The sequence below is a fragment of the Blastomonas sp. AAP53 genome (assembly GCF_000331245.1).
Classification (GTDB): domain Bacteria; phylum Pseudomonadota; class Alphaproteobacteria; order Sphingomonadales; family Sphingomonadaceae; genus Blastomonas.
The window spans coordinates 338,619-396,289 of sequence record NZ_ANFZ01000006.1; the positions used below are offsets into that span (position 1 = coordinate 338,619).

The window sequence follows — 57,671 nt, forward strand, 5'->3', positions numbered from 1 at the left end:
ACCGTTGGTCAGCACGAAGGGAATTTCAACGACGCCCTTGACCTTGACCGGGCCGCCATCGCGCACGGTCGGGGCCCAGCGCCAGCGCCGGACGGCGCTCAAGGCGGCATCGTCAAGCCGCGCAAACCCGCTGCTTCGGGCGACCGATATGCTTTCAACGCGACCATCGGTGCCCAATATGAGCAGCAGTTCCACGATGCCCTGTTCTTTCTTGCGCCGGCTTTCGACCGGATAGCGTGGCGGGCTGCCAGAGATCATCCGTGTGCCCAGCGCGTCGGCGGTCACGGTGGGCGGTGCAGCAGGCGGGGCAGGGGCTGGGGCAGCGACGGCCGCCGGGGGAGCGGCGATCGACATCGCCGGAACCTGCGGCAGCGACGTCGGCACCATCGCGATGACCGGTTTGGGGATCTGTGATGTGATGGTGACCTGCGCGGGCTCTACCGTGGTTTGCAAGGTCTGCGCCTTCGGCTCTGCGGGTGGGGAAGGCGGCGGGGGCGGCGGCGGGCTGAGGTTGATGGCTGTGAGGCTGGCGTCGTGCCGCTTGACTGCCTGGTATCCCAGGCTGAGCAAGGCAGGCGCCAGCGCCAGATGGATGCCGATCGCCAGCACGATGGCAGGGAGGCGTGACTTTCCGCCTTCGCCATAGCGGCCTGCTGTTGCGTGGGTCGAGGCGGTTCGTGAAGGGGAAGGCGCAGGCTCAGGCTCTGCTGTATACGCGGACGCGCTGCAGCTGCCATGCGCCATCGCCGAAGAGAGACTGTCGAATTCCAGCACCATATCGCCCCATTTGCGAGTCGTTGTCAGAGTATTTATCGCAACTGACTCGCAATATACTCAATAGCGTTGTGTCGCTAGTGCCAATCCGGTCTGATGTTCAGCAAGGCTGCCCGGCCTTTAACCGGGCAGCCTTGCGGTGGATCAGAAGGTGTAACTCAGGCTGAACACCGCCTGGCGGTCGAGGCCAGGCTGCGCCCAGCTTCCGCCCAGCGCGTTGCGCACGGTGGTGACATATTTCTCGTTGGTGAAGTTCTGCACGTTGACCTGCGCCAGCAGGCGTTCGGTGACGGGATAGGATACCATCAGGCGGTGGATGGTGTAGCTGGGCACATTGTAGGCCGTGTAGGTGCCCGCAGCCCGTTCGGCGGCGGTCGGCAAGTTCAGCAGGAACTTGCCCTGATGATTGATACCATAGCCGAGCTCCAGCCCGAAATCGAACCGGTAGGTGGTGAACAGGCTGCCCGAATGGCGCGGCGTGTTCTGCAGCAGCGAACCGACGGTCGGATCGGGGAAGGCGGCTGAGTTGTTGCAGCCGGTCGCGCCGGGATTGGCCAGGCAGAAGTCGGATACGCCCTGGCGAACCTTGGAATCGAGATACATGTAGTTGGCCGAGATCGTCCAGTTGTCGGTGATGTTGCCCGACGCGCCGAAGGAAATGCCCTGCACCCGCTGCTGCCCGTCAAGCCGCTGTTCGGGGAAGATCGGGTCGTTGGAATTGACCCGGATACTGTCGCGGTCGTTGCGGAACGCCGCCAGGTTGACCAGCAGCCGCTTGCCGAACAGGTCCGCCTTGGCGCCGATCTCGTAGTTGGTCGTCGTTTCGGGAGCGAGGTTGCAGTTGTTGGCCGTGCACGCGCCATCGACAGCGGCTTGCGACGGGTTCTTGGAGGTTCCCGTGGCGATATACAGGCTGGTGTTCTCGCTGGGCTTGAACACGGCGCCGACGCGGTAGGAGAACAGATTGTCCTCGTTGTCGAACGGGCCGGAGACGGTGTTGACCTGCCCCAACGTGGCGCCGGTCGTCACATAGGAAATCGTGCTGTTCGATCCGCGCGCGTTCTCATAGCGAAGGCCGCCGTTGATCTCGAACATGTCGCTGAACTTGATCGTGTCGAACAGATATCCTGCGATAACACGGCGATCGCCACGATTCCTGCTGCCCAGGATAAAGTTTACAGGGCCGGTATAGATATTGCTGCCATAGACGAAGCCTGCCGGCCCCTGGACCACCTCACCGGGATTGGCGATGTTGACGAGCGCGAAGGCAGGCGTGGTACCATCGGCGTTGCGCGGCAGCGCTCCGCTGGTCTGGCGATAGTCTTCCTGCAGATAGGATGCACCAACCACCAGCGAGTGCTCGATGCCCCCGGTCGTGAATTCGGCGGTGAGGTCCAGCTGGTTGTAGAAGGTGTCGTTGGTGATCAGGCGCTGCACGCCGCGACCGCCGGTGGGCAGGTAATAGCCCGCAGGGATGGTGGCAGGGCACGCGGCCTCGACAGACGGTACGGCGAAATTGCCAGGCTGGCGTCCGGTCGAGGCCAGGCAGAAGGTGCCCGTCGGCTGGCTGGTGACGGTATCCTGGGTGATGCGCTCATAGCGGGTGAGGTTGCGTACCGATAAACTGTCGCTCAGCTGGTGGCTGAAAATCGCCTGCAGCGCATTGGTCTTGGAATTCTGCCGATCCAGGTTGGCAAAGCCGTAATAGCCTTCGCGATCGAAATCATCGAGGAAACCGCCGAGATTGGCGTAATAGCGCAGGCCATATTGCGGCATCGCCTTGTCATCGAGATGTTCGTATTGCAGCGTCAGATTGGTCGGGCTGTCGATGCCGATGGTGATCGCAGGTGCAACGCCCCAGCGCTTGTAGAACTCGACATCACGGCCCGGAACGTCGTTTTCATGATAGACCGCGTTGAGGCGCACCGCGATCAGGTCCGATACGCGCTGATTGATGTCGACGGTGCCGCGATAGTAGTTGTCGGTGCCGATGCCGCCGTTGATGACGCTCTGGTTGGTGCCAAGCGGCTTCTTGGTCACAAGGTTGATGTTGCCTGCAACGGATCCGCCACCGCTATAGACCGAATTGGCACCGTTTGTGACCTCGACCTGCTCGATATTGTACGTCTCGTTGCGGTTCTGGAAGGCGCTGCTGCGCACACCGTCGATGGTGACGTCGTTCTTGGCATCCTGGCCGCGCAGGATGATGCGGTCACCATAGCCAAAGCCGCCTTCGCCCGCGCCAAAGGTAACGCCGGGCACGTTCTGCAACACTTCGCGCAGGGTCAGCAGGTTCTGCTGCTGGATGCTCTTGGACGAGATCACCGTGATCGTCTGCGGGGTGTCGAGCAGCGGTGCGGTGTATTTGGGGGAGGCGGCCTGCTCAACCTTCACTTCGCTCTCCTCGATCGCGCTGTCGGACACGGTCATGCCACCGAGTCGCGCCGCTCCTTCGGCGTCTTGGGCCATCGCCGGGCTGGCAAAGGCGATGGCGCTGACGCAGCTGAGCGCGAGCAAGGGCTGGGTAGTCTTGGCAGTTGTCACGGAAAATTCCCCCGAGGTGAGTGGACACGATGGACGCTCCGCTATTGCGAACTATTCTCAGAGTCAACACGAGAGGCAATCGATTGGTCTTTTTATTAAAAATGATTCGCAATTGCGTTTATGGCGTTGACAGCAGCGGTGCCGTTGCGCAGTGGGGCAGGGAAGCCCGGCTCGAATTCAGCCGCAGGGCAGGAGGTGCCAGTGTCGCTGCAACAGCCAATGTCGTCGCATCGTGAGCCCCAGCGGGCCGATGGGGCTGCCTCGGTCGCAGCCGTTCGCGATCGGACTGCAGCGCCTGCCGCAACGTCCTCGCAGAACGCAGCACGTGCTCGCAAGCCGCGTCGTGCCAAGCAGTTCTGGATGAAGCAGTTGCACAGCTGGCACTGGATCAGTGCGGCGATTTCGCTGGCGGCGATGTTTGTGTTCTCGGTGACCGGCATCACGCTCAATCACGCAGCGACAATCTCTGCCAAGCCGCAGATCGTGACCACGACCGCCGTGCTGCCGGCATCGGTTGCCGGGCTGCTTGCGCGTATCGAGCCTGCAGACAATACGCCGCTGCCCGATGCCGTGCGCGCCGAAGTGGAAGCTCTGGTGGGCGTCGATACCGGCGCTGTCGCAGCCGAATGGAGCGAGGACGAGGTCTATGTCGCAGTGCCCGGCCCCGGCAGCGACGCCTGGGTCAGCATTGACCGCGCCACCGGGGCGATCGAGGCGGAAAAGACCGACCGGGGCTGGGTCTCGTTTTTCAACGATCTGCACAAGGGGCGCAACACCGGCGCGGCGTGGTTCTGGCTGATCGATGTGCTGGCGGTGGCCTGCATCATCTTCACCTTCACCGGCCTGCTGCTGCTGCAGCTGCATGCCCGCAACCGCCCGTCAACCTGGCCCCTGGTCGGGCTGGGGGTTGTGGTGCCTGCGGCCATCATCCTGCTTTTCATGCATTTCTGACAGATCAGTCGAGGAGCTACCGAACGTGAAAAAGAGCCTTGCCATCGCGGTCAGCGTGATTGCGGCGCCCGCATCTGCCGGGACCGTGACCGTCACCATCCCGCGCATCGCCGTTGCGGAATATCATGTGCCCTATGTCGCGGTGTGGATCGAACCCAAGGCAGGCGGTCCGGCGCGCACGCTGGCAGTGTGGTATGATGTCGCCAAGCGCGGCAACGAGCCGGGTACCAAATGGCTGGCCGATCTGCGCACCTGGTGGCGCAAGGGCGGCCGCAGCCTGAAGCTGCCCGCCGATGGCGTCAGCGGCGCGACCCGCGCTCCCGGCGCGCACCGCATCGCCATCCCCGCCAATGTCAAACCCGGCAGCTACACGCTGTTCGTCGAGGCGGCGCGTGAAGATGGCGGGCGCGAACTCGTGTCGATGCCGCTCACCGTTCCTGCGGGGTCCGCCAAGGCCGCCGGCAAGACCGAGCTGGGCGCCATCGTCGTCAAATCCCGTTGATTTCCTGTCAGAAAGGCTGTGCCATGATCGCCAAGTCCCTGTTCTTCACCACTGCTGCCCTTGGTCTGACCGTGCCTGCTTTTGCGCACAACCAGTGGCTGCTGCCCTCGACCACGGTGCTCTCCGATACGCAGCAAAGCGTCACCGTGGATGCAGGCGCATCGACGGCCCCGTTCGAGCCTAACCACAATGCGCTTAGCGTAGAGGGCGTGAAGGTCTGGGCGCCTGATGGATCGATGGGGGCCATCGAGAATGCGGCGCGGAGCAAGTATCGCTCTACCTTCGACGTCAAGATCGACAAGCCCGGCACCTGGCGCATCGGCATGGAAAATGGCGGTATATCCGGCAGCTTCAAGGTGGACGGCGAGCCGTGGATGGTTGGCCGCAGGCGGGGTCCGCCAGCCGGTGGTCCGGGGGCAGCAGGTGGTGCCCGGGCAGGTGGTGCTGGTGCGGGCCGGCCTGGTCCCGCTGCAGCGATGGGCCCGGGTGCGCCCGGCGGCAGGCCGCAGATCGACCCCAGCCATATCGTCGCCAGCGTGGACGACATCCCGGCGAATGCCACCGATCTCGATCTTACCGAAACCGTGGGTCGCAACGAGTTCTTCGTCAGCGCAGGCGAGCCGAGCGACGCGCTGTTCAAGCCGACCGGCAGGGGACTGGAGTTCGTTCCCGTGACGCTGCCCACCGATCTGGTTTCCAATGAACCCGGCCAGTTCCGCTTTCTGGTCGATGGCCAGCCCGCTGCCGGGCTGGAGGTCGAGGTGATCCCCGGTGGCCGCCGCTACCGCGAGAGTGACGGAACCCAGAAGCTCAAGACCGACGACCAGGGCATGGTGACCGTGCAATGGCCGATGGCGGGCATGTACTGGCTGAACGCCAGCCTGACCGATGCCAAGCCCGGCAACCCCAAGGCGAGCAAGCGCCGGATGAGCTACACCGCAACGCTGGAAGTGCTCGCGCCATGACACAGGCCTGTCCGGCGCTGCGGATCGCAGTGCCGGAGGCCGTCGATCTGGCGGCCTTTCGCAGCTTTGATCCCAGCGCGCCGGTCGTGCATCTGGCAGGCGAGACGATGGGAACGCGCTGGCATGTGCGCGCCGCCGTGCCGCAGTCGGCAGGGCTCGATGTGCAGCAGTTGCAGGCATTGGTGCAGGCGCGGCTCGATGCCATCGTCGCCGACATGAGCCACTGGGAGCCGGGCTCGCTTCTATCGCGGTTCAACCATGCCGATGGGGGGGCTCAGGTGGCTCTTTCTGAAGATTTTGCCGCCGTGATGGCGGTAGCGCTCGACATTGCATCAGCATCGGGCGGTGCGTTCGATCCAGCGCTGGGGCGGATCACCGATCTATGGGGCCTGGGCCCGCGGCAGATGACCATCGATCCGGGTCAGCGCCAGATCGACGAGACTTTAAGCCATGTCGGGTGGCAGCGGCTCGCGTTTGACGAACGCAGTCGCACGCTGCGCCAGCCCGGCGGCGTGTGGCTGGATCTCTCCGGCATTGCCAAGGGCTTTGCTGCCGACGCCGTCGCAGACACGCTGGCGGGGCAGGGCGTCTATCATGCGCTGGTCGAAATTGGCGGGGAGTGCACCGGGCGTGGCCTTCGCCCCGATGGCGATCCGTGGTGGGTCGATATCGAAAATCCGACCGGTGTGCAGCTGCCGCCGCTGCGCGTTGCGTTGCACCAGCTTTCGGTGGCAACCTCGGGCGATTATCTGCGCGGCGGCCACACCATCGATCCGCGCACCGGCTGGCCCGCCATGCACCAGTCCACGGCGGTCACGGTGCTGCACAGCCGCTGCATGATCGCCGATGCCTGGGCGACAGCGCTCAGTGTGCTGGATGACGCCTCCGCGCAGCAGATGGCGCGCAAGCAGCGCCTGATCGCGCGGATCGTGGCGCGCGATGGCAGCGAGTGGCTCAGCCCTGGTCTTGCAGAGATGGTGGGTGCCGATGCTGCCGCCGCTTGACCATATTCCGCCCGATCTCGCGTCGCTGAGCGATTACGAAGCGTTTGGCCGGGCGCGGGTCGCGCCTGCCGCCTGGGCGTATCTCAACGCCGGAGCGGGCGATGAATGGACGATGCGCGAAAACATCGCCGCGTTCGCGCGGCTGCCGTTGCGCAGCCGGGTGCTGCGCAGCATGCGGGAAGGATCGACGGCGACGCATCTGCTGGGGCTGGAGCTTGAGGCTCCCATCATGCTGGCCCCCACCGCCTATCACAGCCTGGCCCACAGCGATGGCGAGAGCGCAACCGCGCTGGCCGCGGGTGCGACCGGTACCTGCATGGTGGTCAGCACGCAGGCAAGCCAGCCGATCGAGGATATTGCAGCATCAGCCACCGCACCCTTGTGGTTCCAGCTCTATATCCAGCCCGACCGCGCTTTCACGCGCGCGCTGATCCAGCGGGCAGAGGCAGCAGGCTATCGCGCTTTGGTGGTGACGGTCGACGCCCCGGTCAACGGCCTGCGCAATGCAGAGGCGCGCGCCGGGTTCGTGCTGCCGCCGCAAGTGCGCCCGGTGAACCTTGCCGGGATGCAGCTGCCGCCCGCCGAGGCCCCGTCCAGCGCCTCGCTGTTCGGCACCGCGATCATCGACCATGCGCCGGTGTGGGATGACATCGCCTGGCTGCGAACGCAAACCCGGCTGCCGGTGATCGTCAAGGGCATTACCGACCCGGACGATGCCAGGCTTGCGCTGGAGTGCGGTGTCGATGGCATCATCGTGTCCAACCATGGCGGCAGGGTGCTCGACGGGGTGCCTGCGAGCATCGACCTGCTGCCCGCCGTCGTCGAGGCTGTCGAAGGATGGGTGCCGGTGCTGATGGATGGCGGAGTGCGCCGCGGCAATGATGTGCTGCGCGCGCTGGCGCTGGGGGCTCAAGCGGTGCTCATCGGCAGGCCGGTCCTGCATGCGCTGGCAACCGCAGGCGCGCTGGGCGTCGCGCACGCTATCCGCGTGCTCCGCGCCGAGCTGGAACTGGCGATGGCGCTGACCGGATGCCGGACGATCGCTGACATCGGCCGGCAATGCCTTCATCTTCCCGACGCTGGCCCAGTCTTCACGGGCAGATCAGCGTTGCGATAACGTCCTGGCAGGCTGGCGGGGCAGCACCCGCCACGCCCGCAAGCCATCCGGTCCACCTAGCGCGATTGGTTCCAGCCAGTCGGGAGGATTGCCGGAAACCAGCCGCGCGGCCAGCGACTGCGGGTCGCCCTCTTTCTCGTACAGCAACACCTCGTGCATATCGACACACGCCACCACATAGTCCGCCTTGTGGGCCAGGATATGGCGTCGTGCGGTCTCGGGATCGCTGGTAAACGCCTCGATCACATCGTGCATTGCCGCCTCTGAGCGGTGATGGCCCGACGCGATGATGCTGTGATGGGTATCCAGCAGCAGATTGGGACCGATGTCCAGAGGTGCAAACAGCGTGCCGGTCGGCAGGCGGTTGAGCAGCCCGGCGGTGCGGTGAATGGCACAGGTCATGTCGGTGTCGTCCAGCAACGCGTCTTCTTCCGGCGTCGCCAGCACGCTGTAGAGAACCGACATCAAAGGATATGGCATCAGCACAAGATAGAGCGCTGCTGCTGCCAGAAGCTTGGGGCGCAGCGCTTGGGCACTTTGCCAACGTGCGATCATCTGCGCTGCAAACCATCCGAAGGGGATCGTGGCCATCAGCCCGGCAAAGGCGATGGATCGGTACGTCAGCAAGCCGCTGACGACCGCCACGGCCAGCAATACCGCATATTCGCCCCACCAGCGGCGTAAGCCCTGGTCGCCGCGAACCGCACAATGGATGGCAATGCCCAGGGCGCACAGGCATTGGAAGGCTTCTGCCGATGCATGGACCCAGGCCTGCTGCCACAAGGGCCGCCCTTCGCCGACATTCTCGTACCAGAATTCGCGCACCAGCGGATCGAGTCCGGCAAACGGAGGGGCCAGAATCTGGGGGGCCCACCATCCGATCACCGCCAGTCCGGCGACGCCGCAGCCAGCCAGCCCGCCCAGCATCAGCGCGCGCGACGGCTGCCTCACCATCGCCAGTGCGGTTGCGCCTGCCGCCATGATCACGAAAAACGCCAGATGCGGCGGGGAAATCGCGTCCCGATGCGCGGCAAGGTCGGGCAAGCCGCGAGTCAGCGCGAACAACACCAGCAGTCCGCCAGCCAGCGATTGCAGGTAACGCACCAGATTGTGACGCTGCTCATGATCCGCCAGCCATCGTCCAGCCAGCACCAGTGCGAAGCCTGCGGACATGAAGATCGTTTCCAGCGAAATGATCAGCCCTGCTGCCATGGCCAGGCCTGCCACGATGGCACCGCGCGCCGCGTCGCGCCGGGCGATGCCCCACATGGCGATGGCGATGGTCATCACCTGCCAGCCATGGTGGTCGATCCGCAGCGGTTGAAATTGCGCGGGAACCATTGGCGCCAGCGCAAAAATGGCGCAGGCTAGAGTAGCTACCTTCAGGCCCAGTTTCTCATGGGCGAGCTTGCCGACCGTCAGCATCGTGCCAAGCAGCAGCAAAAGCGGCACGGTAACCGCTGTCGCATATTCGGCCGTCGCCAACGGCATGAACAGCGCCAGCAGCCGGATCATGCCGGCAAGAGGCAGGTCCACCAGTCGCGACCAGTGCATCAGCGTGCCGTCGGGCGGGGTCATCCGGTACTGGTGCAGATCGAACCACCCCTGCCCGGTCATCAAGTCGCGCACCTGCACCAGCCGCAACGCATCATCGACGTCCGGAAAGCGGTGCTTGAAGATGTGCGGCGACAGCAAGACCATCATCGCAACGACGCCCAGCCAGACTAGGATGAACACCGGCACGGGCCGGCGGGCCATGCCCAGGCGCTGGCGTTGTTCGCCGATCATCTGCCGGCGTCTTTGAACACGATCTGAGAGCGCACGATATAGGTCAGGAGAAAGCTGGCTGCGATGGCCACCATCTTGGCCGGGCGCGGATCGAACCCGGCCCGGTCAGCCGCCGTGACGATCAGGGTGGTCAGCGCAAGGCCCGCCAGCGTTGAAACCACAAACAGCAGTTTCTGCAGCATGCGCGCGCGGCCGGTCACCGCGAGGCTGCCCTGGAATACCGCGCGCGAAGAGAACAGCCAGTGTGCAATGATCCCCAGCGAATAGCCGATGGCCGAGGCAAGGCCCGCTGCCATGCCCAGTGCAAGGCAGGCGAGAAACGTGCCAACGTCGATACCCAGCGCGCCGACACTGGCCGCCAGATAGCGCAGGAAACGAATGTCCCTGACCCTGGCGGATACCTTGGCGAGCGGACGGATCAAGGCGTGCTCCACAACGGGAGGTCTCAGGCCGATTTGCGCAGCGGCTCGGGCGTCTCGGTGTCTGCCAATATCCGTTCGGGCACCCCGCGCAGGCTGGTCAGGGCTGCGATCTGATCCTCGCTCAATGGCTGCGTCTGGGCCATCTCGCGTGCCGGCAGGGCAGCTTCCGCCCCCTCGTCGCCGGCTTCGTGATACTCGGCATCCTCATTGACGCACCAGGTGTCGTACACGCGCCGTCCTGCCAGGATGTTCTCGACCGTGAGCATCGCGGTCATCATGGCGTGGTCCTGGTTGTTATAGCGGTGCATGCCGTTGCGGCCCACAAGGTGCAGCGTCGGATGGCGCTCTTCCAGTTCGTGGCGCATCGCAGCGACATTGGCCGCATAATCCTCGTCATAGACGGGATAGGCCTTTTCCTGCCGAACCACGGCGCCGCCGATCACCTTGGCCGGATCGACGAGCCCCAGGATCTCCATCTCGCGCTTGGCCAGCTCGATCAGCTCGGCATCGGGCGCCGACCACAGACCATCGCCTTCGAAGCAGAAATATTCCAGGCCGACACAGGCGACCTTGGGGTCGGGGACCATTTCGGGCGACCACGAGCGGAAGTTCTGCACCCGGCCGACCTTCACCTTGCTGTCGTGGATGTAGATCCAGTTGTCGGGGAACAAGTCTTCGCTGTCGATCATCAGCGCCACGGTGAGGAAGTCGCGGTAGCGCAGCTTGCTCGCCTCCAGCGTGGTGGCGGGAAGGGGGTGGAGCCGCTTGGCCAGCTCTCGCATCGGGGCGGAGCTGATCGCATGTGCGGCGCGAATCTGGACCACGCCATCGGGGCCCTGGGCGGTCATCGACCAGCCGTCCGGGCCGGCGCTGCCAAGCCGTTCCAGCGCATGGCCCATCAGCACGGTGCCCTTGCCGGTTGCCAGAATCTTGTCGCGCGCGGCATCCCACATCATGCCCGGACCCAGCCGCGGATACCGGAATGTCTCGAGCAGGGTCTTGACCGCCTGGCCATCGTTGGGCCGCTTGTTCAGACCCAGGCTGCGCTTCAGCCCGTCGATCACCGCGCTCATCAGCGACAGACCCTTGATCCGCTGGGCGGCCCAATCGGCGCTCATCTCGTTGCAGGGCATGCCCCACACCTTCTCGGTATAGGTCTTGAAGAAGATGGAATAGAGTTTTTCGCCGAACTGGTTGGTGGTCCAGTCCTCGAAACTGCGCACGTCCTTGATCGGGAAGGCGCGCCGCCACAGATAGCTTGTCATGCAGGCGGTCGAACGCAGGATGCCCAGGTTGCCCAGCGCCTCGAAGGCGCGCAGCGGATAGGAGTAGAACTTGCCCTCGTAATAGATGCGGCTCATGCGCGGGCGCTGGATGAAATCGTCGGGCAGAATCTCGTTCCACAGATCGACGACCGCCTGCGATTTGGAAAAGAACCGGTGCCCGCCGATGTCGAACCTGTAGCCTTCATGTTCGACCGTACGGCTGATGCCGCCGACATAGGTGGCATCCTGTTCGATGATCGCAACGGTCTTGCCCGCCTTGGTGAGCAGATAGCCTGCAGTCAGGCCTGCTGGACCCGCACCGATGATAGCGACATCCACATCCAGCACGCCCGGCGCTGCATTGATGTCGTGCGATGTTTCGAAGTCGTTTGGCATGCCATGTCCCCTGTTCGCACAGACGTTCGGGCACCACCGGGTGAACGCCTTGCTCAGCTTGGTAACGAATGAACAAAAATGGTTACCATAATGTAAACAAGGCACCTTTTTCGGCCAATACACAGAACATCCGGTGTCCTTGTTGGCGCATGTTCTTGTCATTGCTGTTCAACGGCGGGCATCATCGCCAGCCGGACCAATATCTGCGTCACCCACTCCCTCTGCGATCCCCGTTGGCGGCTGCATTCCGGGCGACGCTCATGCCGGCGGCATGCACAACGACAGCTCGACCGCGCTGCCTTCGGGCCTGGCGATGGCAGCGAGCTGGAGCCTGCAGCCCGTCGAGGACGATGGTCGCATGATCGGCTTCGGGGCACGCGCCTGCCGCAACTGCAGCGTACGGCAAAATTGTCCCTGCTCCTGAGCCTCCGGTTGAATGCCATGGCGGAAACGGCCATAGATGCCGCCCGCTGCCATGCGCGAGCGGCAAGCCCGCGTCGTCAAGCTAGAGGATCATCATGCGACCGCTTCATCTGCATCCCGACCGTCTGTTCCCCGTCGATCCCGAGATTCGTGCCATTACGCGCACGCTCTACGATTCGGTCGCTGCTTTGCCGATCATCAGCCCGCACGGCCATACCGATCCGATCTGGTTTGCCGAAGATGCGCCGTTTGCCAATGCCAGCGAGCTGTTGCTGCAGCCCGACCATTATGTGTTCCGCATGCTGTACAGCCAGGGAATTTCGCTCGAATCTCTTGGGCTGACACCGGTGTCTCAGCCGGGCGCACCCTCGGTCGATCCGCGCGAAGCCTGGCGCATTCTGGCGGCACATTACCACCTGTTCAGGGGAACGCCGTCGCGCATGTGGCTCGACTGGGTGTTTGCGCAGGCCTTTGCGATCGATGTGCAGCTGACACCGGAAACGTCGGACCTGTATTACGACCGCATCACCGAAGCGCTGGCGACACCAGCGTTTCGCCCGCGTGCCTTGTTCGAGCGGTTCAATATCGAGGTGATCACCACCACGGAATCGCCGCTCGATACACTGGAGCATCATCGCACGATTGCCCAAAGCGGATGGAAGGGCCGGGTGCTCACTGCTTACCGTCCCGATCCGGTGATCGATCCCGAATTTGAGGGTTTCCGCGACAATCTGGGCCGGTTTGCCGAACTGACCGGGGAAGACGTTTTCAGCTGGACCGGCTATCTCGCCGCGCACCGCAAGCGCCGGGCGTTCTTCGCCGAACATGGCGCGACCTCGACCGATCATGGTCACCCCAGCGCGTTGACCGCTGATCTGTCTCCGGCCGAAGCCGAGGCGCTGTTCGCGCGCGTTATCCGTCCCGATGTCACGCCGCAGGATGCCGAATTGTTCCGTGCGCAGATGCTGACCGAAATGGCCGGGATGAGCGTCGAGGACGGGCTGGTGATGCAGATCCATCCCGGCGCGCTGCGCAACCACAATCCGCACGTATTCGCGCATTTCGGGCGCGACAAGGGTGCCGACATGCCGATGCGCACCGACTATGTCCACGCATTGCGGCCCTTGCTCGGTCGCTATGGCAACAACCCGGACCTGACGATCATATTGTTCACGCTGGACGAGACCGTCTACGCGCGCGAACTCGCGCCGCTGGCCGGGCATTATCCCGCCTTGAAGCTTGGCCCGGCCTGGTGGTTCCATGACAGTCCCGAAGGCATGCGTCGTTTCCGCAATGCGATGACCGAGACGGCAGGCTTCTACAACACGGTCGGCTTCAACGACGACACCCGCGCCTTCCTGTCCATTCCCGCGCGTCACGATGTCGCGCGGCGGATCGATTGCGGCTTTCTGGCGACCCTGGTGGCAGAGCACCGGATGGAGGAATGGGAGGCCGCTGAACTGGCACACGACCTTTCCTATACGCTGGCGAAGAAGGCGTACCGGCTGTGAGGGTTTCGCGCGCCACAATGAACTCGCTCGCAGCTGACGTCGCCCGGCCGGGCTATGATGTCGCAAGCCAGGCTGTCGGCATCGTGCACTTTGGCATCGGTGCCTTCCACCGCGCGCACCAGGCGGTGTACACCGACGATGCGATGGCGGCGGGGGATCGCGACTGGCGGATCCTCGGCGTGTCGTTGCGCTCCGCCGATGTTGCCGACCAGCTCAATCCGCAGGACGGGCTGTTCACGCTGGTTGAACGGTCGAGCGACCGGGTGGCCGCACGGTTGATCGGATCGGTGGCGGGGGTGATCGTCGCTCCTGAGCATCCGGAGGCAGTGATTGACGCGCTGGCAGCGCCGACGACGCATATCGTCAGCTTCACCGTGACCGAAAAAGGCTATGTCCGCCGTCCCGATGGCACGCTGGACTGGGACAATGCCGCCGTTCACGCCGACAGCACGGGTTCCGGGCCGCCGCAGACCATCTACGGCTTTATTGCAGCCGGTCTGGCGCGCCGCAAGGCGGCAGGACTGGCCGGGCTGACGCTGCTCAGCTGTGACAATCTGGCCGACAATGGCGCGCGGCTGAACCGGCTGATGACCGACTATCTGACCGCAACCGACCCGGACCTGGCAGGCTGGTTCGCGCAGCATTGCCGCTGCCCCGGGACGATGGTCGACCGGATCGTACCGGCGATGACCGACGAGGATCGCGGCTGGATCGCCTCGCTCAGCGGGCTCGAGGATGCGGGCGCGGTGATCACCGAACCGTTCTGCCAATGGGTGATCGAAGATGACTTCGCCGGGCCGCGTCCACGCTGGGAGGCCGTGGGTGCGCAGATCGTCAGCGATGTCGAGCCCTATGAAGCTGCCAAGCTGCGGATGCTCAACGGCGCGCATTCGGCGCTCGCCTATCTCGGGCTCGATCGGGGCCATGACTATGTGCATCAAGCGATTGCCGATCCGGCGCTGCGCGGCATCATCGAAAGCTTGATGCGCGACGAAGCCGCACAGACGCTCCATGCCGATTCCGGCATCGATCTGGCAGCCTATGCCGATGCGCTGATCGCGCGATTCGCCAACGCCTCGCTCCAGCACCGCCTGGCGCAGATCGCGATGGATGGATCGCAGAAGGTCCCCCAGCGCTGGCTGGAGCCATTGGCGATCAACCAGGCCGCCGGACGGGATTGCCCGGCAACCCTGCAGGCGCTGGCGGCGTGGATAGGCCATATCAGCGGGACCAGGCGCCCGGTCGATGACCCGATGGCGGTCCAATTGGCTGAGTTGTGGACCACACACGGGCCAGATGGCATTGTCGCGGCGCTGTTCGGGCAGGATGGTCTCTACAGCGGCAGCTGGACCGCAACGCCCGAGGCAGCAGTAGCCTTGCAGGCGCACCTGGCTGTAAGCGGACAGGCAACCGCAGCGGTCTAGTCCCCTGAACCGCGGTCACCTGGCCTTTCACCCTGCAGCAGGCTTGCTGACAGGCTGACAACTGGCGTAGCGTGCCCCCGGGAAAAGCCGGCAGCGGCGCATGGGGGGAGGTTGGCACTCGGATGAGCCTGCCGTCGGCAGCATTGATCGGGCTTGCGGTCATCCTGCTGCTGTTCGCGGTGGCGGCAGTGGTGGAGGGGCGCGGCGGACTTGCCGTGCGCAGGCCCTGGTTGCGGCAGGGTGCCTATACGCTGGCCTTGGGCGTCTATTGCTCCAGCTGGACGTTCTACGGCGCGGTCGGCAGCATCGTGCGCGACGGCTGGTTCTATCTGCCGATCTATCTCGCGCCGATCTTCCTGTTGCTGGGCGCGCCGCGTTTTCTGAAACGTCTGGCGCAAGCGGTGGCCGAAGAGCAGGCGACCACGGTATCGGACTTCATCGCCGCGCGCTTCGGCCATGACGGCGGTGTGGCGCGGCTGGTCACGCTGATCGCGCTCGTTGGCACCATTCCGTATGTTGCGCTGCAGTTCCGGTCGATCGGTGGGGCGATCTCGCTCGCATCCGGCAGGCCGATCGCCGACGCGGCGATGATCGGCGCGGCGGGGCTGCTCGCGTTGTTCGCGATCCTGTTCGGTGCGCGCCGCTATGAGCTCGCCGGGCGCAGCGAGGGGCTGCTCTACGCCATCGGCCTGGAATCGGTGATCAAGATCGTCGCGCTGACCACGGTCGCTGCGGTTGCGGTAGCGTTGCTGATGCGCGCCGATGCTGCTGCAGTCGACCAGGGCATGCTGCTGCTGGCGGACAATTTTCGCCCCGAGCGACTGTCGGTCGAGTTCGGCGTAATCTTCCTCATCTCGCTGATGGCGATCATCGCGCTGCCGCGGCAATTCTATATGGGGCTGGTCGAGGCGCACGATTCAGGGTCGCTGGGCCGGGCACGCTATGGTCTGGCCGCCTATCTGGCGGTGATGGCGATCATGGCGCTGCCGATCGCGCTCGCCGGAGCCAGCCTGGTGCAGGGCGGGGCGGGGGCAGACCTTTATGTGCTGCAGATTCCGGCGCTGGCCGGAAGCGGGCTCGTGCTCACGCTGGCGCTGGTTGGCGGCATCAGCGCGGCAGCGTCGATGGTGATCGTCGATTCGACGGCGCTGGCCACGATGGTCTCGAACGACTTGATCTTCCCCGCCCTGCTGCGCAGCAACCGCTCCGATGCTGGTGAAGGTGCGTTCGGCCGCCGGATGCTGCGGCTGCGGCGCGCCTCGATCCTGGGCATCGTCGCCGCCGCGCTCGCTTGGGCACTGCTGATCCCGGCGGACAATACGCTGGCCTCGATCGGTCTGGTCGCCTTTGCCGCGATGGCACAGTTCACCCCGCACCTGATCCTGGCGACGCAGCGCGGCGGGCGCGATGCAATGGCGGCCCGCGCCAGCCTGTCGATCGGCTTTGCCCTGTGGGTCTACACGCTGGCGCTGCCGCCCATCCTGCCCGATGGCCTGGCCGACATGCTGGCGGGCTCTGCGCTCGATCCGCTGCGTCTGTTCGGCATCGGCAATGCCTCGCCGCTGGTACACGGCGTGGCCTGGAGCCTGGGGGCAAATCTGCTTGTCTATGGGCTGGTCGCCGCGCGCAAGGTGCAGCCTCGGCCGTTGCTGCTGCAGCTGCGCGGCCAGCAGAAGATCAGCGACCTCGACGACCTTTCCCGGCTGACGGCCAGCTTTGTCGGCACCGAGCGGGCGAGGGAAGAGTTTCCCGATGCCGCGCCCGGCGTGCCGGTCACGCGCGAGGCGGCGCAGCGGGCGCGCGACCTGATCGCACGCGTGGTCGGGGCCTCATCGGCGCGGGCGCTGGTCGCATCGGCGCTGGCGGGCAGCCAGATGAGCCTGGCCGATGTCACCCGGCTGCTGGGCGAACGCGGCCAGTCGCTGCGCTTCTCGCGCGAACTGCTCGCGGCGACCTTCGAGAATGTCGATGCCGGGATCAGCGTGGTCGATTCCGAGATGAACCTGGTCGCGTGGAACAGCCAGTATCTCGACATCTTCGGCTATCCGCCAGCTCTGGTCCAGGTGGGCGCTCCGATTGCCGAGCTGATCCGCTACAACGCCCGGCTGGGCGATTTCGGATCGGAGGATATCGAGCACCATGTCGACAAGCGGCTGGGGCACATGCGCCGGGGCCAGCCGCACAGCTTCGAGCGGCAGCGCAAGGACGGCCGCGTCATCAAGACCGTGGGCGGGCCGATGCCCGGCGGCGGCTATGTCACCAGCTTCACTGATATCACCAGCGAGGCTCAGGTGCGCGACGAGCTCGAGCGGACATTGGCGCAGCTGGAACAGCGCGTGGTCGACCGGACGCAGGAATTGAGCGCCGCCAACGCCCAACTGGCCAAGGCGACGCGCGACAAGACGCGCTTTCTCGCCGCCGCGAGCCATGATCTGCTGCAACCGCTGCACGCCGCGCGGTTGTTCACGGCGGCGCTCACCCGCGACGCCGAGGCGGGAACGCAGATGCTGGCGCGGCGGATCGACAGCGCGATCGGCGCTGCGGATGGGCTGATCCGCGCATTGCTCGACATCAGCCGACTGGACGCAGGCGGGGTGGAGCCCAGCCCCGAGCCCGTGGCGCTGAAGCCTTTCATCATCGATCTGGCCGAGAGCTTCGCCCCGATGGCCGATGGCAAGGGGCTGCGGTTGCGGATTGGTGCGTTGCCCGGCGATGTGCATACCGATCCTGGCCTGTTGCGGTCAGTGCTGCAGAACTTCCTCTCCAACGCGGTGCGCTATACGTCGCAGGGCGTGGTGCTGATCGGTACGCGGCGGCGAGGCCAGCGCATCCGCATCGACATCATCGATACCGGTGTCGGCATCGCGGCGGACCAGATCGACATGATCTTCGCCGAGTTCACCCGGCTGGGGCAGGTCGAGGCCGAAGGGCTGGGGCTGGGGCTGGCGCTGTGTGACCGGATTGCGCGGCTGCTGGGTGGCGAGATCGAGGTGCGGTCGGTACCGGGCAGGGGCAGCCGGTTCAGCCTGTATCTGCCGGCAAGCACGCCACAGCCGGCCACGGCGATCCACCCGCAGGCCGCCATTGCCGCGGGGCCAAGGCGCGCCTTGAATGTGCTGGTGGTCGATAACGATCCGATGATCGTCGAGGGCACGCTCGAGCTGCTTGCGTCTCTTGGCCATGGCGCGAGTGGCGCAGGCGATCCGATGAGCGCGCTGGCTCTGGCAGGCCCGTTCGACGTCGCGCTGATCGATTTCCACCTCGGCACCGCGACCGACGGGCTCGCGCTGATCGCTGCGCTGCGCGAGCGGCATCCCGGCCTTCCCGCCGCGCTCGTAACCGCGCAAGGATCGTCCGATCTGGCGAAGCGCGCTGCGCTGCTGGGTGTCCCGATAATCGCCAAACCTGCAGGCGCAGAGACCATCGGCGGGTTTCTGGCCAGCGTTGGCGAGGTGCCCGCCACAGCGAACTAATGCTTGAGGTCGAGCCCCAGCGAGCGCGCGACCAAGGCCGCCTGGGTGCGGTTCTGCACCCCCAGTTTGCGCATGATCGTGGTCATATGCGCCTTCACCGTGGCTTCGCTCATCCCCAGATCATGCGCGATCTGCTTGTTGAGCTTGCCGTCGAGCACCTCGAGCAGCACCTTGAGCTGGGTGGGGGTGAGCGAGGCAATCTCCTGCTGGACCTGCTCTTCGGGCCGGGTCGGCGGCGGCATCGTTGTGCGCCCGCCGAGCGCGCGGGCGATAGCCTGCTCGATCGCGTCGAGATCGCTGTCCTTGGGGATGAAGCCGACTGCGCCCAGTTGCCGGGCCTCGTCTGCCACGCCTGAACCTTCAGCGCTCGAGACGACGAGGATCGGCACTTCGGGGCGTTCGGCGTGCAGCAGCGCGATGCCCGAATAGCCGATCGCGCCGGGCATCTTGAGGTCGAGCAGAATCAGGCGCAGGCCTTCCGCCGTGCTGGCCGCAGCGGCGGCGGCGGCCAGCGTGCCGGTTTCCAGGATCTGCGCCTGCGGAGCCACCCGGCTGACCGCCAGGATCAAGGCCTGGCGAAACAGCGGGTGGTCATCCGCGATCAGGATCGTTTCTATGTCGCGTCTGCCAGTTGCGGTCTTTCGCTCAGAAGATGATCGACAACCGAAGGATCGGCAAGCGTCGATGTGTCACCCAGGTTCGACAGGTCGTTCTCGCCGATCTTGCGCAGGATCCGGCGCATGATCTTGCCCGAGCGGGTCTTGGGCAGGGCAGGGGTGAACTGGATGATATCAGGCGTTGCAATCGGGCCGATCTCGCGGCGCACCCATTGCACCAGCTCGCGGCGCAGCGCCTCGTCGGGCTCGACCTCGACATTGGTGGTGACGAAGGCGTAGATGCCCTGGCCCTTCACATCGTGCGGCATGCCGACGACGGCGGCCTCGGCGACCTTGGGGTGTGCGACCAAAGCGCTTTCGATCTCCGCGGTGCCCATGCGATGGCCCGAGACGTTGATGACATCGTCGATGCGCCCGGTGATCCAGTAATATCCATCCTCGTCGCGCTTGCAGCCGTCGCCGGTGAAATACAGCCCCTTGAAGGTGGTGAAATAGGTCTGGAAGAAGCGATCATGATCGCCCCACACGGTGCGCATCTGGCCGGGCCAGCTGCGGGCGATCGCAAGGCAACCCTCGCCTGCACCTTCGATCACCTCACCCTCGGGCGTCAGCAGCAAGGGCTTGACCCCGAACATCGGCATCGCGGCGGAGCCGGGCTTGAGCGCGTGCGCTCCGGGCAGCGGCGTCATCATGCACGCGCCGGTCTCGGTCTGCCACCAGGTGTCGACGATCGGGCAGCGGCCCTCGCCGACGACGCGGTGATACCATTCCCACGCCTCGGGGTTGATCGGCTCGCCGACAGATCCCAGCAGGCGCAGCGACTTGCGGCTGGTTCTGGTCACCCACTCGTCGCCTTCGCGCATCAGCGCGCGCAGCGCCGTGGGCGCGCCGTAGAAGATCTCGACGCCGAACTTGTCGACGATCTGCCAGAAGCGCGAGGCATCGGGCCAGGTGGGGACGCCCTCGAACATCACCGTGGTCGCGCCCATCATCAGCGGGGCATAGACGACATAGCTGTGCCCGGTGACCCAGCCGACATCGGCCGCGCACCAGTATATCTGGCCGGGGCGATAATCGAAGACATATTGGAAGGTCATCGCTGCCCACACGGCATAGCCGCCGGTGGTGTGGAGCACGCCCTTGGGCTTGCCGGTGGAGCCCGAGGTATAGAGAATGAACAGCGGGTCTTCGGCGCCCATTTCCTCTGCCGGGCAGTCCGCCGATTGCGCGGCTATCCCGGTGGCCCAGTCGATGTCGCGACCTTCGACCATCGGCACATCCGCGCCGGTGCGCCTGAGCACGATGACGGTGTCCACCGCCTCGCAATGATGGCCGAGCGCAGCATCCACATTGGCCTTGAGCGGCACGCGCTTGCCCGCGCGCAGTCCTTCGTCGGCGGTGACGACGATGCGGCTGTCGCAATCCTGGATGCGGCCCGCCAGCGCCTCGGGCGAGAAGCCTGCGAACACCACCGAGTGGATCGCGCCGATCCGCGCGCAGGCGAGCATCGCCACGGCAGCTTCGGGCACCATCGGCAGATAGAGCGTCACGCGTTCACCGCGCTTCACATTGTGCGCCTTCAAGAGGTTGGCGAAGCGGCAGACCTGTTCGTGCAATTCACGATAGGTGATCGCGCGCGACGCTTCGTCCGGATTGTCCGGCTCCCACAGGATCGCGACGGTATCGCCGCGTTCGGCCAGGTGACGGTCGAGGCAATTGGCAGCGAGGTTGAGCGTGCCGTCGCCGAACCAGCGGATACCGAAATCGGGCTCGTGAAAGCTGGATTCGCTGACCTGTGTGAACGGCGTGATCCAGTCGATCCGCTGCGCTTCCTCGCGCCAGAAGGTGTCGGGCTGCTCGATCGACAGGCGATAGCGATCTTCATAGACCGGCGCGGTGATCAATGCGTTGGCGGCCCAGTCGGCGGGCACGGGGTATAGGGTCTCGGCCATGCTTATCTCTCCTCGTGTGCTTGCGTCTAGGGCGCTAGGCTGGTCGCATGATAAGGCGTCGGGCGGCACGCCGGACCTTAGACAAAGGTCGTAGGCCTTCGACCATGGTCCATCTGGCAGGCGCCGGGCTTTCGGCGAACACTCAGTCCACTACCGGGAGAACCCGGAGCAGGGGGTGAGGAGAGACCGATGGTAAGGGCAGGCCGTTCATACTGGCTGGCATTGCTGGCCGCGAGCGCACTGGTAGCGCCGCAAACCGCATCAGCACAAAGTGCCCGCGAACAGGCGCTGGAAGAGCGACTGGCGCGGCTGGAGGCGGAGATGACGGCGCTGCGCGCCGATCTCGTCTCCGCCCGCGATGCCCAGGCACAGACAGCAGCCGCTGCGACCGAGGCGACAGCGCGCAGCGAGGAGGCGGTCACCCGTCTGGCGACGCTCGAAAGCAAGCCGACCGCGCCCGCCGAGGGTTTCCGCGTTGGCAGCACCACGTTCAAGCTGGGCGGTTTCGTCAAGGCGGTCGCGAGCGCCACGCGCTATGACGACGGCATGCTGGCAGGCGGTTCGCTCGGCAAGGAGTTCTACCTGCCGCAGCAGATCCCGGTCGGCGGAACCTCGACCCGCGATTTCATGGCCAACGCGCGGCAGACGCGATTGTTCTTCACCAGCTCGACCCCGGTCGGCGGCAAGGACGTCAAGAGCCACATCGAGTTCGACTTTGCGCTGGCGACGGCTCCTGCAGGCGCACAGCGTGCAACCAACGCCTATACGCCGACGCTGCGCCGGGCCTTTCTGACATTCGATCGCTTCCTGATCGGCCAGGAGTGGACCACCTTCCAGAACCCTGCGCTGCTGCCCGAAAGCACCGATTTCGTCGGCCCGCTCGAAGGCACGGTGTTCGTCCGGCAGATGATGGTCCAGTACCGCCAGCCGCTGGGGCAGGGGCTGGACCTGTATCTCGCGCTGGAAAATCCGCAGACCGAGACGGTGAACACCACCAATGCCGCGCTCGCCGACAACGATCAGGATCGCGTTCCCGACCTCGTCGGCAAGCTGGTCTACAAGGCGGCGGGGCTCGACCTGCATCTGGCCGGGCTGGTGCGCCAGCTTTCGGTGCATGATGGCGGCAACGGCGATGATGCGCTGGGCTGGGGCGTGTCGGCAGGTGGCCGGTTCGCCTTCGGTCCGGACAAGCGCCACGATATCCGTCTCAGCGCGACCTATGGCAATGGCATCGGGCGGTATCTTGGCTTGGGCTATGCGCCCGACGCGCTTTACGATCGCGGCGCGCTGGGCAACCGGCTGGTCAATGTCGGCAACTTCGCGGGCTTTGCGTCGCTCAAGCTGGGCTGGACCGCCAATGTGCGGTCCACATTTGCTGCCGGGTATCAGCATGCCGACTATCCTGATCGCATCACGGTGCCGGGCCTTGCCAACGTGTCCGCCTACAGCCTGGCCGCCAATCTGTTCTGGTCACCGGTCAAAAATCTCGACATCGGCATAGAGGTGCGTCACGCCGGGCGTGAGGTGGCCAACGGCCTGAAGGGACAGATGGACCGCGTCGAGATGGCGGCAAAATACACCTTCTAACAACACACAAAGGAGTGGGGATGATGGCTACAATTCCGGAGGATGCTTTACCCAAGCATCACCAGGCGACGCAGGGGGAGAAGCTGGTCATCGCCGCTTCGTCCCTTGGCACGGTGTTCGAATGGTATGATTTCTACCTGTACGGCCTGCTGGCAACCTATATCTCGGCGCAGTTCTTTTCGGGCGTCAACGAGACGACGGGCTTCATCTTCGCGCTTGCCGCCTTTGCCGCCGGGTTCGCGGTGCGACCCTTCGGCGCGCTCGTCTTCGGGCGGATCGGCGATCTGGTCGGTCGCAAGAACACGTTCCTGGTGACGATGGGGATCATGGGCATTTCGACCTTCGCGGTCGGCCTGCTGCCCAGCTACACCTCGATCGGCGTCGCGGCTCCGATCATCCTGGTCGCGCTGCGTCTGGCACAGGGGCTTGCGCTCGGCGGTGAATATGGCGGCGCGGCAACTTACGTCGCCGAACATGCCCCCGAGGGCAAACGTGGGCTGTATACCAGCTGGATCCAGACCACGGCGACCTTCGGGCTGTTCGCGGCCTTGCTGGTGGTCATCGGTTTCCGCTTCGCGCTGGGCGAAGAGGCATTCGCGGCCTGGGGTTGGCGCCTGCCGTTCCTGATCTCGATCGTCCTGCTGGGCGTGTCGATGTGGATCCGCCTGCAGCTCAACGAAAGCCCCGTCTTCCAGAAGATGAAGGACGAAGGCACCACCTCCAAGGCACCGCTGACCGAAGCGTTCGCTCAATGGGGCAACCTGCGCTGGGTCATCATCGCGCTGCTGGGGGCTGTGATGGGGCAGGCGGTGGTCTGGTACGCCGGGCAGTTCTACGCCTTGTTCTTCCTGGAAAAGACGCTGCGGGTCGATGGTGCGACGGCGAACATCCTGATTGCGATTGCATTGGCACTGGCAACGCCGTTCTTCGTGTTCTTCGGCTGGCTTTCGGACAAGATCGGCCGCAAGCCGATCATCCTGGGCGGTTGCGCGCTGGCAGCGATCACCTACTTCCCGCTGTTCGGCGCACTGACTCAGGCCGCCAACCCTGCGCTGGCTGAAGCGCAGATTTCGGCCCCGGTCAGCATCACTGCCCACCAGGACGAGTGCTCGTTCCAGTTCGATCCGATCGGCAAGAACACCTTCGACACCTCCAGCTGCGACATCGCCAAGACCTATCTGGCCAAGGCGGGCGTCAGCTACACCAATGTCGAGGCACCTGCAGGCACGGTGGCGACGGTCAGCGTTGGCGATACGGTGTTCACCGCCCCCAATCCGGACGCATTGCAGGGCGATGCCAAGAAGGCTGCGATCAAGGCATTTCAGGATGACCTGAAGGCCGGGCTGGTCAAGGTCGGCTATCCTGAGAAGGCGGACAATGCCCGCATCGACAAGGTGGCCGTGGTGGCGATCCTGTGGGCGTTGGCGATGCTGGTGACGATGGTCTACGGGCCGATTGCAGCCCTGCTGGTGGAACTGTTCCCCACCCGCATCCGCTATACCTCGATGTCGCTGCCCTATCATATCGGCAACGGCTGGTTCGGCGGCTTCCTGCCGACCACTGCCTTCGCAATGGTCGCTGCCACTGGCAATATCTATTACGGTCTGTGGTATCCGGTGGTCGTGGCAGCAGCAACCGTGGTGATCGGTCTGCTGTTCCTGCCCGAAACCTTCCGCCGCAACATCGACGACTAAGCCCGGATCGGGTGAGACTTGATGCCAGCGTGCCCGTTCATCCAGGCACGCTGGCTTTTCTTTGGGTGATCAGTCCGACAGGCTGCGGCGGAACCGGATGTTGATGAGCCGGTCCTCCAGCACGCGGCCGACGCCGTAGAGGATGGCAAACAGGACGGCGAAGACATAGGCCGAAGTGGGCGACTGCTTGTTGCCCTGTTCCTTCTCCTTGTCCTTTTCCTTCGATTTCTCGTCCTTTTTCGGCTTTTCCGGCGCGGGTGCGCCCAGGAACTGGTCGATCGGATGAAGGGTGCGGACCTTTTTCTCCTCCTCCTTCTTCTTTTCTTCCTGCAGCTTCTTTTCGGCTGCGGTCGGCGGGCCCTCGAGCAGGCCGATGCCCACGATCAACTGGCCAAAGGCCACAAACAGCAGCGGCGCCAGAAAGCAGAACAGCAATGCCTTGCTGACCATGCGATAGCGCAACAGCGCCCCGCCTTCGTTCTGCTCGACCTGCAGGATGCCCTCATCGTAGATCGACATCCGGTCCTGTGCCAGCTGGTCCTTCTTGGTGAAGGTCAGCGTATCGCCTGCACGATCGAAGCTGGTACCAGGTGCCAGAAAGAACGGCTCCAGCCGGTCGAAAGCCTCGGCTGCGGACTGGCCCGGGGCGAGCGGAACGCTGCCACGGACTGTCCAGATCCAGTCGATCATTCGCATATTGGGCTTGCTCTGGTCGGAATGGCCGTGATCGGGCAGCGGATGGCTCGTGGTGTCGAGCATCTGGGTCCGGTCGATCATTCTGCTCGCACCGGCTGGGTTTCGCCGAACAGACCACTGTCTGCGTCGGCCTTGCCAAAGCGTGCCTTCATCGTTTTCCAGCCTTCGGTAAACGGGTAGCTCATCTGCTCGCGGATCGACATGCGGCGGCCGCCTTCCATGCCCAGCAGTTCTGCCTCGCCATCGACACAGGTGCCGAACATCCGGTCGATGAAGATGAAGGTGCTGGCATAGTTGCTGCGCGTCGCTTCAAAATCCTGCGAGTGATGCAAGCTGTGATGTTCGGTCGTGTTGAACAGGTACCGCCACCAGGCCGGCGTGTTGAAGCGCACGTTGATGTGCTGATACACCCCGACCGACATTCCGATGGCGCCTGCGAGCAATGCTGCACGCGGCAGGAAGTCGAACAGCCCGCCGATGCCCAAGCCGATCAGGAACAGCTCCACGGGATTGCCGACCGCGCCCTTGTTGATATTCAGCTGGGTGATGTAATGGTGCACCGAGTGCGTCAACCACAGCGGGTACCAGTTGTGCATGCCGCGATGCATCCAGTACTGGCCAAAGTCGAAGATGAACAGGATCGCGAAGGCCTGAACCAGCAAGGGCAGGCCGGTGAACCACGAAAACTTGGCCCAGTCGAAGCTGGCCATGAGCCCTTCGAGGATCACATCGGCTCCGATGTAGTTATCGACCATGTTGAGGATAGTGTAGCCAAGACCGACGTAGAACAGGTCGGTGACGCATTCCTTCCATGTCAGCTGCCAGCTTTCGAAGCGCGGATTGACCCATTCCAGCGCGAGCAGCAGGACCTTGAAGGCAATGCCGATGCCGATCGCGGTCGAGGCCTTGGCGATCGAGTTGGGCGCATAATACCAGAACGCGATCATCGCAAAGAGCACGGCGGGCTGGAAGTAGGTGAAGACGAACTGCTTGATCGGCCCGCCCTGGACACGGGGAACATTTTCCCATCCGATGGTCACCGGGGCCTGCGCTCCGATCACCCGATTGCCTACGCGCACTCCGTTCATGGGCCTGTACTCGCAATAATGCCCCACGCGCCCGGTGCGCTGGCGGGGTCAGGTTGAAATCGTCCGTCCCGCTACCCTTGTAAAATCCAGCCCATCACGCCAGACGGCATTATGGTATAGTTGCCATAGACTGGATTGATGGGCTCATTCGGTTCGGGCCGGTACCGGGGTGATGATGAAATGGTCGTGGACCTGCGGTTGATCTGGCTGATCGAGCCTGGCTTTCAGGCCTGATTGCAGCTCGCGGATGGCCCCGGCGGGCAGTTCCAGCCGATGTTCGTCGGGATGCGACAGAGCCTCATGCCCGTAATCGCGGCCCGGCGTGCGGGTCATCTCGATATGTGCGCCCAGAACGGCGCGGATCGGATGGTGCTTGGCAAAGGCGGCCAGGCGATCGATGCTCGCGCGGTTGTCTGGAAGGAAATTCACCGGAATGTACAGCCGCCCCGGATAGAGCGTGTCGCCCGAGATCAGGATCTTGAGGCGCGGATCATACACCATGATGGCCGCTGCCTGATGACCGGGGGTGGGCAGAATGCGCAGCGCACGTCCGCCCAGATCGTAGGTTGCAATCTGATCGGGCCAGCTGCCGATGCCGAAGAAGCTGGCGACATCGGCAGGCTTGAGCCCGACAACGGTGGTATCGGGTCGCTCGCGAAAGGCCGCGTCGCCTGCGATATGGTCGCCATGGCTGTGGCTGTGGGCCACGATCAGCGGAATGGATGTGCGCTTGTGCGCCGCCAGCCATTCGCCGATCAGATGATCGACCACCGGTCTTATCCGGCCATTTTCCGCGCCGCTGTCGATCAGCAGCACCTTGTCGCGTCCGAACAGCAGATAGAGGAACGGCGCTTCGAAATTGGTGGCGATCGACTGGCGGATGACAAAGGTGTCCGCATCGAGCGCCTGGACCTGTGTGGCGGGCTCCGCCCCGTTGGTGCCGTCGATCCAGCGTTCCGGGAAAAGATGGGGCGGTGCAGCGGCTTTTGCCCCGGTCGATGGGGTGCCAAGCAGGCACCCCATTACCAAAACCGCTGCACCAGCCCGGACAGAAGGCATCAGTTTTGCCATGTCCGGCGCGGTCAGTATCTGAGCCGTGCCTCGATGCCGATCACCCGGGGGGTCAACACCGAACGCCCGTAATAGCGCGAGATCACGCCACCATTGACGAAGCCGAAGCGGCTGCGATCGTTGCTGATTCCGGTCACGGCATATTCGTTGGTCAGGTTGTTGGCGAACAGCGACACCTCGTAGGAATCGCCCATCTGGTAGGTGATGGCGGCGCGGTGCGTCAGATAATCGGGCAATGTCTCACCGAAGCCCCGATTGCCGACCCGGCTCAGGATGTTGCCGGTATAGGTCGCGGTCCAGTTGAGTTTCAGCTCGCTGTTGTCGCCCACCGGAACCACGTAATCTGCGGCAATCGACCCGCTGTGCTTGGCCGATCCGGGCAGACGGTCGCCATCGAATACGCCGACACGAACAAACTTGGGTCGGACACTGGCAACCTGGCTGTTGCGGATCTGCAGCAGGTTGGGAACATCCGCTGTCAGCTGCGCGTCGAGATAGGAATAGTTCCCCCGCAGCGAGAATTCCGGCGTGATCTGCGCTCTGAAGGAGACATCGAACCCTCGGTTACGCGCGGCACCGCCGTTGGTCAGGATACCGATCCCGCCGAATTCCGTTGCACTTGCCAGCTGAATTCCATCCCAGTTGACCTGGAATACCGACAGATTCATCGAAAGCCTTTTGTCGAACATGCTTGCACGGACGCCCAGCTCGATGTTCTCGGTCTCGTCCGGAGAATAGAACAATTCATTTGGCAGCGCGCAAATGTTCTGCTGGTTCAGGTTGAGCGGAAGCACGCATGGTGCCGCCCCGGTATTTGCGCCACCCAGCCTGTATCCGGTGCTGTAGGTCAAATAGACCAGTGCATCGTCACCAAATTTGTAAGAGGTGTTTGCCTTGTAGACAACGCCGGACGCGCTTGCCTGACCCTGGCTGGAAGGAATATCGTCATCGCTGGCGACCGGCCCGTCAAAATAGGGCAGGGTCGATCCGCCAAAACGTTCGAGATCATAGCCGTAATACCGCAAACCGCCGGTAATCTGCCATTCTGGCGTAACGTTATAGGTGAGCTCACCAAATATCGCACGTTCCTTGATGCTGTTGCGTCCAAACGAGGCATATTCGTTGTCGTCGGCATTGGGGATGACGCCGAACGCTGTGCCAGTGGGCGAGGCACCAAAGCCCGGAATGAACTCGCGATAGCTGTTACGAGAATTCGAGTTATTGTAAAATGCGCCGAGAACCCAATTGAACGGCCCGCCATGCGTCGACAACAGTCGAATTTCCTGGTTGAATTGCTTGGTGCTGGCATTGGAACGGGTGAATCCGGTGAACGCCGGGAAGCCCTCATAGCCATAGTCAAGGTCGAGCAACAGGTCGGTGACGTCGACCGAGCCCTGGTTGGTCGTCTTGGTGTAGGCCGTGGAAGAGATCAGCTGTGCAAAATCGCCGATCTGCGCTTCGACTTCAAGGCTGAGCAGATGGGCTCGCCGGGTCGCAGGCTCCAGTACACGCCACGGGCCTTCATAGCGGCCTTCGCCGAGAACACCGCCACCATTAGCCTGACGGCCCTCGGTCTTCACCTCCTGGAATGCATAGGTCAGGTAGACCTTTGTCGTGTCCAGCGTCAGACCCAGCTGGTTACGGGTTGTGAAGGTCTTGCCATAGTTCACGTCCCGCTCACGTTTCAAATTGGCGGCCTGCTGCGCTGGCGTACCCAACGGATTGGAGGCGGGCCCAGGTTGCGGCAAGGACACGCCGATTGTCTGCACCGTGAACGGATAATCGATGAAGCCCGGATCGTAGAAATAGCCGGTGGCGCTGCGGAATGCCAGCAGATCGCTGATGATCGGCAGATTGATGACCCCGTCGAACACATGGCCAATGTCTTTGCTCTGCTCCATCGCAAACGCGCGGGCGTGGACACTGCCCGATATCTTTGTGGGGTCCGGGCGTTCCGGAATATAGCGGATGGCTCCCGCCAGTGTGCCAAGGCCATAGAGCGTTCCTTGAGGTCCAAGCAGGACCTCGACGCGCGCCATGTCGATCAGCTTGAAATCGAAATAGAGCGGCACTTCGCCCAGATAAATTCCGATAGCGCTATTGCCGTTGTCCGCAAAGGTGCTGCTGTCGTCGGCGGAGAGACCGCGCATCACGATGGTGCCGGCGCCGCGTGGCCCGGTGTCCGTGATCGTGATGCCCGGCGTAAAGGCCCCCAGGTCGCGAATATCGTTCAGGCGCTGATCCGCCAGTTCGTCGGCACCGATGGCCGAGACGTTCATCGGCACGTCTTGCAGCGATAGTGCACGACGCGTGGCGGTCACCACGATGACATTGCCGGGCTCGCCGTCAGTCTCGGCTTCCTGCGCGGACTCCTGCGCGAAGGCCGGTGCAGCGCTTACGCCCATCAGCATGGTTGCGCCCATCAGCGCTGTACGGAACATTGTATTTGTCATGGATCGACCCCCCTTCAAAGGTGAGCCTTTCACAAATGACACCCCACTCCCTTGGCGCTCTGGCTAGGCCGGCACCTTGCATGCCGTTTTCCGGCATGATTGTTTTGTCGTCTGCATCCCGCGCCCCTGAGCGCGCAGGCGGTATCCGTCGCATGGAGCCGATGGGGCCCATGCGCTGTCTTCGATCGCCAGCTTTGGTCTGCAGATCCGGGTGGCTGCACCGTGTGACCGGTGGAAGCGGCGAACCGCAACCCCTGTGTCAGCATCCGTACAAGCTGCCCTTCGATCCACGAAACCTCACTGCACGATTAGTGGTTTTCCTGATTTCGCCGTGTCTGCGGCGATGTCCATTACGGTATGGATATTACGTAATGGGTCAAGCGTAATATTTGTGCACCTGCTCAGTGTGATTCGAAATCATGTTGCGGTGCACAAGAATGCCGCTTTTCTGCTGGTTTTGGCCGCAACCCCTGTGGCCATGGACGAACGGCTGAAAGCGCATCCGGGCAGGTCAGGGAAGGCCGAGATGCGAATCGCCCCGGTGGAGCCTGCACAAGCGCGATTCGCGCCGACCATTTCAAAACGCTTGGTTTTCCGAAGATATGCAGGGTGATGGGGGGCTTGATACGGCCATGGCGGGCAGATGCAGGCTTGAAAGGAGCCGACCCGCGCTCGACGGCAGGTTATTACCAAATTTATCGTTGGTAATATTTTTCGATGGACAAGCTCTCGGCATGGGGTGATGCTGCACTGCGAAAGGGGATCGAATCATGATGAGGCTGCTGGGGAAAGTCGGGACCATGATCGCGATGGCGGGGGCGCTGATGCTGGCAGCCTGTTCGCAATCGCCAGATCCTGCAGCCAAGCCGCGCACCGAGTTCAACATCGGCTGGTCGATCTATGCCGGATGGATGCCCTGGCCCTATGCGCAGCAAGCGGGCATCGTGAAGAAATGGGCCGACAAATACGGCATCACCATCAACGTCGTGCAGGTCAACGACTATGTGGAGTCGGTCAACCAGTACACCGCGGGCAAGTTCGATGGCGTCACCGTCACCAACATGGACGCGCTGACCATTCCCGCTGCCGGCGGCAAGGATACCACCGCAATCATCGTGGGCGACTATTCCAACGGCAATGACGGCGTTCTGCTCAAGGGGGCCAATTCGCTCGCCGCGATCAAGGGTCGCCAGGTCTATCTGGTCGAGCTCTCGGTCTCGCATTACCTGCTGACGCGCGGCCTGGAAAAGGCTGGCCTCAAATCGACCGACGTCAAGACGATCAACACGTCCGATGCCGATATCGTCGCGGCCTTCAGCGCGGCCGACGTCAACGCTGCCGTCGCCTGGAACCCGCAATTGTCAGTAATGAAGGGCGGGGCAGGGGTGACCCAGGTGTTCAGCTCGGCCGATATTCCGGGTGAGATCCTCGACCTGATGGTGGTCGATACCGCCACGCTCAAGGCCAACCCCAATCTGGGCAAGGCGCTGGCTGGCATCTGGTACGAAACCGTTGCGCTGATGCAGCGTGACGATGCCGAAGGCAAGGCAGCGCGCGCCGCGATGGCCAAGCTCTCCGGCGCAACGCCAGCCATGTTCGACAGCCAGCTGGCAACGACGTTCCTCTACGCCGACCCCAAGGCTGCGGTTGCTGCGACAACCTCACCCAATCTGGTGGCGACGATGACCGCAGTGCGCGACTTCAGCTTCTCCAAGGGCCTGTTCCAGGGCGCAAGCAGCGCCGACGCGGTGGGCATCGCCTTTCCCGGCGGAAAGGTCCTGGGCGATCCAGGCCGGGTGACGCTGCGCTTCGACGATGCCTTCATGAAGCTCGCTGCCGACGGCAAGCTTTGATCGCGCCGGGCGGCAACGGACCAGGGAAGGAAGCACGCATGCGCTGGGTCAACCGCCATCTGCGCCGCAGCGAACGCATCGCGCTGGGTGCCCTGCCGATCGCCTTGCTGCTGATCGTCTACATCGTGATGGCCGCACAGCGCCACGCCGACAACCCGATGGACAAGATACTGCCGCTGCCAGGCGCCATGGCGCAGGCGATGTCGCTGCTGATCTTCCAGACCGACCAACTGACAGGCCAGATCATCTTCTGGGTGGACACGCTGGCCAGCCTGCAGCGGCTGGCTTTGGGGTTGGGGATTGCGACCGTGATCTCGCTGGTCGTCAGCCTGCTTCTGGGCGTGCTGCCCCCGGTACGCGCGACCTTCGGCCCGCTGGTGACCGGCATCGCTGTCATCCCGCCGATCGCGCTGCTGCCGATCCTGTTCATTGCCTTGGGCCTGGGTGAGACCGCCAAGGTGGCGCTGATCGCCATCGGGGTCGCCCCGGTGATGATCCGCGACATAACCGCGCATATTGCCGCGCTGCCCGCCGAGCAGATCGTCAAGGCGCAGACCTTGGGTGCAAGCTCGTGGCAGATCATGATCCGCGTTGCGCTGCCGCAGGCGATGCCGCGCCTGATCCACGCGGTGCGGCTCGCTTTGGGTCCGGCCTGGGTGTTCCTGATCTCGGCCGAAGCGATCGCCGCCGATACCGGGCTGGGCTACCGCATCTTCCTGGTGCGCCGCTATCTCGCGATGGACGTCATCATTCCCTATGTCGCGTGGATCGCGTTCCTTGCGATCGTGATGGATGCGACGCTTGCCTATGCCAACCGCAAGGCCTTCCCCTGGGCACAGGGGGCAAGCCATTGAGCATGCCCGCCAACCCCATCCTCAGCCTGCAGAATGTGTGGGTCGAATATGGCGACAAGATCGTGCTCGAGAAGGTCGATCTCGATATCCAGCCCGGCTCGTTCGTCTCGATCATCGGCCCCTCGGGTGCGGGCAAGAGCAGCCTGCTCCGCATCATCCTGGGGCAGGAGCGCCCGACGCGCGGACGTATCGAACTCGATGGCGCGCCGCTGTCGCCCGAATGCGGGCCCGATCGCGGCGTTGTCTTCCAGAAATACTCGGTGTTCCCGCACCTGACCGTGCTGGGCAACACGATGTTCGGGCTCGAGTGTGCGCAGGCGCCGCTCACCGCCCGGCTGTTCGGCTCGGCCCGCCGCGCAGCCCGGGCTGAGGCTATTGCGATGTTGCAGGCTGTCGGCCTGGGCGACACGCTCGACCAATATCCCGCGCAGCTGTCCGGCGGGATGCAGCAAAGGCTGGCGATCGCGCAGGCCTTGATCAAGCGGCCGCGCATCCTGCTGCTCGACGAACCCTTTGGCGCGCTCGATCCGGGCATCCGCGCGGACATGCACGCGCTGATCAGGACGCTGTGGCGCGATTATGCGCTGACCATCGTGATGGTGACGCACGATCTGCGCGAGGCCTTCACGCTGGGCACGCGCGTGCTGGCGCTCGACAAGCGCCGGCACGATCCGCACGCGCCGCACCGCTTCGGTGCAACCGCCGTCTATGATCTGATACTCGACAAGAAGAGCGACCCGGAAGAGGCTGAGCCCAAAGCTATTCTTTCTGAAGAGATCACTCTCAGCCAGGAGAGCGCGTGACGTGACTACCGAACCGACCAGCGTAGCCAGGCTCTCGATGAGCCTTCCGGGCGAACTGTTTCGCCAGCTCGATATCATGGTGGAAGAGCGCGGCCTGCCGTCGCGGTCGCAGCTGATCGCCGAGCTGATCCGCCATGCGCTCGCCGCGCACGAGGCGCATACGCGGCCCGACGAGATGCTCGCGGGCACGATCACCATCGTCTATCGCGGCGACCGGGGCCGCGTGCGCCATCAGCTGGCGCAGACCCAGGCCGAGTATCTGAAAGAGGTCATCTCCTCGCAACACGTGTTTCTGGAGGATGACCAGTCGCTCGAGGTGCTGCTGGTGCAGGGCCCCGCCGTGCGCCTCAACGATCTGTGCGATGCCCTGCGCCGGGTGCGCGGCGTCCACCAGCTGCAACTTGTCACCACCACCGCCCTGCTGCCGCCGCTCTACGAGCCGGGCGCGGGCGAGACCTCCAAGGGAGCCGCCGCATGACTGCCGTATTGAGCGATCCGCTCGCCGCCCGCGACCACGCCCGCGCCATGGCGGGCACCAAGGTCGAAGCCATGCCAGTGCTGCCACCGGTGGCGGATGATCTGCCCGCCGGTGTCTCCGCCGACGGTCTGGTGTGGGAAGAGACCATCGCGGCCGGAGGCTATGCCACCCGTCGGCTAGCGCGGGGCACGCGGCTGCGGCTGATCGACACCCAGGGAGATGCCTGCGCAGGCCTGCAACTGTTCAATGCCGAGATGCCGACCGAGCGGCTGAATGTCGCCGACACGGTCAAGGTGCAGTGGAACGCCTATCTGGGTGCGGGCAAGCTGCTGCTGTCCGACATGGGCCGCGTGCTGATGAGCATTCTCGAGGACGATGCAGGCACGCACGATGCATTCTGCGGCACCTCGAACGCGGCCACTAACGCGGCCAAATATGGCAACGGGACCAACAGCGGGCCTTGTCCCAATGGTCGCGACCGCTTTCTGCTGGGCGCGGGCAAGCATGGCCTCGGGCGGCGTGACGTGCACCCATGCATCAACCTGTTCAAGGGCGCGAAGATTGCCGCAGACGGTGCCATCGTTCCCGATATCGGCCCGTTCGCGCCAGGGCGCAGCGTCGTGCTGCGCGCGGAGATGGAGCTGATCGTGGTGATCGCCAACGTGCCGCACGTGCTCGATCGGCGCCCCGCCTACACGGTGTCGCCGCTGCGCGCGACGGCGTGGCGCGGGCCGGTGACGCCGCCGGGCGACCCCATCCGCAATGCGACGCCGGAGGGCCAGCGCGCCTTTCTGAACGTCGAAGACCATTTCCGCCGCTGATCCGCAGGAGCAGACCCATGAGCGTCGATCCCTATCTCGCCGGGCTGAACGGCCCCATCGTCCACGATGAAATCGTGGCAGCCCGTGCGCCCTGGCTGCACCATGTCGCTGCCGGGCAGACGTTGCGCATCGTCGATCTGGAGGGAAACCAGGCGGTCGATTTCCTGCTCTATGCCACCGCCAATGATGCCGAGCGCTACAGCGCGCAGGACACGGTCGCCGCGCAAGGCAACCTGTTCCTGCGCGAAGGGACCGTGCTGCGCTCCAACGAGGGCCGCGCGATGATGACCATCGCAGCGACTTCGGTCGATTATCACGACACTATTGGCGGTGCGTGCTCGTGTGAATCCAATACCTTGCGTTACGGACATCACACCAAATCCGAGCACGCCTGCGTCGAGAACTTCCTCGAGGCCAACCTGCTCGAGGGACGCGGCAAGCGCGACATCGTCTCGAATATCAACTTCTTCATGAACGTGCCGGTCGAGCCCGATGGGTCGCTGGGCATTGTCGATGGCATTTCGGCGCCGGGCCTCACCGTCGATCTGCGCGCCGAGATGGATGTGACCGTGGTCGTCTCCAACTGCCCGCAGATCAACAACCCCTGCAACGGCTTCAACCCCACGCCCGTCCGAATGATCGTTGCCGCATGAGCTATGACACCGTCCTGATTGCCAACCGCGGTGCCATCGCCACCCGGATCATCCGCACCTTGAGGCGCATGGGGCTGCGCTCGGTTGCGGTCTATTCGGAGGCCGACGAGGCATCGCTGCACGTTGCGATGGCTGACGAGGCCGTGTGCATCGGCGGTGCGCGCGCGACCGAGAGCTATCTCAACATCGCCGCGATCCTGGAGGCGGCGCGCAGCACCGGGGCAGGGGCGATCCACCCCGGCTACGGCTTCCTCGCCGAAAACACCGAGTTCGCCGAGGCCTGCGCCGAGGCCGGGATAGTGTTCATCGGCCCCAGCCCCGACAACATTCGCACTTTCGGCCTCAAGCACAGCGCCCGCGCGCTCGCGGCGGCGCATGATGTTCCGCTGGCACCGGGCACCGATCTGCTGACCGATGAGGATGACGCCGCTCAGGCTGCCCATGGCATCGGCTATCCCGTCATGCTCAAGGCGACCGCAGGCGGCGGCGGCATCGGCATGCGCATCTGCGAAAACGAGGCCGATGTGCGCGAGGGCTTCGCCACCGTCGCACGGCTGGGCCAGGGCAATTTCGGCGATGCTGGCGTGTTTCTCGAACGCTATATTCGCCGCGCGCGGCATATCGAGGTGCAGATCTTCGGCGATGGCGAGGGTCATGTCGTCGCGCTGGGCGAGCGCGATTGCTCGCTCCAGCGGCGCAACCAGAAGGTGGTCGAGGAAGCGCCCGCGCCCTTGCTACCCGAAGGCATCCGCTCCGCGCTGTATGCCGCGGCGATCCGTCTGGGGCAGGCGGCGCAATACCGCTCCGCCGGTACGGTCGAATTCCTCTACGATGCCGAGCGGCACGAGTTCTTCTTCCTCGAGATGAACACCCGGCTGCAGGTTGAGCATGGTGTCACCGAAGAGGTGATGGGCATCGATCTGGTCGAATGGATGGTGCGCGGCGGGCAGGGCGATTTCGCCTTCCTGCAGGACGCCCCGACGCAGCCCAAAGGCCATTCGGTGCAGGTGCGGCTCTATGCCGAAGACCCCGCCAATGATTATCGCCCGACATCGGGCACGCTGACAGCGGTGACCTTCCCCGCCGACATCCGCGCCGAGACCTGGGTGATGGCGGGCAGCACGGTCAGCGCGTGGTACGACCCGATGCTGGCCAAGCTGATCGTCCATGCCGAAACCCGCGAGGCTGCGGTCGCCGCGATGCAGGCCGCGCTCGACGAGAGCCGGATCGACGGCATCGAGAGCAACCTGCGCTGGCTGCGCGAGGTGGTGCGCTCACCCGAATTCGTCAGCGGCGATGTATCGACGCGGGCGCTTGATTCCATCGAATACCATCCACGCAGCATTCAGGTCGTCAGCGGCGGTACCGCGACCACGGTGCAGGATTGGCCCGGCCGCCAGCGGCTGTGGTCGGTGGGCGTCCCGCCTTCGGGGCCGATGGACGACCAGTCGTTCCGGCTGGGCAACCGGCTGCTGGGCAATCCGGAGGGGACATCGGGGCTGGAGGTCATCGTCACCGGCCCGACATTGCTGTTCAATGCGCCCGCGCGCATTTGCCTGACCGGTGCGGATTTTCAGGCGACGCTCGATGGCGCGCCGGTGCCACGCGGGGCTCCGGTCGATATCGCGGCGGGCCAGACGCTGGCGCTGGGCAAGCTTTCGGGCGGCGGCTGGCGCGGCTATATCCTGTTTGCCGGCGGGCTCGATATCGCGCCGTACCTCGACAGCACGAGCACGTTCGAACTCGGCCAGTTCGGCGGGCACGCCGGGCGCAAGCTGCTCGCGGGCGATACGCTGCATCTGGCGGGCGACACCGTTGGCGATGCGCTCGCGGCCACGACACTGCCCGATCTGGCGGGCGAATGGACGCTGCGCGTGCTCTACGGCCCGCACGGCGCACCTGATTTCTTCACGAAAGAGGATGTCGATACCTTCATCGCTGCCGATTGGCAGGTGCATTACAACTCCAACCGCACCGGTGTGCGCCTGATCGGCCCCAAGCCGGTCTGGGCGCGCAAGGATGGCGGGGAGGCGGGGCTGCACCCGTCGAACATCCACGACAACCCCTATGCCATCGGCGCGGTCGATTTCACCGGCGACATGCCGATCATCCTCGGTCCCGACGGCCCTTCGCTCGGCGGCTTTGTCTGTCCGTTCGTGGTGATTGCCGCTGATCGCTGGAAGATCGGGCAGCTCTCGCCGGGTGACAAATTGCGCTTCGTGCCGGTCAATGCGCACGATGCCTTTGCTGCGGACAGCCTGCAGCGTCGGCTGCTGACTACCGGCGAAAGCCACATGGTCAGCCCGGCTCGGCCGATCGAGACACTGTCGCCGATCCTGGGCGTCATCAGCGAAAGCCCGCAGCGCCCGCGCACCGTCTATCGGCAGCAGGGCGACCGCAACATCCTGGTCGAATACGGCCCGATCGTGCTCGATATCGAGCTGCGCATCCGCGTGCAGGCGCTGCTGACCGAGCTCGAGCGCATGGCCTTGCCCGGGGTGATCGATATCGTGCCCGGCATCCGGTCGCTGCAGTTCCATTTCGATGGCGTCACGATGACGCAGGGCATGGCGCTGGCGGCCTTGATGGCGGCCGAAGAGCGGCTGGGCGATCTGGAGGATTTCACCATCCCCTCGCGCATCGTCCACCTGCCATTGAGCTGGCGCGACCCCGCGATCATCGAGACGATCGAGAAATACATGGGCGCGGTGCGCGACGATGCACCGTGGTGCCCGGACAATATCGAGTTCATCCGCCGCATCAATGGCCTGCCCGATACGGCAGCGGTCGAAAACCTGATCTTCGATGCCAATTATCTCGTGCTGGGGCTGGGTGACGTCTATCTCGGCGCGCCGGTCGCGACCCCGGTCGACCCAAGGCACCGGCTGGTCACCACCAAATACAATCCGGCGCGCACCTGGACCCCGCCCAATGTCGTGGGCATCGGCGGCGCGTATATGTGCATCTACGGCATGGAGGGGCCGGGCGGCTATCAGCTGTTCGGGCGCACGATCCAGGTGTGGAACACCTATCGCCAGACCGACGCCTTTACCGAAGGCAAACCCTGGCTTCTGCGCTTCTTCGACCAGATCCGTTTCTATCCGGTGAGCGCCGATGAACTGACCGAATGGCGGCGCGATTTCCCCAGCGGCAGGCGATCGATCCGCATCGAGCCATCGGAGTTCCGGCTCGCGGACTATCGCGCGTTTCTGGCTGATAACGCCGAAGCCATTTCCGGGTTCGAGGCACAGCGACAGGCCGCGTTCGATGCGGAGCGCGCCGAATGGCAAAGGCTGGGCGAGTTCGACCGCACCGATGTCGCAGAGGTGGCGGTCGCCGCCGAGCAGGTCGAGGTACCCGAGGGCGCCGATCTGGTCGAAACGCCCTTTGGCGGCAGCGTGTGGAAGATGCTGGTTTCGGTCGGCGACGAGGTCGAGGCGGGCGATGCCATCGCGATCATCGAGGCGATGAAGATGGAATGCCGCGTGGACAGCCCCGGCGCGGGAACGATCTCCGCGCTCTATGCGCGCGAACGCCAGTCGATCCTGCCGGGCGAGCCGATCCTCGCACTGACGAGGCACGCATGACCGCGCCCGCCCGTCTCAGTGTCGGGGCCATCGCGCGGGCCGTCAATGCAGGAGAGGCCAGCGCGGTCGCGATTGCAGAAGACAGCCTGGCGCGGATCGCGGCCTATGATGCCGTACAGCCGCAGATCTGGATCAGCCGCACGGCGCCCGACGATGTGATCGCGGCGGCGCGCGCTATCGATGCGCGGGTGGCGGCAGGTGAGACGCTGCCGCTCGCCGGGGTGCCGTTTGCGGTCAAGGACAATATCGATGTCGCAGGGTTGGAGACGACGGCGGGCTGCCCCGCTTTCGCCTACCGGCCTGAAGCTTCCGCCACCGTGGTCGAACGCTTGCTGGCGGCGGGCGCGATCTGCGTCGGCAAGACCAACCTCGATCAGTTCGCCACCGGGCTCAACGGCACGCGCAGCCCTTATGGCGCACCGCGCAACGCGTATAACCTGGCCTATGTCAGCGGCGGCTCCAGCTCGGGCTCGGCCAGCGCAACGGCCGCCGGTCTGGTCGCCTTCGCGCTGGGCACCGATACTGCAGGCTCGGGCCGGGTGCCGGCGGCGTTTCAGCATCTGACCGGCTTCAAGCCCAGCAAGGGCCGGTGGAGCAACCGGGGGCTGGTGCCCGCCTGCCGCACGCTGGATTGCATCACGGTGTTTACCGACGATACCGCTGATGCGCGGCTGATCGATGCCGTGGTCGCGGGTTTCGATGCGGCGGATGCCTGGTCCAAGCCGCTAGCCAACCGCGCGATTGCGCCTCGCACCATCGGCGTGCCGCGGCGCGACCAGCGGGTGTTCTTTGGCGATCTGGATTCCGAGTATCTGTACGACCGGGCGCTGGAAAAACTGGCAACACTGGGGTCAATTGTCGAGATCGATTACGCCCCGCTGCAGGAGGCGGCGCAGTTGCTGTACAGCGGCCCGTGGGTGGCGGAACGCACAGCAGCCATGGAAAGCCTGCTCGCCAGCGACCCCGATGCCATCGACCCGACAGTGCGCGAGATTGTGGCGGCAGGGCTGGAAACCCGCGCGGTCGATCTGTTCAACGGCATCTACCGGCTCGCCGAATTGAAGCGCCATGCCGATACCTTGTGGGAGAGCATCGACCTGATGGTCTTCCCGACGGCTGGCACGACCTACCGCGTCTCCGAACTTCAGGCCGCGCCGATCGCGCTCAACAGCGCGCTGGGGTTCTACACCAACTTCGTCAACCTGCTCGATATGGCCGCGCTTGCGGTTCCTGCGGGCACGCGGGCCAATGGTACCGGTTTTGGCATCACCCTGATTGGCCCTGCCGATACCGACCTTGCGCTGCTCGATGCGGCGGACGCCTATCTTTCGGTGGCCGATCTTCCCGGTCCACCCCCGCTCGATCTGGAGGGTAAAATGCAGACCGTGAAACTGGCCGTCGTCGGCGCGCATCTGAAAGACATGCCGCTGCACTGGCAGCTGACCTCGCGCGAGGCGAGCTTTGTCGGCGCGTTCGAGACAGCGCCCGAGTACCGGCTCTATGCCATCGCGAACAGCGTCCCGCCCAAGCCCGCGCTGGTGCACAGCCCCGAAGGCGCCGCGATCAAGGTCGAGGTGTACGAGATGGGCGTTGCTGAGTTCGGCAGCTTCGTCGTCGAGGTGCCGCCGCCGCTGGCGATCGGCACCGTGACACTGGCCGATGGCACTTCGGTCAAGGGCTTCGTCGCCGAACCGCGCGCGCTGACCGGCGCTGAGGACATCACGCATCTGGGGGGCTGGCGCGCGTACATCGCGCAAATGGCCTGATTTTTCGGATAGTTGGAAAGGGCAGTTGATGCAGAAACTTCGCATGACGACCGCAGCAGTTGCGGCAGGACTCTCCGCTCTTTCGCCGATGGCGCAGGCGCATCCCGAACAGGTGATCGATGTACCCGGCTTTGCCGATTTCCTCGCGGTCGACGGCGACAGCGTCTGGGCCACCAACGATGGCCGCGTCGAACGCTGGTCGCGCAAGGGCAAGATCGCAGGCGTGCCGATGTCCAAGCCCTGCGGCGCGATGGCGATCCTGGACGGATCATTATGGGTGGCCGATTGCAAGGAAAAGGCACTCGTCCGCATCGATACCCAGTCCGCGCAGAAAATCGCGACGGTTCAGACTGGCCTGGCGAGCAGCGGAGAGCTAAACGTGGTGGCCGGGGCCGGGTCGATCTGGGTGGCGAGCGACAATGTGGCGGGCAAGGTTGCGCGCGTGGACCCTGCGACCAATGCTGTGGTCGCCAGCATCACGGTCAGTCCCGGCACCTGGTATCTGGCGTACGGGTTCGATGCGGTGTGGGTTGTCAGCAGCGAGAGCAAGACGATTCAGCGGATCGACCCTGCCACCAACACGGTCACGAAAACAACGCAGCTGGGCAACATCCCCGGCTTCCTGACGACCGGCGAAGGCGCCGTATGGGTGCAGGAGCAGGGCGATGGCACGGTCGCGAAGATCGACCCGGAAACGGGCGAGGTGCTTGGCCGGGCCAAGGTCGGCGCGGTGCTGAAATACGGGGATATCGACACCGGCGCCGGCATGGTGTGGCTGCGCACCACCGAGGACCAGACCTTTGTCGCGATCGATCCGAAGACGCTCGACGTCGTTGCACGGATTGGCAAGGCCGAGGGCAGCGGCGCACTGCGCTATGCGGTAACCGGTCTTTGGACCTCAGCGCATGATGTGCACACGCTGACCTGGTGGCCCGCGCCGATCCTCACGCCCGCGCCATGACCTGTATCGCCACCCGAAGGGGCGGTGGCGATACAGGCAGGGAAACGGTCAGCGCAGCGAGGCGACCTGGGTCGACCGCTTGGGCGTGGCGCTGGCAAGACGGGCTTCGATCTGCGAGCGGACATCGGCAGCGACCGACGCGCGGCACTGCTGGGCCTGTGCCTGAACCGCCAGATGCAAGCCGGACAGACGCTCGCCGCACACGCTGCGCGCGGCCTGATCGACGCGGACGGCAAGGCGCTGCTGGCCGTCAGCGGTGGACAGGTCCAGACCCTGCAGGTTGAGGATCGCCTTGTCCTTGGCAAAGGGGTTTTCGGTGGCGGCTGCGCCCGTGGCGGTCAGCGCGAAGGCGAGGGTGGCGAATGCCACGAGCCCGGTTTTCATATGACATCTCCTGCAAATGACAGACACGGCTCTTTGGCCGCTGGGATCATTCCTAGCAGGAGGCGTCAAAACTTTCAATATATAACACGGTATTGTACTTTTATTACTTCAACCTTGAGGCGTTATTACTTCACCGTGACGACCAGCATCGCCAGATCGGTCTTTGGTGATAGCAGCCCCACCGGTAATCGCGCATCGCGAACCGCCTCATCCACCGCGACCGAAATGGTGCGCGCATGCGGTGCGGACCAGGCACGAACCGTCGAGACGGGGAGGCTTGCGGTCCAGCGATGACGCCCGTTGGCTAGCACTTCATGCCCGTTAATCAAGACCTTGGACGCGGTGCTGGTGCGATGGCCGGATACCACGACGCAGCTTTCCGAACCGCATCCGACCAGCCGGGTGCGCAGCGCGGCACCGTCGCAGGCGGTGGCAGGCACGGCCACTGCTCCAGCCATCAGAACGGCGGTCATGAGCGAAAGGCTGCGCAGCATTGTCGGGCTCCTGCTTGTCATGAGATGGGCACGCCGTGGTCTTCGAAGAACCTGCGGACCGGTTCGAGCACCTCGGCGTGGCGCTTCCAGCGCGCCACCGAGTCGCTGTAGATCGGGCGGCGCACCTGCGCGGCGCTGGGGGTCGAGACCGGCGCGGAGTTGGCGTGGAAGTCCAGGCAGTCGTCGGACCAATCGAGCCCGCAATGATCAAGCAACCGCTCGGTCTGGCCCTGCTGGTCGGCGATCAGGTCTTCGTACTGAAGCTCCAGCACGCGGCCCGGCAATTCGCGCGCCCACAGCGCCATCAGCCGGTCGAAGCGGACATAATACGCCGCGATGTCGAGCAGGTCGTAGCTGTAATCGTAATAGCGCGAGCTCACCGCGAACAGGTTGCGGAAGTTGGCAAGCACCGTGTCCATCGGGTGCCGGCGCAGGCAGACGATTTTCGCTGATGGCAAGGCGCGGGCGATGAAGCCGGCGTACTGGAAGTTGCCGGGAAACTTGTCGGTAAAGCGCAGCGCCGGGTCGCGGCGATGGTGCTGCGCCCGCGCCATATAGTCGCGTCCGATTGCGGCCATGTCTGCGCGCGTGGCGGCCTCGATTGTTTCGGGGTCGAGCACATTGCGGCTGTGCGTGGCGGCGGCCATTTTCACCGCGAGCGGCATGGCCTGCAGTTCGCCCGCGCTTTCCATCGCAGGATGCGAGGTCAGGATGCGGTCGACCAACGTCGTTCCGGTGCGCGGCATGCCGATGATGAACACCGGCGCATCGTCGCTTTCCTGGGCCTGCGGCGCGGTGTTCAGCCGGGGCCACGCAGCCTCGATCGCATCGAAATTGGCCGCATCCTGGGCAAAATCGTAAGTCAGCGCGCGGCGATGTTCGCCATTGGCGGTGCACAATATGTCGAGCGCCTGATCGGGTTCGCCGACGTCTTCGAGTTCCTTGGCCAGCGCATAGCCGAGCAGCAGACGATCGCGGCCCTGTTCGGCGCGCGCGAAGGACTGGCCCAGCCGCGCGACATGGTTGCGATCGGCACTCTGCTTCTGCAGGCTGGCCAGCAGATGGTGCGCGCGCGCGTGGTCGGGCGCCTGTGCGATCAGCGCCTCCAGGGCCGCCTCCGCAGCCGGGGTTCGCCCCAGAAAGTTGAGCGTGACAGCCACGTTATAGCGATATTCGGTATCATTGGGGCGCAGCCGCACCGCCTCTTCGAAATGCGCCAGAGCTGCCGCATGATCGCCCAGCCGCGCATAGACGCAGCCCATCGTGTCGCGGCTCAGTGCATCGGCGGGCAGTGCGGTTTCCGCCTGTGCGAGGATCTTGGCCGCATCGCCATCACGCCGGACCATGATATAGCATTTGGCGAGTTGCGCGCGGTATTCGCCTGCCGGATCGAGGGCCACCGCCTGTTCGATATGCCGGATACCGGCGGTCACCCGGCCTGCAGACGATTCCGCAATGCCCAGCAGAAAATGCCCTTCGGCATCGCGCGGATTATCGGAGAGCAACGATACGGCGAAGCGATGCGTGGCGGACAGGTCGCCATGGTCCAGCGCTGCGCGCGCCGCATCGATCCGCCGGGTGCGCGTTTGCATCATGCCGCGGCTGTGCCTCCGGGCCCATCGGCCGAGGGTGATGCCTTGCGCGACTTGTAGCGGTCGATCAGCGGCTGGAACGGAAAGATGGTCTGCTCCCAGATCGACAGCCGCCTGCGATCATCCTGTCCCACCAGCACGCCTTCGCCCTCGCAATAGGTACCGAAGATGCGATCGAGCAGGATCAGCGAATTGCCATAGTTGCAGCGCGTCGCCTCGTAATCGGTCGAATGATGCAGGCTGTGATGGCGGATCGTGGTGAAGAAGAAGGAATACCAGATCGGCGGATTGGCCTTCACGTTGGCATGCGCGAAGGTCGAGATGACGTTGAGCGTGTTCAGCCCTGCGAACAGCGCCGTCGTGTCGAAATCGAAGAACGCCAGCACGCTCAAGGAGATCAGGAACAGCTCGATCGGATTGCCCACCGCGCCCTTGGCGGCGTTGAGCTGGGTGATATGGTGATGCGGCGCGTGGGTCAGCCAGAACGGCGTCGAATTGTGCATCAGCCGGTGCATCCAGTACTGGCCGAATTCGAGGATGACGATGACCATCATCACCTGAACCAGCCACGGCACCTGCGCCATCCAGGTGGTGTTGATGCCCAGCCATTCCTTGGCCGCGAGCAGCGGATCCTCGGCCAGCGTCTTGCTCAACCAGGCGATGAGCGTGGAACTGAGAACGACATAGTAGAGGTCAGTGACGAACTCCCGGGCATTCATCCGCCAGCCGCTATGGCGCTCGTGCACGAATTCGAGCAGCAGCACTGTGACAGTGATTGCCGACGAGGTCACGATCAGCAGCCATGGCACATCGGTCAGTGATTTCGGCGCAAAGGCCCAGAAAAGCAGCACCATTGCGATCATCGCAGGTGGGATATGGTTGAACAGCTTGTCCTTGAGCGATTCCGTCATGCCGCAGCTCCATTGAGAAGCTGAAGTCTGCGCTGCGTTGCGTCATGCAGGCAGGGGCATTTATCCGATGAAATCCATAGATCTGATCTATGTCGCGCGCATCGCCCGGACGCGCCTGAATACCTCGTCCCAGAACAGCTGGGTCGCCGTGTCGCGCGAAGGGTCTGTCCGGGCGAGCAGGTAGATGTCGTACGAAGGCTCGGCATCGGCGTAGAGCATCGGCCACAACCGCCCTTTGGCGACATCCTCTTCTGCGGCAAGGATCGGAAGAAAGCCGATTCCCACGCCCAGCCTGATAAGCCGCTGCGCCTCGTTGATATCCTCCGCCAGCCCGCTCACCTTGGTGCCCAGGCCATTGCGTCGCCGCAGGTTGGCGATCAGTTCGATCTCGTCCTCGCCGGTCAGGACGAAATGCTCGTCCTTCAGATCGCTCAGCCGCGTGACATGGTGGCCGAACCAGGGGGTGCTGCGCGAACAGTACAGCTGCTGCCGCTCGACCAGCAGGGGTTCGTATTTCAGGCTTCCGCGCACATTGCTGTCATAGCTGACGCCGATCTCGACCTCGCCCTGTTCCAGCGCGTCGAGCACCTGTCGCCACGGCGATACGCGGACTTCGATATGGATGTCCGGGTTGCGCCGGTGAAAGCTGGCGATCGCCTCGTCGAACTCGGGCGAGACCAGCCCCGATACGATCTGGATGCGGACATAGCCTTCGACCCTCCGGGTGGCCTGGGCGATCTGGTGCGGCATCATCCGCGCCGATTCGAGCATGTCCTCGCACAGCGCCATCATGGCCTTGCCCGCAGCGGTCATTTCCACGCCGGTCGCGGTGCGACGCAGCAGCGTTGCGCCGGCATGCTCTTCCAACCGCTTGAGCGCGGCGCTGATGCTGGGCTGCTGTCGGTTCAATTTGCGTGCCGCCGCGCCGATCCCGCCAGCGCGCACGATATCGACGAACGTCCGCAGCAGGTTCCAATCGACCCGGCTGGCAAACTTCCGGTCGATCAAGGGTCCCTGATCCCGCATCGTCACCCTGATCGCCTCCTCATCATCGCCGTGACATAGGCCATATCAATGTCATTTTTGCAATGCGCCATCATTCGCCTATGTCATGAGGCAGGACGGCAGGCTGATATCGCAGAGCGGGACTGCAGGGGCCGTCTTTCCCGTGGCTTGGTCGGTTATTGGTTGCTATGAGAGACTGATTATCACTGGAGGGGGTTTGGCCGTGGCGATCGATTTCAAGGTCAATGGCAAGCAGGTCAGCGTGGATGTCGAGGCGGATACGCCTCTGTTGTGGGTGCTGCGCGAAGAGCTGGAAATGACCGGAACCAAGTTCGGCTGCGGCATTGCGGCGTGCGGGGCGTGTTCGGTGCATGTCGATGGGGCCATCACCCGCTCGTGCAGCGTGCCTGTCAGCGATATCAGCGGAAAATCGGTCACCACGATCGAGGGGCTCAAATCGGCAGACGGCACGCTCCACCGGGTCCAGCAGGCCTGGATCGACGCGCAGGTGCCGCAATGCGGCTATTGCCAGTCAGGCCAGATCATGGCGGCCGTTGCGCTGATCGAGGCCACCGGCACCCCAAGCGATTCACAGATCGACGAGGCGATGACCAACATCTGCCGCTGTGGCACCTATCCGCGCATCCGCAAGGCGATCATCGCGGCGACCGGGCAGGCAGCATCCGCTCAGCAGGGAGACGCATGATGGCCGACAATCCCAATCCCGATATGGACGTGTTCGAGCCCGTAAAGCCGCCGAAGAAGAAAGGCATCAAGCGCCGCTTCTTCCTGATCGGTAGCGCGCTGCTGGTCGGTGGCGGTGCCTTCGGCCTCTATTGGGGCGACAGTTCGGCTGCGGCCCGCGCGAAATCACTCACAGAAACGGGCAACGATCACAACTTCCTCAGCTGGATGAAGATCGCCGAGGACGACACCGTCACCATCTATTCGCCGCACATCGATTTCGGCCAGGGCAGCCATACCGCGCTCGCGCAGATGCTGGCCGACGAGCTGGATGCCGACTGGGCAAAGGTCAGGGTCGAGCAGGCACCGGCGGATGTCGCCTTTGCCAACACGGCGCTGGGCAAGGGTTTTCTGGCCGAGATGTCAGGTGCACCCGGCGTGATCAACGCACTGCCGACCGCCATCATCTCGATGATCGCGCGGTCGATGCCGTTGCAGATTACAGGAGGCTCGTCGGCTATCCGCTATACCGGGCAGGTCGGCATGCGTACCGTGGGGGCAGCGGTGCGGCTGGCACTGGTCGCGGAAGCCGCCGACCGGCTGGGCGTGCCCGAGTCCGAGCTCACCACCGCAGACAGCAAGGTGATCCACGCGAAATCGGGCAAGTCGCTGCGCTATGGCGAACTGGCCGCAGGCGCAGCGCAGCGGTCGCTGCCCGGTTCGCCTGCGCTGAAGAACCCCAAGGATTTCAAGCTGATCGGCAAGCCGATCCCCCGGATGGATATTCCGGCCAAGGTCGATGGCAGCGCGCTCTATGGCATCGATTTTTCGCTGCCCGACATGCGCGTGGCGACCATCGCGGCGGCCCCGGCGCGCGGCGGCAAGCTGGTGTCGGTTGATGAAAAGCCGGCGCTGGGCGTTGCAGGGGTCGAGAAGGTGGTGAAGCTCGACGATGCGGTCATCGTCGTCGCCAAACGCTATTGGCAGGCGCACAAGGGCCTGCAGGCGCTGAGCCCCCGATTCTCCGATGGCGGCCACAACGGCGTGTCGAGCGATTCCATCCACGCCGCCCAGCAATCGCTGCGCAAGACGGGCAAGCCGGAAAACGAGGGCGGCGAAGGCGATGTCGATGCCGCCTTTGGCGCGCCGGGGGCCAAGCCGGTCACCGCCGACTATCGCGTTCCGTTTCTGCACCATGCCATGATGGAGCCGTTTGCCCTCACCGGGCACTACAAGGACGGCAAGCTAACCCTGTGGGGCGGCCTGCAGGACCCGCTAACCACCCGCGCCCGCGCCGCCAAGGCCGCGGGGCTCGATATGGATGCGGTCGTGTTCCACCCCATGCTGATGGGCGGCGGCTTCGGGCGGCGCTTTCCCGACAAGACCGAGATCGTCGATCAGGTGGCGCTGCTCGCCAAGCAGGTTCCCTATCCGGTCAAGCTGGTGTGGAGCCGTGAGGAAGAGGTACGGCACGGCACCTATCGGCCGCAATCGTCGGCACAGCTCAAGGCGGCAATGGGCAAGGACGGCAAGATCGCGGCCTGGCGTACCGATTATGTGCAGAGCGGCGATGCCGAAGCCGAGACGAGCTTCATCTACGCCATTCCCGCCACATCGCGCCGCCATTTTGCCTATCAGTCGAACCAGAATGACGGGCCGTGGCGTTCGGTCAACTCGACGCAGATGGGCTTCTACAACGAAAGCTTCATCGACGAGCTGGCGCATGCGGCTGGCGAAGACCCGTACCAGTTCCGCCGCAAGCACCTGCCCGAAGGCTCACGCCACCGTGCGGTACTCGATATGGTCGCCAAGCGCTCGGGCTGGGGCAGCGCGCTGCCCGAAGGCACCGGGCGCGGCATCGCGATCGTCGAGAGCTTCGGCACCATTGTCGCCGAAGTCATCGAGGCGAGCGTGCGCGAGGATGGCAGCCCCAGGGTGCTGAAAGCCTGGGCGGTGGTCGATTGCGGTACCACCGTCAATCCGCTCAATGCCGAAGCGCAGATTGCCGGTGGCATCATCATGGGGCTGTCGTCGGCGATCGGCGAGGAGATCACGCTCGACAAGGGCGCGGTGGTCCAGAGCAATTTCAACGATTACGACCTTCTCAAGCTCGCTGATGCGCCGCCGATGATCGATGTGCATTTCATCGAAAGCGGCGCGAAGATGGGCGGTATTGGCGAACCGGGCGTGCCGCCTGCATCGCCGGCGCTGGCCAACGCTCTGTTCGCCGCCACCGGCAAGCGCATCCGCACCCTGCCTTTGCGCACCCAGGCCACGGCCTGAGCGAGGGGCGCACCTCGGCTCTGCGCGGCTGGTGCGCGCTGATCCTGGCGGCAGGAGCGGCGCGGCGTTTTGGCGCGCCCAAGATGCTCGCGTTGCTGGATTGCACGTCCGTCATCCGGCGGACGACCGAGGCGGTGATCGCGGCGGGCTTTGACGAGGTCGTCGTGGCGACCGGCGCGCAGCATGCGCAGATTGCAGAGGCGCTGGGCGGGCTCGACTGCGGCATTGTCCAAACGCCCGATTGGGCCGAAGGTATCGCTGCTTCCATCCGCACCGGCAGCGCCGCGCTGGACGGGGTGGAGCAGGGGCTGTTCGTGTTTCTGGGCGACATGCCGCTGGTCCCGACAGGTCTGTGCGAACCGCTGGCCGTTCTGGCGCAGGCGTCAGGCTATGCCGCGCGGCCCAGGGTGGCGGGCAAGCCGGGGCATCCGGTGTGCTTCACTCGCGCCGCTTTGGCCGATCTGGCCAGCTTGCGCGGCGACGACGGGGCCGCGCCGCTGCTTCGGCAAAAACCGGTCGCCTATCTCGATACCGCCGACCGTGGCGCGCTGCTCGACATCGACGCGCCGGACGACCTTGCCGCAGCCGAGCGTGCCTGGAAATCGCGCACCACCTCAGCCACCAGCGACAGCGCGATATCGCGCGGAGCCTTGCCGAAGCCCTGAAGCCCGATTGGGGCGTGCAACTGCGCGATCCGGCCATCATCCACGCCGTGCATCCGCAACAGCGCAATACGCCCCTCAAGTCGCGCCCGCGCCCCGATGGCGCCGACATAGAACGCATCGGACAGAAGCGCGCGGGCCAGCGCGGCCTCGTCATCCTCGCGGTCGTGCGAGAGCACTGCGACCGCCGTCCACCGATCGAGCCCGACCGCATCAAGCGCGTCGGCCGCCGCCGTGCGGTAATAGCCGATGTCGGGGAAGGGCGCGGTCTCGGGGCCGTTGGGGGTGATCAGGATGACCTCCAGCCCCAGCTGCTGCGCCATCGCGGCGCTGGCCAGCACGGTGGCATCCTCGCCGATCAGCACCAGCCGCAGAACGGGTTCGAACAGCCGGGCATAATGCGTGCCGTCCCACAGCGGCAGAGCGTTTTCTGGCGGCCTCGCGCAGCGGATGGTCCCGTCGCTGGTCCAGACGACAGGCGCGCGCGCCGCATAGCCTTCCAGCAGGGTGGCAACCGCCGGATCGTGACTGCCAACCGGCTCGACCAGCACCGAAATGCCGGTGCCACAGGCCAGCTGGATATCGATCCACGGGCTGCCCTCGCCATAGCGCAGCAGCCGGGGTGTGCCGGTTGCCATCACCTCGCGGCCATGCCGCGCAACATCGGCCTCGATGCATCCGCCGGACAGATAGCCCCAATGCTCGTCGTGCGTAATCAGCATCTGCGCACCGATTTCGCGCGGGGCAGGGCCGGATGTTTCGACCAGCGTCGCAACGGCGCAGCGACCCGAAGCAGCAAGCCGGTCCCGCAACAGCGGCCTGATATCATCAACCTGCGCCGCGAGGTGCCATCTGCTCATGCCATGCCTGCTATCTGGGGAAGTGTGTGAAGTCGATCAGGTCCATCACTCGCCGCGATACTAGACCCTGTGTCAAAAGGGTAGCATCAGGCGATTAAGGGAAAAATGGCGGAGCGGGAGGGATTCGAACCCTCGATACGCTTTTGACGTATACTCACTTTCCAGGCGAGCGCCTTCGACCACTCGGCCACCGCTCCGCATGTCCTGGGAAGCGCCCCCCTAATGCCTAGTGGAGCATCGTGCAAGCGCGCTTTGCGGCGAGTTCTTCATCTGGTGCCGGGGAGGGGCGGCTGGCTTCGATCAAGCGGCCATGCGGCATGCCGTCTTCCGCAGTTTCGCAAGCCTGTGTGGCGTGATAGCGTCCCGACCATGAGGCAAATCCGATTCCGCTCCGCCGCGCTGCGAACCATGGCCGCACTCGTTCCGCTCTGCTTGCTTGCCGCGAACGATCCGCCGCCTGCTGCACCAGGGCCGGGTGATATCATCGCCGCTGCGCCTGCGGAACACTGGGTCAAGATTGCAGCTGCCGATCTGTTGGTGATGCAGCTCGCCCCCGATAGCCAGGGCAAGTCCCGCCGGGTCGTCATCCAGCTCATGCCCGCGCCGTTCAGCACCGGCTGGGTGGAGAATATCCGCAAGCTGGCCGCGTCGCACTGGTGGGACGGGACCGCAGTCGTGCGGGTGCAGGACAATTATGTCGTGCAATGGGGCGATCCCGATGGCGAGGATGCGGAAAAGGCCAAGCCCTTGCCTGCCGGCGTCGTTCCGGTGCCCGAAGCGCAATATACCCATCAGCGCAGTCTACCACGCCCGCGTGCGATGGACCCGCTATTCATTCCGCCCAATGACATCGACCGCTGGACGAGCTTCTACCAGGGCTTCCCCGTCGCGGGAAGCGGCACGCCAGACAGCGAAGCCAACTGGCCGGTGCATTGCTATGGCATGGTCGGCGTCGGCCGCAACCTTTCGCCCGATACGGGCAGCGGAGCCGAGCTGTATGTGGTGATCGGCCATGCCCCGCGCCATCTGGACCGCAACATTGCGCTGGTCGGCCGGGTGGTCGAAGGGATCGAGCATCTCTCCAGCCTGCCGCGCGGAACCGGGCCGCTGGGCTTTTACGAAGCCCCCGGTGAGCGCACCGTGATCCAATCGGTGCGGCTGGCCACTGATCTGCCGCAAGCCGAGCAACCCCGCCTGGAATATCTCTCGAGCGACAGCCCGTCGTTCCTGGCCTATGCCAACGCGCGCGCCAACCGGCGCGATGCCTTTTTCAACATCCCTGCAGGCGGGGCAGACATCTGCAACATACCGGTGCCAATCCGGAAAAACGCATAATAAGGAGAGAGCCGCCGATGATCGCCGAGCACCAGAAACCCGTCGATTCTCCGTTTGATCGCAACAGCGAGCCGCCTGAGGTGCTGGCCGGGATCGACCTCACGGGCAAGACAGCGATCGTCACCGGCGGCTATTCAGGGCTGGGGCTGGAAACGGTGCGCGCGCTCGCAGCCGCAGGTGCGTCCGTCACAGTGCCTGCGCGCGACACTGCCAAGGCCAGGGCTGCGCTGGCAGACATGCCGGGCGACATTCGCATCGCGCCGATGGACCTGGCTGATACGGCATCGGTGCGCAGCTTTGCGCTGGCTTTTGCATCGGATCACACCGCGCTCGACCTGCTAATCAACAACGCCGGTGTCATGGCCTGCCCTGAAATGCGGGTGGGGCCGGGTTGGGAAATGCAGTTCGGCACCAACCACATGGGCCATTTCGCGCTGGTCGATGGGCTGTTGCCGCTGTTGCGGCGGACGGAAAGGCCGCGCGTGGTGGCGCTGTCGTCGACCGGACACAAACTGTCCGACATCCGCTGGGACGACCCCAACTGGACCGACGGCAGTTACGACAAGTGGAAAGCCTATGGCCAGTCGAAGACCGCCAATGCGCTATTCGCATTGGGGCTCAACGCGCGGCTGGCGGATACTGGCGGCATGGCATTTGCGGTGCACCCCGGCGGCATTTTCACCCCGTTACAGCGGCATCTGCCGACCGAAGAGATGATTGCACTGGGCTGGCTCAACGACCAGGGCGAGATTTCGGACGGCGCGAGGGCGATGTTCAAGAGCCCGACGCAAGGCTGCACCACCACGCTTTGGGCCGCGACCAGCGCCCTGCTGGAAGGCAAGGGCGGCGTGTATTGCGAGGACTGCAATATCGCAGCAGTGTCGGGGGCAGAACCGGTGCGGTACCGTTTTGTCGAGCCGCATGCGGTCGATCCGGACAGCGCCGAACGGCTTTGGGCAATGAGCGAAGGCCTGTTGGCGCAGGCTTAGTCGAAATCCGCAAAGGCAATGACCTTGCGGAAACCGGCGATGCAGCGGGCCTGTCCCTCGATGATCCGGTCTTCGTGCCACACATCGCCCGAGTGATAGCCCCAGCGCACCAGCCGCAGCGAAGGCCTATCGGTGACGCGCCCGCCCAGCCAGCGTGCCAGCACGGGCCTGAGTGCGGCGCGTGCGCGGCCAGAGGATTGGCAGTCGCGCCGCCCTTGCCAGCTGTCGATCGTCCGCGCGAGATCGGTCTGCACCCGCAACCTGCCGGCCCTGCGGCCTTTGTCGGCGGCATGCACCGGCGATGCATAAGACAGCCTGTGCGCGTGCACGTCGTGGCGTGGCCAGGCGAGGACGAGCAGGCACGCGGTCAGTATCAACAACAGCGATAGCCCAGATCGTGTCATCGGTCGCTCCGGCGGCGACGGGCCGCGGTTGGCCTGACCGCCAGAGCGCGGGCACGAAGGTTGGCCAGCAGCCGTTTTGGGTCGACGGTTAACCCCGCACGCTGGCGATCAGACCGGGGTCACTGTAATCGAGACATGCCGCAGCAGGCCTGTCGCAAATTGTCGCAAACGCCGGAAAATACGGGAGCAGGGCGGCAGAATGAACCTGCGGTTCGTCAGGACAGGTCCACGTCGGGCGTAGCGACCATCACCTTGTTGAGCAGCCGCAGAACCTCGGCATCGTTGCGCCATTTATCCGCGATCCGTCGGTTCAGCGTCGCCGAATACCACCGCTCTCCCAGCGTCGATGCCTGCTGCAAAAGCGCCAGCAGGGTGGCACGGTCGCCCATGCAGGATGCGTGGAAGGCGGGTGTCATCCGTGTCTTGCGCTCGCCCTCGGCAAACTCCCGCCGCGCATCGGCAACCAGGACCATGTGCGCCCTCGCAGGATCGCGAGTAATCGCGGCATCGAGCGTCTGCGATACCTTGATCATCGCCGGCACATTGCGCAGGCTGGCAAGCGCACGATACTCGCGCGCGAACGCCTTGATGTCGCCACGCGAGATATGGGCCCAGGCCAGGCAATTGCGGATCGTTGCATCACCGGGATATTGCGCCTTCAGCTGGTTCAGCTCCATCACCGCCCGCCGGTCGCGTCCGGCTTGCCAATGCGCACAGGCGCGCTCGACTGCGATGGCCGGCGTGCCCGGCAGCATCAGTTGTGCCGTATCATATTCGTGTTGCGCAGACTCATCTTGGCCGAGGTCGGACAGGACATTGGCATACCAGAAATGGGTCAGGCCGTCGCGGGGGTCGAGCTCCAGCGCGCGCTGGAACGAATCAACCGAACGCTGCGCGTCGTAGCTCCACCAGTATTGGATAAAGCCATTGGCGCGGTGAGCCGCTGCCAGTTCACCATCCAGCGCCAGCGCCTGTTCGACGGCGGATTTGGCAGCGCTATAGGCGCGGCTTTCCGTGGCGGCGCCATATTCGCGGTAGATCAGCCAGGCCTCGGCGAGCCCGACATAGGCCGGTGCAAAATCTGCATCTGCGGCAATGACCTTTTCGTACAGCGCAATCGCGCGGCGCAGATCAGCCGGGGTCCGCCGCGCCCACAGATCGCGCGCGGTCACATAATCGGCGGCCGTTTTCGGATCGTCAGGCAAGGCTGCGACAGGCCCGGTGACCGATTGCGCGGGCGAAAACACCGTGCTGAAGTTCAGCGTGGCCGCCAGCAATGCGCCCACCGCCACCACCGCGCCTAGCCCCACGAACAGCCGCTTGCCGCGCCCCGGGCTTGCCGGAGCAACGGTTGTCGTCGTGTCCTGTGCGGGCAGGGCAGGCCGTGTTGGCACAGGCAGAGGCTGCACGGCCGGGGCACTGCCATCGGCGAGGTCGCTGTCTGCGTGCCGGCTCGCCCAGGCCAGCAGCTCGTGTTCGTGGGCGAAGACAGAGCCTTGCTTGCCGCCTGGCAGACGATGGACCGGCAGGCTGCGTTCGCGCGCCCAGCGCATCACGGTGGTGCGGTCGCGCCGGAAATAGGCCGCAATCGCCTTCCAGCCATCCAGCCTTCGATCTTGGGATGTCGGCTGGTCCAAGGACATGTCCACCAATTGTTGCAACCGAACGCAGCCGCGCCTCAACTGATCCTGACGCCGCTCTGGCCACGACTGTATCGAGCCACGGCGCGCGCTGTCCATATAATAAGTGAGTGATCCAAGATATTTACCGCAGGATCTAGCCGCCAGGTGGCCAACCGATCCGGGCTGTCACAGACATGTCCGGGGATGGTAGCGGAGGAGGGACTTGAACCCCCGACCTACGGATTATGATTCCGCCGCTCTAACCAGCTGAGCTACTCCGCCATCCAGGCAAACACGGGGCGTTGCCCGGTGCAGGTCGCGCCCTATAATTTGCCCTTTGGCTCCGGTCAAACCAAATTGCACATTGCTGGTCAGATGTTGACCCGGTTGTCGGATCGGGCTTGTCTTACGCGACGGCAACCGGCAGACGACGCGCATTGCTGGCGGGGGCAAATGGCGCTCGATTAAGGGAGACGACGCAGTGCAGGAAACCTATGACATCGTGATCGCTGGCGCAGGCCATGCCGGTGCGCAGGCGGCGATCTGCCTGCGCCAGATGGGTTTTGAAGGCACCATCGGGCTGCTGGGTGACGAATCGTTTCCGCCTTATGAGCGCCCGCCGCTATCCAAGGAGTATCTGGCGGGAGACAAGCCTTTCGAGCGCATCCTGCTGAGGCCCGAAGCATTCTGGGCCGAACGCGGCATCGATCTGCAACTGGGCAAGCGGGTGACTGCGGTCGATCCGGTCGCGCACCAGCTGACATTGAGCGGTGGCGTGGCATTGGGCTATGGCAAGCTGATCTGGGCTACTGGCGGATCGCCGCGGATGCTCGACTGCCAGGGCAGCAATGCGCGCAATGTCTTTGCCGTCCGCACCCGCGCCGATGTCGACAGGATCATGGCGCGGCTGGACGATACGACCAGTGTCGCCATTATCGGTGGCGGTTATATCGGGCTAGAAGCGGCCGCGGTGATGCGCAAGCTGGGCAAGCAGGTGACGCTGATCGAGGCGCTCGACCGCGTGCTGTCGCGCGTTGCAGGCCCTTCTCTGTCTGCATTCTTCGAGGAAGAGCACCGCGCGCATGGCGTCGATCTGCGCACCGGCTACACGGTCGATCATATCGAGACCGACGAGGCGGGGCATGCCGTTGCCGTGCAATGCGGCAATGGCGAGCGGATCGCGGCGGATATGGTGATTGTCGGCATCGGCATCATCGCGCAGACCGGACCGCTGATGCAGGCGGGCGCAGCGGGTGGCAATGGCGTTGATGTGGATGAATATTGCCGCACCAGCCTGCCCGATGTCTATGCGATCGGTGATTGTGCCGCGCATGCCAATGCTTTTGCCAACGACCGGGTGATCCGCCTGGAATCGGTGCAGAATGCCAACGACCAGGCCAAGGTGGCCGCGAGCCATATCATGGGAAATGCCGAGGCCTATCGGGCCATTCCATGGTTCTGGTCGAACCAGTATGACCTTCGCCTGCAGACCGTGGGCCTGTCGCTCGATTACGATCAGGAACTGGTGCGCGGCGATCCGGCCAGCCGCAGTTTCTCGGTGATCTATCTGCGGCACGGCAAGGTGATCGCACTCGATTGCGTCAATGCGACCAAGGATTATGTCCAGGGGCGCAAGGCGATCATCGAGGATGTCCCGCTGGACCTAGCGCAGTTGGCAGACGCATCCGTGCCGATCAAGGAGGTCGAGCACGCCTGAAGACGGCGCGCGTGCCGAGCTGCCGGATAAAAATAGCGCGAGCTATGAAACAATCTTGCGCTCTTGCGGGTTAAAGCCATAGTATCGATAAACCATCGTATACGGTGTCCCCCGAATCTCTGCGAGTCTGCCATTTTTTCACCCGTTCGCCCGTCACGAACGCTTTTGAGGCGTTATGCCCTGTCCGGGCTGGCGCTCATGCTGCTTGCCAGCTGTTCTTCCGGTGAGGAAGACAAGGGGCGTCAGCGGCCGGTTCCGGAAGTCGGCTATATCGTCGCCAGCACCAGCGCGGTGCCGATGGCGGTCGAGCTGGCGGGCCGGATCGCGGCGTTCGAGATGTCGGAGGTCCGCCCGCAGGTGACCGGCATCATCCGCCGTCGGTTCTTTACCGAAGGCGCGATTGTCCGCGCAGGTCAGACCCTCTACGAAATCGATCCCCGGCTCTATCGCGCTGCGACCGCACAGGCGAGCGCGAACCTCAACAGCGCGATTGCCAGTGCCGAGGCCACCCGTATACGCGCCGAGCGGCTGAAGCCTCTGGCAGAGGCCCAAGCGGTTTCGATGCAGGAATATACCGACGCCGTCGCCGCAGCGCGCCAGGCGGCTGCTGCCGTCCAGCAGGGCAGGGCGCAGGTCCAGACTGCCGACGTCAACCTGCAGTTCACGCGCGTGCCTGCGCCAATTACCGGGCGCATTGGTCGTTCGCTGTTCACGGTGGGCGCGCTCGTCACCGGCAATCAGGCCGAGCCGCTGGCGGTGATCCAGGGTGTCGATCCGGTATTCGTCGATATTCAGCAATCGAGCGCGGAACTGCTCACGCTGCGCCGCTCGCTGGCGCAGGGCGGGGCAGTGCCGGGCAGTGCGCAGGTGGCGCTGATGCTCGAAGATGGCAGTGAATATGGCCCGCGCGGCATCGTCCAGTTTTCCGAAGTGATGGTGAACGCCGCCACCGGAACCGTCACACTGCGCGCCCGGTTTGCCAATCCGCAGGGGCTGCTGCTCCCGGGCATGTTCGTGCGGGCGCGGTTCGATCAGTCGATCGATACGATGGCGGTCCTCGTGCCGCAGGCTGCGGTCAGCCGCAATGCACGCGGTCAGGCCAGCGTGTTCGTGGTCGATGCCGGCAACAAGGCCACCGAGCGGCAGGTCACGGCTGACCGGGCCGTCGGCACCGACTGGGTCGTCACCAAGGGGCTGAAGGCTGGCGACAAGGTGATCGTGCAGGGGCTGGCCAAG

The 57,671-nt window shown here is 64.4% G+C and carries 45 protein-coding genes, 2 tRNA genes and 1 pseudogene (2 of these 48 cut by a window edge); 27 read left to right on the forward strand and 21 right to left on the reverse strand.

What is annotated here, in order from left to right:
• Both D618_RS17665 and D618_RS0104610 read right to left on the reverse strand, forming a co-directional pair.
• On the reverse strand, nt 1–777 hold the 5' portion of the coding sequence (locus D618_RS17665; RefSeq protein WP_017670322.1) for an energy transducer TonB. It extends 3 nt beyond the left edge of the window; only the first 777 of its 780 coding nucleotides appear in the window; it begins with the start codon at nt 775–777; the stop codon falls past the left edge of the window.
• A 141-nt stretch (nt 778–918) separates the two neighbouring features.
• The gene (locus D618_RS0104610) at nt 919–3,318 is read right to left on the reverse strand and encodes a TonB-dependent receptor (RefSeq protein WP_026091289.1); all 2,400 of its coding nucleotides are present in this window, start codon (nt 3,316–3,318) and stop codon (nt 919–921) included.
• A 219-nt stretch (nt 3,319–3,537) separates the two neighbouring features.
• Between D618_RS0104610 and D618_RS0104615 the strand changes: the two genes are divergently transcribed.
• From D618_RS0104615 to D618_RS17670, 5 genes are read left to right on the forward strand one after another with little or no spacing between them, the layout of a single operon-like run.
• The gene (locus D618_RS0104615; protein WP_081590410.1) at nt 3,538–4,269 is read left to right on the forward strand and encodes a PepSY-associated TM helix domain-containing protein; all 732 of its coding nucleotides are present in this window, start codon (nt 3,538–3,540) and stop codon (nt 4,267–4,269) included.
• Nucleotides 4,270–4,294: 25 nt separating this feature from the next.
• Complete coding sequence (locus D618_RS0104620) at nt 4,295–4,771, forward strand: DUF2271 domain-containing protein (RefSeq protein ID WP_017670325.1); 477 nt, start codon at nt 4,295–4,297, stop codon at nt 4,769–4,771.
• Between the two features lie 23 nt (nt 4,772–4,794).
• Nucleotides 4,795–5,736: a DUF4198 domain-containing protein gene (locus tag D618_RS0104625; RefSeq protein ID WP_017670326.1), complete on the forward strand. Its 942-nt coding sequence runs from the start codon at nt 4,795–4,797 to the stop codon at nt 5,734–5,736.
• Entirely contained in the window at nt 5,733–6,740 is a 1,008-nt protein-coding gene (locus D618_RS0104630; RefSeq protein WP_017670327.1) for an FAD:protein FMN transferase, read from the forward strand. The genes D618_RS0104625 and D618_RS0104630 overlap by 4 nt, the downstream gene beginning before the upstream one ends.
• Nucleotides 6,724–7,857 (forward strand): alpha-hydroxy acid oxidase, encoded by a 1,134-nt coding sequence (locus D618_RS17670; RefSeq protein WP_017670328.1) that lies wholly within the window; start codon nt 6,724–6,726, stop codon nt 7,855–7,857. Before D618_RS0104630 ends, D618_RS17670 begins: the two co-directional genes overlap by 17 nt.
• On the opposite strand, the gene D618_RS17675 is transcribed toward D618_RS17670, so the two are convergent.
• Genes D618_RS17675 through D618_RS0104650 form a run of 3 tightly spaced genes read right to left on the reverse strand, consistent with a single transcriptional unit; the run spans nt 7,843 to nt 11,728 of the window.
• Entirely contained in the window at nt 7,843–9,645 is a 1,803-nt protein-coding gene (locus tag D618_RS17675; RefSeq protein WP_017670329.1) for a hypothetical protein, read from the reverse strand. The two genes, D618_RS17670 and D618_RS17675, sit on opposite strands and share 15 nt — an antisense overlap.
• Nucleotides 9,642–10,067 carry a GtrA family protein gene (locus D618_RS0104645; protein WP_017670330.1) on the reverse strand — a complete coding sequence of 142 codons (426 nt, stop codon included), beginning with the start codon at nt 10,065–10,067 and terminating at the stop codon, nt 9,642–9,644. Before D618_RS0104645 ends, D618_RS17675 begins: the two co-directional genes overlap by 4 nt.
• Nucleotides 10,068–10,090: 23 nt before the next feature.
• Complete coding sequence (locus D618_RS0104650) at nt 10,091–11,728, reverse strand: NAD(P)/FAD-dependent oxidoreductase (protein WP_017670331.1); 1,638 nt, start codon at nt 11,726–11,728, stop codon at nt 10,091–10,093.
• Nucleotides 11,729–11,999: 271 nt separating this feature from the next.
• Here D618_RS0104650 and D618_RS19825 point away from each other — a divergent pair, with 271 nt between their 5' ends.
• From D618_RS19825 to D618_RS0104670, 4 genes are all read left to right on the forward strand, one after another.
• On the forward strand, nt 12,000–12,152 hold the full coding sequence (locus D618_RS19825; RefSeq protein WP_017670332.1) for a hypothetical protein: 153 nt from the start codon (nt 12,000–12,002) through the stop codon (nt 12,150–12,152).
• A 91-nt stretch (nt 12,153–12,243) separates the two neighbouring features.
• Nucleotides 12,244–13,662 carry a glucuronate isomerase gene (uxaC, locus tag D618_RS0104660; RefSeq protein ID WP_202949936.1) on the forward strand — a complete coding sequence of 473 codons (1,419 nt, stop codon included), beginning with the start codon at nt 12,244–12,246 and terminating at the stop codon, nt 13,660–13,662.
• A 17-nt stretch (nt 13,663–13,679) separates the two neighbouring features.
• Nucleotides 13,680–15,086 carry a mannitol dehydrogenase family protein gene (locus tag D618_RS17680; RefSeq protein ID WP_017670334.1) on the forward strand — a complete coding sequence of 469 codons (1,407 nt, stop codon included), beginning with the start codon at nt 13,680–13,682 and terminating at the stop codon, nt 15,084–15,086.
• A 122-nt stretch (nt 15,087–15,208) separates the two neighbouring features.
• Complete coding sequence (locus D618_RS0104670; RefSeq protein WP_017670335.1) at nt 15,209–18,559, forward strand: PAS domain-containing hybrid sensor histidine kinase/response regulator; 3,351 nt, start codon at nt 15,209–15,211, stop codon at nt 18,557–18,559.
• Here D618_RS0104670 and D618_RS0104675 read toward each other — a convergent pair.
• Complete coding sequence (locus tag D618_RS0104675; protein WP_026091290.1) at nt 18,556–19,176, reverse strand: response regulator transcription factor; 621 nt, start codon at nt 19,174–19,176, stop codon at nt 18,556–18,558. The two genes, D618_RS0104670 and D618_RS0104675, sit on opposite strands and share 4 nt — an antisense overlap.
• Nucleotides 19,173–21,128 (reverse strand): acetate--CoA ligase, encoded by a 1,956-nt coding sequence (gene acs, locus D618_RS0104680; protein WP_026091291.1) that lies wholly within the window; start codon nt 21,126–21,128, stop codon nt 19,173–19,175. The genes D618_RS0104675 and acs overlap by 4 nt, the downstream gene beginning before the upstream one ends.
• A 189-nt stretch (nt 21,129–21,317) precedes the next feature.
• Here acs and D618_RS0104685 point away from each other — a divergent pair, with 189 nt between their 5' ends.
• Both D618_RS0104685 and D618_RS0104690 read left to right on the forward strand, forming a co-directional pair.
• Nucleotides 21,318–22,715: a DcaP family trimeric outer membrane transporter gene (locus tag D618_RS0104685; RefSeq protein ID WP_040370214.1), complete on the forward strand. Its 1,398-nt coding sequence runs from the start codon at nt 21,318–21,320 to the stop codon at nt 22,713–22,715.
• Nucleotides 22,716–22,738: 23 nt separating this feature from the next.
• The gene (locus tag D618_RS0104690) at nt 22,739–24,409 is read left to right on the forward strand and encodes an MFS transporter (RefSeq protein ID WP_026091292.1); all 1,671 of its coding nucleotides are present in this window, start codon (nt 22,739–22,741) and stop codon (nt 24,407–24,409) included.
• 69 nt (nt 24,410–24,478) lie between these two features.
• On the opposite strand, the gene D618_RS0104695 is transcribed toward D618_RS0104690, so the two are convergent.
• From D618_RS0104695 to D618_RS0104710, 4 genes are all read right to left on the reverse strand, one after another.
• Nucleotides 24,479–25,186 carry a hypothetical protein gene (locus D618_RS0104695; protein WP_017670340.1) on the reverse strand — a complete coding sequence of 236 codons (708 nt, stop codon included), beginning with the start codon at nt 25,184–25,186 and terminating at the stop codon, nt 24,479–24,481.
• Nucleotides 25,183–26,193 (reverse strand): sterol desaturase family protein, encoded by a 1,011-nt coding sequence (locus D618_RS0104700; RefSeq protein ID WP_017670341.1) that lies wholly within the window; start codon nt 26,191–26,193, stop codon nt 25,183–25,185. The genes D618_RS0104695 and D618_RS0104700 overlap by 4 nt, the downstream gene beginning before the upstream one ends.
• Before the next feature lie 144 nt (nt 26,194–26,337).
• On the reverse strand, nt 26,338–27,216 hold the full coding sequence (locus D618_RS0104705; RefSeq protein ID WP_017670342.1) for an MBL fold metallo-hydrolase: 879 nt from the start codon (nt 27,214–27,216) through the stop codon (nt 26,338–26,340).
• A 59-nt stretch (nt 27,217–27,275) separates the two neighbouring features.
• Nucleotides 27,276–29,717 carry a TonB-dependent receptor gene (locus D618_RS0104710; protein WP_026091295.1) on the reverse strand — a complete coding sequence of 814 codons (2,442 nt, stop codon included), beginning with the start codon at nt 29,715–29,717 and terminating at the stop codon, nt 27,276–27,278.
• Nucleotides 29,718–30,487: 770 nt separating this feature from the next.
• Here D618_RS0104710 and D618_RS0104715 point away from each other — a divergent pair.
• Genes D618_RS0104715 through D618_RS0104755 form a run of 9 tightly spaced genes read left to right on the forward strand, consistent with a single transcriptional unit; the run spans nt 30,488 to nt 41,493 of the window.
• Complete coding sequence (locus D618_RS0104715) at nt 30,488–31,570, forward strand: putative urea ABC transporter substrate-binding protein (protein WP_017670344.1); 1,083 nt, start codon at nt 30,488–30,490, stop codon at nt 31,568–31,570.
• Nucleotides 31,571–31,608: 38 nt separating this feature from the next.
• On the forward strand, nt 31,609–32,424 hold the full coding sequence (locus tag D618_RS0104720) for an ABC transporter permease (protein WP_026091296.1): 816 nt from the start codon (nt 31,609–31,611) through the stop codon (nt 32,422–32,424).
• A 2-nt stretch (nt 32,425–32,426) separates the two neighbouring features.
• Nucleotides 32,427–33,227 carry an ABC transporter ATP-binding protein gene (locus D618_RS0104725; RefSeq protein WP_017670346.1) on the forward strand — a complete coding sequence of 267 codons (801 nt, stop codon included), beginning with the start codon at nt 32,427–32,429 and terminating at the stop codon, nt 33,225–33,227.
• A 1-nt stretch (nt 33,228) separates the two neighbouring features.
• The gene (locus D618_RS0104730; RefSeq protein WP_026091297.1) at nt 33,229–33,705 is read left to right on the forward strand and encodes a CopG family ribbon-helix-helix protein; all 477 of its coding nucleotides are present in this window, start codon (nt 33,229–33,231) and stop codon (nt 33,703–33,705) included.
• A complete protein-coding gene (locus D618_RS0104735; protein ID WP_026091298.1) occupies nt 33,702–34,526 on the forward strand; it encodes an urea amidolyase associated protein UAAP1 in 825 nt (274 codons plus the stop codon). The genes D618_RS0104730 and D618_RS0104735 overlap by 4 nt, the downstream gene beginning before the upstream one ends.
• 17 nt (nt 34,527–34,543) lie before the next feature.
• On the forward strand, nt 34,544–35,179 hold the full coding sequence (locus D618_RS0104740; protein ID WP_017670349.1) for an urea amidolyase associated protein UAAP2: 636 nt from the start codon (nt 34,544–34,546) through the stop codon (nt 35,177–35,179).
• Nucleotides 35,176–38,766 carry an urea carboxylase gene (gene uca / locus D618_RS0104745; protein WP_017670350.1) on the forward strand — a complete coding sequence of 1,197 codons (3,591 nt, stop codon included), beginning with the start codon at nt 35,176–35,178 and terminating at the stop codon, nt 38,764–38,766. The genes D618_RS0104740 and uca overlap by 4 nt, the downstream gene beginning before the upstream one ends.
• The gene (gene atzF, locus D618_RS0104750; RefSeq protein ID WP_017670351.1) at nt 38,763–40,532 is read left to right on the forward strand and encodes an allophanate hydrolase; all 1,770 of its coding nucleotides are present in this window, start codon (nt 38,763–38,765) and stop codon (nt 40,530–40,532) included. The genes uca and atzF overlap by 4 nt, the downstream gene beginning before the upstream one ends.
• A 28-nt stretch (nt 40,533–40,560) precedes the next feature.
• Nucleotides 40,561–41,493: a hypothetical protein gene (locus tag D618_RS0104755; RefSeq protein ID WP_026091299.1), complete on the forward strand. Its 933-nt coding sequence runs from the start codon at nt 40,561–40,563 to the stop codon at nt 41,491–41,493.
• Between the two features lie 48 nt (nt 41,494–41,541).
• Here D618_RS0104755 and D618_RS0104760 read toward each other — a convergent pair whose 3' ends face one another.
• The 5 genes from D618_RS0104760 to D618_RS0104780 all read right to left on the reverse strand — a co-directional run bounded on the left by D618_RS0104760 (nt 41,542) and on the right by D618_RS0104780 (nt 45,900).
• Nucleotides 41,542–41,877, reverse strand: coding sequence for a UrcA family protein (locus D618_RS0104760; protein ID WP_017670353.1), 336 nt, complete (start codon nt 41,875–41,877; stop codon nt 41,542–41,544).
• A 125-nt stretch (nt 41,878–42,002) separates the two neighbouring features.
• Entirely contained in the window at nt 42,003–42,371 is a 369-nt protein-coding gene (locus D618_RS0104765; RefSeq protein WP_017670354.1) for a hypothetical protein, read from the reverse strand.
• 17 nt (nt 42,372–42,388) lie between these two features.
• The gene (locus D618_RS0104770) at nt 42,389–43,966 is read right to left on the reverse strand and encodes a tetratricopeptide repeat-containing sulfotransferase family protein (protein ID WP_017670355.1); all 1,578 of its coding nucleotides are present in this window, start codon (nt 43,964–43,966) and stop codon (nt 42,389–42,391) included.
• The gene (locus D618_RS0104775; protein ID WP_017670356.1) at nt 43,963–44,874 is read right to left on the reverse strand and encodes a sterol desaturase family protein; all 912 of its coding nucleotides are present in this window, start codon (nt 44,872–44,874) and stop codon (nt 43,963–43,965) included. The genes D618_RS0104770 and D618_RS0104775 overlap by 4 nt, the downstream gene beginning before the upstream one ends.
• Nucleotides 44,875–44,961: 87 nt before the next feature.
• On the reverse strand, nt 44,962–45,900 hold the full coding sequence (locus D618_RS0104780; protein WP_017670357.1) for a LysR family transcriptional regulator: 939 nt from the start codon (nt 45,898–45,900) through the stop codon (nt 44,962–44,964).
• 202 nt (nt 45,901–46,102) lie between these two features.
• Here D618_RS0104780 and D618_RS0104785 point away from each other — a divergent pair, with 202 nt between their 5' ends.
• The 3 genes and pseudogenes from D618_RS0104785 to D618_RS20010 form a co-directional block, all read left to right on the forward strand.
• Entirely contained in the window at nt 46,103–46,585 is a 483-nt protein-coding gene (locus D618_RS0104785; protein ID WP_275450220.1) for a (2Fe-2S)-binding protein, read from the forward strand.
• On the forward strand, nt 46,585–48,846 hold the full coding sequence (locus D618_RS0104790; RefSeq protein WP_152414531.1) for a molybdopterin cofactor-binding domain-containing protein: 2,262 nt from the start codon (nt 46,585–46,587) through the stop codon (nt 48,844–48,846). Before D618_RS0104785 ends, D618_RS0104790 begins: the two co-directional genes overlap by 1 nt.
• 44 nt (nt 48,847–48,890) lie before the next feature.
• Nucleotides 48,891–49,346 (forward strand): annotated as a pseudogene (locus D618_RS20010) (NTP transferase domain-containing protein); the annotation flags it as partial.
• A 20-nt stretch (nt 49,347–49,366) separates the two neighbouring features.
• Here the strand turns inward: D618_RS20010 and D618_RS0104800 are convergent.
• Complete coding sequence (locus D618_RS0104800) at nt 49,367–50,368, reverse strand: XdhC family protein (protein WP_017670360.1); 1,002 nt, start codon at nt 50,366–50,368, stop codon at nt 49,367–49,369.
• 106 nt (nt 50,369–50,474) lie between these two features.
• Nucleotides 50,475–50,565: transfer RNA gene (locus tag D618_RS0104805), tRNA-Ser, on the reverse strand.
• A gap of 211 nt (nt 50,566–50,776) precedes the next feature.
• Between D618_RS0104805 and D618_RS0104810 the strand changes: the two genes are divergently transcribed.
• Nucleotides 50,777–51,703 (forward strand): peptidylprolyl isomerase, encoded by a 927-nt coding sequence (locus tag D618_RS0104810; RefSeq protein WP_017670361.1) that lies wholly within the window; start codon nt 50,777–50,779, stop codon nt 51,701–51,703.
• A 17-nt stretch (nt 51,704–51,720) separates the two neighbouring features.
• On the forward strand, nt 51,721–52,692 hold the full coding sequence (locus tag D618_RS0104815) for an oxidoreductase (RefSeq protein ID WP_017670362.1): 972 nt from the start codon (nt 51,721–51,723) through the stop codon (nt 52,690–52,692).
• On the opposite strand, the gene D618_RS0104820 is transcribed toward D618_RS0104815, so the two are convergent.
• The 3 genes from D618_RS0104820 to D618_RS0104830 form a co-directional block, all read right to left on the reverse strand.
• Nucleotides 52,689–53,096: a hypothetical protein gene (locus D618_RS0104820; RefSeq protein ID WP_152414532.1), complete on the reverse strand. Its 408-nt coding sequence runs from the start codon at nt 53,094–53,096 to the stop codon at nt 52,689–52,691. The genes D618_RS0104815 and D618_RS0104820 overlap by 4 nt on opposite strands.
• 215 nt (nt 53,097–53,311) lie before the next feature.
• On the reverse strand, nt 53,312–54,739 hold the full coding sequence (locus D618_RS0104825; RefSeq protein WP_152414533.1) for a tetratricopeptide repeat protein: 1,428 nt from the start codon (nt 54,737–54,739) through the stop codon (nt 53,312–53,314).
• A gap of 184 nt (nt 54,740–54,923) precedes the next feature.
• Nucleotides 54,924–55,000, reverse strand: a tRNA-Met gene (locus D618_RS0104830).
• A gap of 199 nt (nt 55,001–55,199) precedes the next feature.
• Between D618_RS0104830 and D618_RS0104835 the strand changes: the two genes are divergently transcribed.
• Nucleotides 55,200–56,435, forward strand: coding sequence for an FAD-dependent oxidoreductase (locus D618_RS0104835; RefSeq protein ID WP_017670365.1), 1,236 nt, complete (start codon nt 55,200–55,202; stop codon nt 56,433–56,435).
• A 198-nt stretch (nt 56,436–56,633) separates the two neighbouring features.
• Nucleotides 56,634–57,671 carry the 5' portion of an efflux RND transporter periplasmic adaptor subunit gene (locus D618_RS0104840; protein WP_017670366.1) on the forward strand. Its footprint extends 84 nt past the window's final position, so 1,038 of the gene's 1,122 nt are visible here — the first part of the coding sequence; its start codon is at nt 56,634–56,636; its stop codon lies off the right edge, out of view.

What these genes read in the sequence shown, in the direction of transcription:
- D618_RS0104710 (WP_026091295.1), bottom strand. Translation starts at nt 29,717, where the DNA reads ATGACAAATACAATGTTCCGTACAGCGCTGATGGGCGCAACCATGCTG.
- D618_RS0104770 (WP_017670355.1), bottom strand. Translation starts at nt 43,966, where the DNA reads ATGATGCAAACGCGCACCCGGCGGATCGATGCGGCGCGCGCAGCGCTG.
- uca (WP_017670350.1), top strand. Translation starts at nt 35,176, where the DNA reads ATGAGCTATGACACCGTCCTGATTGCCAACCGCGGTGCCATCGCCACC.
- D618_RS0104725 (WP_017670346.1), top strand. Translation starts at nt 32,427, where the DNA reads ATGCCCGCCAACCCCATCCTCAGCCTGCAGAATGTGTGGGTCGAATAT.
- D618_RS0104735 (WP_026091298.1), top strand. Translation starts at nt 33,702, where the DNA reads ATGACTGCCGTATTGAGCGATCCGCTCGCCGCCCGCGACCACGCCCGC.
- D618_RS0104765 (WP_017670354.1), bottom strand. Translation starts at nt 42,371, where the DNA reads ATGCTGCGCAGCCTTTCGCTCATGACCGCCGTTCTGATGGCTGGAGCA.
- D618_RS0104755 (WP_026091299.1), top strand. Translation starts at nt 40,561, where the DNA reads ATGCAGAAACTTCGCATGACGACCGCAGCAGTTGCGGCAGGACTCTCC.
- D618_RS0104630 (WP_017670327.1), top strand. Translation starts at nt 5,733, where the DNA reads ATGACACAGGCCTGTCCGGCGCTGCGGATCGCAGTGCCGGAGGCCGTC.
- D618_RS17675 (WP_017670329.1), bottom strand. Translation starts at nt 9,645, where the DNA reads ATGATCGGCGAACAACGCCAGCGCCTGGGCATGGCCCGCCGGCCCGTG.
- D618_RS0104670 (WP_017670335.1), top strand. Translation starts at nt 15,209, where the DNA reads ATGAGCCTGCCGTCGGCAGCATTGATCGGGCTTGCGGTCATCCTGCTG.
- D618_RS19825 (WP_017670332.1), top strand. Translation starts at nt 12,000, where the DNA reads ATGCACAACGACAGCTCGACCGCGCTGCCTTCGGGCCTGGCGATGGCA.
- D618_RS0104715 (WP_017670344.1), top strand. Translation starts at nt 30,488, where the DNA reads ATGATGAGGCTGCTGGGGAAAGTCGGGACCATGATCGCGATGGCGGGG.
- D618_RS0104740 (WP_017670349.1), top strand. Translation starts at nt 34,544, where the DNA reads ATGAGCGTCGATCCCTATCTCGCCGGGCTGAACGGCCCCATCGTCCAC.
- D618_RS0104700 (WP_017670341.1), bottom strand. Translation starts at nt 26,193, where the DNA reads ATGAACGGAGTGCGCGTAGGCAATCGGGTGATCGGAGCGCAGGCCCCG.
- D618_RS0104650 (WP_017670331.1), bottom strand. Translation starts at nt 11,728, where the DNA reads ATGCCAAACGACTTCGAAACATCGCACGACATCAATGCAGCGCCGGGC.
- D618_RS0104825 (WP_152414533.1), bottom strand. Translation starts at nt 54,739, where the DNA reads ATGTCCTTGGACCAGCCGACATCCCAAGATCGAAGGCTGGATGGCTGG.
- D618_RS0104775 (WP_017670356.1), bottom strand. Translation starts at nt 44,874, where the DNA reads ATGACGGAATCGCTCAAGGACAAGCTGTTCAACCATATCCCACCTGCG.
- D618_RS0104705 (WP_017670342.1), bottom strand. Translation starts at nt 27,216, where the DNA reads ATGGGGTGCCTGCTTGGCACCCCATCGACCGGGGCAAAAGCCGCTGCA.
- D618_RS0104815 (WP_017670362.1), top strand. Translation starts at nt 51,721, where the DNA reads ATGATCGCCGAGCACCAGAAACCCGTCGATTCTCCGTTTGATCGCAAC.
- D618_RS0104695 (WP_017670340.1), bottom strand. Translation starts at nt 25,186, where the DNA reads ATGATCGACCGGACCCAGATGCTCGACACCACGAGCCATCCGCTGCCC.
- D618_RS0104780 (WP_017670357.1), bottom strand. Translation starts at nt 45,900, where the DNA reads ATGCGGGATCAGGGACCCTTGATCGACCGGAAGTTTGCCAGCCGGGTC.
- D618_RS0104760 (WP_017670353.1), bottom strand. Translation starts at nt 41,877, where the DNA reads ATGAAAACCGGGCTCGTGGCATTCGCCACCCTCGCCTTCGCGCTGACC.
- D618_RS17680 (WP_017670334.1), top strand. Translation starts at nt 13,680, where the DNA reads ATGAACTCGCTCGCAGCTGACGTCGCCCGGCCGGGCTATGATGTCGCA.
- D618_RS0104625 (WP_017670326.1), top strand. Translation starts at nt 4,795, where the DNA reads ATGATCGCCAAGTCCCTGTTCTTCACCACTGCTGCCCTTGGTCTGACC.
- D618_RS0104685 (WP_040370214.1), top strand. Translation starts at nt 21,318, where the DNA reads ATGGTAAGGGCAGGCCGTTCATACTGGCTGGCATTGCTGGCCGCGAGC.
- D618_RS0104820 (WP_152414532.1), bottom strand. Translation starts at nt 53,096, where the DNA reads ATGACACGATCTGGGCTATCGCTGTTGTTGATACTGACCGCGTGCCTG.
- D618_RS17670 (WP_017670328.1), top strand. Translation starts at nt 6,724, where the DNA reads ATGCTGCCGCCGCTTGACCATATTCCGCCCGATCTCGCGTCGCTGAGC.
- D618_RS0104790 (WP_152414531.1), top strand. Translation starts at nt 46,585, where the DNA reads ATGGCCGACAATCCCAATCCCGATATGGACGTGTTCGAGCCCGTAAAG.
- D618_RS0104800 (WP_017670360.1), bottom strand. Translation starts at nt 50,368, where the DNA reads ATGAGCAGATGGCACCTCGCGGCGCAGGTTGATGATATCAGGCCGCTG.
- D618_RS0104690 (WP_026091292.1), top strand. Translation starts at nt 22,739, where the DNA reads ATGGCTACAATTCCGGAGGATGCTTTACCCAAGCATCACCAGGCGACG.
- D618_RS0104810 (WP_017670361.1), top strand. Translation starts at nt 50,777, where the DNA reads ATGGCCGCACTCGTTCCGCTCTGCTTGCTTGCCGCGAACGATCCGCCG.
- D618_RS0104615 (WP_081590410.1), top strand. Translation starts at nt 3,538, where the DNA reads ATGTCGTCGCATCGTGAGCCCCAGCGGGCCGATGGGGCTGCCTCGGTC.
- D618_RS0104720 (WP_026091296.1), top strand. Translation starts at nt 31,609, where the DNA reads ATGCGCTGGGTCAACCGCCATCTGCGCCGCAGCGAACGCATCGCGCTG.
- acs (WP_026091291.1), bottom strand. Translation starts at nt 21,128, where the DNA reads ATGGCCGAGACCCTATACCCCGTGCCCGCCGACTGGGCCGCCAACGCA.
- atzF (WP_017670351.1), top strand. Translation starts at nt 38,763, where the DNA reads ATGACCGCGCCCGCCCGTCTCAGTGTCGGGGCCATCGCGCGGGCCGTC.